Origin of the sequence: Stenotrophomonas maltophilia (assembly GCF_039555535.1) — a bacterium.
Lineage (GTDB): Bacteria > Pseudomonadota > Gammaproteobacteria > Xanthomonadales > Xanthomonadaceae > Stenotrophomonas > Stenotrophomonas maltophilia_Q.
In genome coordinates, this window is record NZ_CP154630.1 from 1,736,167 (window position 1) to 1,793,837 (window position 57,671).

Consider the following 57,671-nt stretch of genomic DNA (forward strand, 5'->3'; position numbering starts at 1 on the left):
ATCGCGGCCAAGCACGCTCAGCTCACCCTCCACCGAGGTCAGGCCGAGCAGTGCCTTCAATGCCGTGGTCTTGCCGGCACCATTGGGGCCGATCAGGCCGACGATGCGCCCGCTCGGAATGCTGAAGCTCGCATTGTCGAGGGCGACGGTGGACTTGTAGGCCTTGCGCAGGCCGCGGGCGGTGATGACCGATTCGCTTGCGGTGCTATTCATCAGACTTTCCCCTGGGGCAGCAATTCGTCGAGGCTCAGGCCCAGGCGCTGGATGCGCTCCAGCACGGCCGGCCATTCTTCATTGAGGAAGCGCTCGCGCTCGCTGCTGCGCAGCTGCGTGGCGGCCTGCTCGGTCATGAACATGCCCAGCCCGCGGCGCTTCTCGACCAGGCCTTCGTCGGCCAGTTCCTGGTAAGCGCGCGAAACGGTGATGGGGTTCAGTTGGTAATCGGCGGCCACCTGGCGCACCGAAGGCAGGGCATCGCCCGGCTTGAGGATTCCGTCGAGCATCATGGCGATCACGCGCTCCTTCAACTGACGGTAGATGGGAGCGCCGTCGCTCCACTGGATGTCGCTCATATTCAGCTCCGTGGGGTCAGCGGCTGGGCGAACGAGAAATACGGCATGGACAGGGAGCTGTGCAGCCGACGCGGGGGAGGGGGGGAGGAATCGGCGTTCCCGGCCGGTGTAGCGATTGCATCCTGCGCACTGTCGGGCGAGGCGGGGGCGGTGGGCGTGGCCAGCCAGGCCAGCACGATCAGGGTCGAAACAGCAGCGGCCGCGGGTGCGGTGAGGTTGCGACGGATCCGGGCGTTCATGGCTTCCCCCTGTCTCAGGTGACTGGTGTTGTATGCAACTATAACACCGGCACGCCCGTGTGCAACCCCCTGCCGGCCCCAACTGATGGCAGGGGCGGTCAGATCGTTGAAATATCACCTTATTCAATTGATTCTAAAGGGAAATAAAATTGTCGCATTGGCCGGTTCAGGCCGACCTTCCATTCAGCGATGTCCATACAATGTCATCACTTTGCCAACGAAGATCGGCGAAGGGCGCAGTCGCCACGCCGCGCAAAGCCTGGTCCGCGCCCTGCCATCTGGGTCATCGAAGCCCGGTGCTATAGTTCGGCCGATTCCCGGCCGCTGCTGGCCGGGCCCTGTGACTGGCTACCGCGGACCGCTCCTGATGCCCCTGTCGACCGTTACTCCGCGCCGCCTGCGCGGCCTGTCCCTGCTGGCCCTGATGGTGGCCGGTGTCGCCGGTTCCGCCAGCGCCCTGGCCGCCGACCTGCTCGACCTGGACTACCGGCCGCTGGCCAGCAAGCAGCAGGTCAACCTGCAGCAGCGCTATCACGGCCAGGTGCTGCTGGTGGTCAATACCGCAAGCAAGTGCGGCTACACGCCGCAGTACGAAGGACTGGAGGCGCTGCAGAAGCGCTACGCAGGCCGTGGTTTCGCGGTGCTCGGTTTCCCCTCCAATGATTTCAAGGGGCAGGAACCGGGCGACGAAAAGCAGATCCAGGATTTCTGCACGCTCACCTACGGGGTCAAGTTCCCGATGTTCGAGAAGGTGCATGTGGTCGGCGCGGAGGCGACGCCGCTCTATCAACGGTTGACCGCGGCCACCGGCGTGGCACCGGGCTGGAATTTCCACAAGTACTTGGTCGGCCGCGATGGCAAGGTCATCGCCCAGTTCGCCAGCAAGGTGACGCCGGATGATCCGCAGCTGACCGCGGCCATCGACAAGGCGCTGGCTGCAGCCGCCGCACATTGATATCCGGCACGGATGCCTCGACATCGACGGCATGCGTGCGACAATGTCTCTTTTCGCGCCGACGTCGGCGCCCAGACACTTCCAGGAATGCAGCGAATGAAGATGGGAATGCGCGGCGCCGCGGCGTCGGTTCTGATTCTGGCGATGGGCACTTCGGGTGTCGCTCTGTCGCAACAACCGGCTGCCCCCGCAGCCGCCAAGGAGACCGCAACCTTGAATTCCCCGAAGCAGAAGCTCGGCTACGCCATCGGCCTGGACGTGGCCAAGTCGTTCACCCCGATCGCCGATGAGATCGACGTGGCCGCGCTGCGCACCGCCGTGGAGCGTTCGTTCGAAGGCCTGCAGCCGCAGATCACCCAGGAACAGGCCAAGGCCACCGATGCGGCCCTGCGCCAGGTCGTGATGGCCCGCAGCGGCCAGCAGGTGCCGGGCATGGCGCCGGGTTCGCAGCCGCCGAAGGTCGATCGCGTCAAGGTGTCGCAGATGATCGGTTCCTATTCGGTGGGCCCGTCGCTGGCGCAGCTGAAGGACGACATCGATGTTGCCTCGCTGTTTGACGCGATCAGCACCGGCCTGACCAAGGGTCAGCCGAAGATGACGGAAGCTGACGCGACCGCCACCATCCAGGCCTTCATGGGCAGCAAGCAGGCTGAAATGCAGGCCAAGGCCGCCGCTGCTGCGCAGACCAACCGCGAAGAAGGCAATGCCTTCCTGGCCAAGAACAAGACCCAGCCGGGCGTCGTGACGACGGCCTCGGGCCTGCAGTACCAGGTCATCCGCCCGGGCAGCGGCGAGCGCCCGCTGCCGAGCAGCAAGGTGCGCGTGAACTATGAAGGCAAGCTGCTCAACGGCACCGTGTTCGACAGTTCCTATGGTCGTCAGCCGGCCGAGTTCGGCCTGGACCAGGTGATCAAGGGCTGGACCGAGGGCGTTGCGCTGATGCCGGTCGGTTCGAAGTACCGCTTCTGGATCCCGGGCAATCTGGCCTATGGCGAGAATGGCACCCCGGGTGGCCCGATCGGCCCGAACGCGACTCTGACGTTCGACGTCGAGCTGCTGGGCGTCCTGCCGTAAGCCACCACGGAGCCTGCACGGACATGCGCGTTGCGATTTTCGGTACCGGTTATGTAGGTCTGGTGACCGGTACCTGCCTGGCCGACGTCGGTCATCAGGTGGTCTGCGTCGATATCGACCAGGCCAAGGTGGATGGCCTCAACCAGGGCATCATCCCGATCTATGAGCCCGGCCTGGAGCCGATGGTGAAAGCCAACCATGCCGCGTCGCGGCTGGCATTCACCACCGATGCCGCGTCCGCGATCGCGCATGGCCAGGTGCTGTTCATCGCCGTCGGTACTCCGCCGGACGAGGACGGCAGCGCTGACCTGCAGTACGTACTGGCCGTGGCCCGTACCATTGGCCGGCACATGAGCGTGCCGACCGTGGTGGTCAACAAGTCGACGGTGCCGGTGGGCACCGCCGACAAGGTGCGTGCCGCCATTGCCGAGGAACTTGCCGCGCGTGGCGCGGACATCGCCTTCGACGTGGTGTCCAACCCGGAATTCCTGAAGGAAGGCGACGCGGTCGCCGACTGCATGCGCCCGGACCGCATCATCATCGGTGCGACCAGCGAGGAGTCGGTGGCGGTGATGCGTCGCCTGTATGCGCCGTTCAACCGCAACCACGACCGCGTGGTGGAAATGGACGTGCGCTCGGCCGAGCTGACCAAGTACGCGGCGAACGCGATGCTGGCGACCAAGATTTCGTTCATGAACGAAATCGCCAACATCGCCGAGCGTGTCGGTGCCGACGTCGAGCAGGTCCGCCAGGGCATCGGTTCGGACCCGCGCATCGGCTGGCACTTCATCTATCCGGGCGCCGGTTACGGTGGCTCGTGCTTCCCCAAGGACGTGCAGGCGCTGGCCCGCACCGCGCAGCAGCATGGTCTTGAGCCGAAGCTGCTGAACGCCGTGGAAGCGGTCAATGATGCGCAGAAGGGCCACCTGTTCGCCCTCATCCAGCGTCATTACGACAAGGGCGAGGACGAAGGCGTGCGCGGCAGGACGTTTGCCGTGTGGGGCCTGGCCTTCAAGCCGAATACCGACGACATGCGTGAAGCCTCCAGCCGTCGCCTGCTGGCACAGCTGTGGGAGGGCGGTGCCACGGTGCGTGCCTATGACCCGGAAGCGATGCATGAATCGCAGCGCATCTTCGGCGAGCGCGATGACCTGGTGTTCTGCAACAGTGCCGACGAAGCGCTGCAGGGCGCCGACGCGCTGGTGGTGGTCACCGAGTGGAAGCAGTTCCGCAGCCCCGATTTCCAGAAGCTGCGCGAGCAGCTGAAGGACGCGGCGGTGTTCGACGGGCGCAATCTGTACGATCCGGCCGAAGTGGAAGCTGCCGGCCTGGCGTACTACGGCATTGGCCGGGGGCGTTCGCTGCATGTCTGACCTGCTGCCGACCGAACGCGAGCAGGCGCTGGAAGCGCGCCTGGTCGAACTGGAAATGCGCGTGTCCTTCCAGGAACAGGCGCTTGCCGAATTGAGCGATGCGCTGGCCGATGCCCGCATGCAGGGCATGCGCAACGCCGACGTGCTGCGCGTGCTGCTGGAGGACCTGGGCAAGGTCCGCAACGCATTGAATTCTTCCGATCCGGCGAGCGAACCGCCGCCGCCGCACTACTGATCCGAATCCTATGAGCGATACCCTCCGCGACCAGCTGATGGGCCTGGGCTTCAAGCCCGCGCCCAAGCCCGAGCGCAAGAATGATGGCCCCCGCCGTGATGGCCGCCCGCAGGGCAAGGGTGGCACTGGCAATGGAAAGCCGCAGGGCGCAGGCCGGGGCGAGCACAAGCCTGGCGAGCGCCGTGGGCCGGGCGGTCCGGGCAAGTCCGGTGGCCCGGCGCGTGGCCAGGGTCTGCATGGCCCGCGCAAGCCGCGCAGCGCCGAAGAGATGGATCTGGCCAAGGCCTATGCCATCCGTGCGCAGCGCGAGAAGGAAGAGCGCATCGAGACCGAGCGCCTGAAGCAGGAAGAGGCACGCGTGCGCCGCGAGGCGAAGGCCAAGCTGGAAGAACTGCTGAAGGACAAGAGCCTCAATGCCGAGGCGGCAGACATTGCCCGCCACTTCCCGTATGGCGGCAAGATCAAGCGCATCTACGTGACCGCCGAACAGCTGACCGCGCTCAATGCCGGTGAACTGGGCGTGGTCCAGCTCAATGGCCGTTACCTGCTGGTGACCGCCGAAGTGCTGGCACAGTCCGAAGCGGTGTTTGCCGCATCGGTGGCACTGAAGGTCGACCCGAACGCACCGGCCGAGGAGGATCCCTACGCGGATCCGCAGTACCAGGTACCGGACGACCTGGTCTGGTAACTGCACCTGCTGCACGATGAAAACGCCGGGCATTGCCCGGCGTTTTCGTTACCGGGCGCGCGCAGCACTGCGGCGTGCACGGATCAACGGCAGGCTCAGCGCGAAGAAGCACAGCAGGGCGCCGACCAGGGCGAACCCGCTACCGGCGAGGAAGGCCGTGCGTCCCTCGTCGATCTTCCACAATTGGCCGGCGATGAGCGCGCCCAGCACGCCGCCGACACCGGACGAGAATCCGTACAGCAGGCCCTGGCCATGGCCGTTGAGGCGACCCGGGAAGTAGGTCGCCAGCATCTGCATCGCCGCCGCGAAGAACGCGGCAAAGCCCAGCGCGTGCGCGGTCTGCGCAAGCAGCATCACCGGCAGGTTTTCCGGGAACAGCGCGGTCACCGCCCAGCGCAGGCAGGAGCTGACCAGGGCGATCAGCAGCATCCAGCTGGCGTCATAGCGGCGGAAGAAACGGCCGATGGTGAAGAACACGCCCACTTCGAACACCACGCCGATGGTCCAGAGCAGGCCGAGCGTGGACGTGCGATAGCCGTGGTGGTCCATGTAGACCGAGAAGAAGGTGTAGTACGGGCCGAACGAGAGCTGCTCCATGAAAGCGGCGAGGAAGAACGCCAGCACCGGCGGGCGCCGCACGATCTGCCAGAAGCCGCTGGCGTCGCCGCCGGTCCTGCCGATGTTGCGTGCGTAGTGGTTGCTGAAGGCCGAGGCAACCAGCAGGACGAACAGCGGCAGCATCATCCAAGGCAGCAGCCCCGCGCGGCTGGCAGTGCCGTCACCTTCGATCAGCCAGCCGAACAGGGTGACGATGGCGATGAAGCCGAGCGAACCCCAGACCCGGATCAGGCCGTAGCGATGGCTGTCGCTGCCGAGATGGGTGAGGGTGATCGACTCGAACTGCGGCATCACCGCGTTGTAGAAGAAGCAGAACACGATCATCGCTGGATACATCCACGGCTGCGGCAGGGGCAGCAGGAATGCGGCAAAGCTGATCAGGGTCAGCACGCAGCCGACGCGCAGCAGGCGGATCGGCCGCGGTGAGGTGGCCGCCAGCGAGGTCCAGGCACTGGGTGCGACCACGCGGGTGGCGTACCACAGGCCCATCATCACGCTGATGGCGGTCACGCTCATCCCGCGCGCGGTGAGGAACAGGCTCCAGTAGGGCGTGAAGGCGCCCAGCGCCGCGTAATAGAACAGGTAGAAGCTGGACAGGCGGGCAGCGGGAACGGTCATCGCGGGAATCATGCACGGTAGCGCCGGGCCATGCCCGGCGGACGGGAGATGACGCCGGGCATGGCCCGGCGCTACCGCCTCATTCGGGATCGTAGTCGAGGTTGGAGGCCAGCCAGCGTTCGGCCTGGGCGCGGTCCACGCCCTTGCGCCGGGCGTAGTCGCTGACCTGCTCGCGGCTGAGGCGTCCGACCACGAAGTACTGGCTTTGCGGATGACTGAAGTAGTAGCCCGACACTGCGGCGGTCGGCAGCATCGCGAAGCTCTCGGTCAGTTCCATGCTGGCGTTGGTTTCGGCCTGCAGCAGATCGAACAACCGGCGTTTCTCGCTGTGCTCGGGGCAGGCCGGGTAGCCGGGGGCCGGGCGGATGCCACGGTACTGCTCGTCGATCAGGGCCTCGTTGTCCAGGTTTTCGGCCTGGTCGAAGCCCCAGAATTCGGTGCGCACGCGCTGGTGCAGACGCTCGGCCAGCGCTTCGGCGAAGCGGTCGGCCAGGGCCTTCAGCAGGATCGCGTTGTAGTCGTCATGCTCGGCTTCGAAGCGTGCGACATGCGCGTCGATGCCGATACCGGCGGTGACTGCGAACGCGCCGATCCAATCCTGTTTTCCGCTGTCGGCTGGTGCAATGAAATCGGCCAGGCAGAAATCCGGGCGCTCGGCCGGCTTGTCCACCTGCTGGCGCAGAAAGCGCAGCGTGGTTTCGCCCTGCGGGTGCTGCACGCGCACATCGTCGCCGATGCTGTTGGCCGGCCACAGGCCGAACACCGCCTTGGCGGTCAGCCACTTCTCGCCCACGATGCGGTCGAGCATCGCGCGGGCGTCCTTGTACAGATCGCTGGCCTGGGTGCCGACGATCTCGTCGGTGAGGATGGCCGGGAACTTGCCGGCCAGTTCCCAGGCCTGGAAGAACGGCGTCCAGTCGATGTACTCGACCAGCTCGGCCAGCGGATAGTCATCGAATACGTGCAGGCCCGGCTGTTTCGGTGCGGGCGGCGTGTAGCTGTCCCAGCCGCCCTGGAACTTCTGCTCACGCGCGTGCTCCAGCGAGACCAGGCGCTTGGCATCACCACGGTTGCGGTGACGCGCACGGATCTCTGCATAGTCGGCCTCGTTGGCGGCAACGAAGGCGTCGCGCAGGTCGCGCGAGATCAGCGACTGGGCCACGCCGACCGCGCGCGAGGCATCCTTCACCCAGACCGTCGGTGCGTGGTAATGCGGGTCGATCTTCAGGGCGGTATGCGCGCGCGAGGTGGTGGCACCGCCGATCAGCAACGGCAGGTCGAAGCCCTGGCGCTGCATCTCGCGGGCCACGTGGCTCATCTCCTCCAGTGATGGGGTGATCAGGCCGGACAGGCCGATCAGGTCGGCGTTGTGTTCGCGCGCGGCATCGAGGATCTTCTGCGCCGGCACCATCACGCCGAGGTCGACCACGTCGAAGTTGTTGCAGGCCAGGACCACGCCGACGATGTTCTTGCCGATGTCATGCACATCGCCCTTCACCGTAGCCATGATGATCTTGCCGTTGCTCTTGGCGGTGTCACCGCTGCGCGCCTTTTCCGCTTCGATGTAAGGCAGCAGGTAGGCCACGGCCTTCTTCATCACGCGCGCGGATTTCACCACCTGTGGCAGGAACATCTTGCCGGCGCCGAACAGGTCGCCGACGATGTTCATGCCGTCCATCAGCGGGCCTTCGATCACATCCAGTGGGCGGCTGGAGGCCTGCCGGGCCAGTTCGGTGTCTTCCTCGACGAAGGCATCCAGGCCGTGTACCAGGGCATGCGCCAGTCGCTGTGCCACCGGCTTTTCGCGCCAGGCCAGGTCCTCGGTCTTCGCGGCGCCCTTCTTGCCCTTGTAGCGCTCGGCGATCTCCAGCAGGCGCTCGGTGGCGTCGCTGCGGCGATTGAGGATCACATCCTCCACGCGCTCGCGCAGCTCCGGCTCCAGCTCATCGTAGATCGGCATGGCACCGGCGTTGACGATGCCCATGTCCATGCCGGCGGCGATCGCGTGGTACAGGAACACCGAATGGATGGCCTGGCGCACGGTCTCGTTGCCGCGGAACGAGAAGGATACGTTGGAGACGCCGCCGGACACGTGGCAGTGCGGCAGCGTCTGCTTGATGATGCGGGTGGCTTCGATGAAGTCCACCGCATAGTTGTCGTGCTCTTCGATGCCGGTGGCGACGGCGAAGATGTTCGGATCGAAGATGATGTCCTGCGGCGGGAAGCCGATCTCGTCGACCAGGATGCGATAGGCGCGGGTGCAGATCTCGACCTTGCGCGCGCAGGTATCGGCCTGGCCACTTTCATCGAAGGCCATCACCACCGCAGCGGCGCCATAGCGCAGCACCTTGCGCGCATGCTCGCGGAACAGCGCCTCGCCTTCCTTCAGCGATATCGAGTTGACCACGCTCTTGCCCTGCAGGCATTTCAGGCCGGCCTCGATCACGCTCCACTTGGACGAGTCGACCATCACTGGAATGCGGGCGATGTCCGGCTCGGACATGATCAGGTTGAGGTAGCGGGTCATCGCTGCCTCTGAATCGATCAGGCCCTCGTCCATGTTGACGTCGAGGATCTGCGCGCCGCTGGCCACCTGCTGGCGGGCCACGTCCACCGCCTCCTCGTAGCGGCCTTCCTTGATCAGCTTGCGGAACTGCGCGCTGCCGGTGACGTTGGTGCGTTCGCCGACGTTGATGAAAAGCAGGTCCGGGGTGATGACCAGGGGTTCCAGGCCGGACAGGCGGGTAGGGCGGACAGGCGTCATGGCAGGCGTCGGCTCAACAGCAGTAGGGCGGGAAGTGCGGGACGGTGGCGGCGACGTTCATGCGGCCTGCTCCCGGGTGCCGGGCAGCGCGCGCGGCGACAGCCCGGCCACGGCATTGGCAATCGCGCGGATATGGTCGGGGGTGGAGCCGCAGCAGCCGCCAACCAGGTTCAACAGTCCATCTGCGGCGAAGCCCCGCAGGGTGCTGGCCATGTCCTCCGGCGTTTCGTCGTACTCGCCGAAGGCATTGGGCAGGCCGGCATTGGGGTGTGCGCTGACGTAACAGTCGGCGACCTGTGCAAGGGTTTCCACGTGCGGGCGCATCGCATCGGCGCCCAGCGCGCAGTTCAGTCCGATCGACAACGGCCGTGCATGGGCGAGTGAGGCATGGAAGGCTTCTGCTGTCTGCCCGGACAGGGTACGTCCGGACGCGTCGGTGATGGTGCCGGAGATCATCACCGGCAAGCGCGCGCCGCGCGCATCGAACGCTTCCTCCAGCGCATACAGTGCAGCCTTGGCGTTGAGCGTGTCGAAGATGGTCTCGACCATGATGGTGTCGGCGCCGCCATCGATGAGGCCGTCGATGGCTTCGCGGTAGGTGTCGCGCAGCTCGTCGAAGCTGGTATTGCGGAAGCCCGGATCGTTGACATCGGGGCTGATCGAGGCGGTGCGGCTGGTCGGCCCGATCACCCCGATCACGAAGCGCGGCTTGCCCGGCGTGGCCGCAGCCACTGCATCACAGCAGGTTCGCGCGACAGCGGCACCGGCCTTGTTCAACTCGTACACCAGGTGTTCGAGGTGGTAGTCGGCCTGGCTGACCGAAGTGGCGTTGAAGGTGTTGGTCTCGACCAGATCCGCGCCCGCTTCCAGGTAGGCGGTGTGGATGTCGGCGACGATCTGCGGCCGGGTCAGCAGCAGCAGATCGTTGTTGCCCTTCAGGTCATGCCCTTCCGGCGCCGCATGGTCACAGCCCGGGCCGTGCGCGTGGTCGTAGCCACCGGCGAAGCGCTCGCCGCGGTAGTCGTCTTCCTGCAGGCCGTGGCGCTGGATCATCGTACCCATCGCACCGTCGATGATCAGGATCCGCTCGCGCAGGGCGTCGAGCAGGGCGTTGGCACGATCAGGATGCAACCAGGGCAGGGCAGACATGGCGGTTTCCGGCTCAGGGCTTGTTGGCGATCAGCGAAATCACTTCGAAGTGCGGCGGGCGCTTTTCGCGGGTGACCGTTTCCAGGCTCGAGACCTGCAGGCCGGCCTTGTCGACGAACCTGCGCAGTTCCTTGTCGCTGAAGCCAAGGTTGACGTGGCCATAGGCCTCCACCGCCGCCTTGTGCTCATGACGGGCCAGGCTGCACAGTAGGAGGCGGCCTCCCGGGCGCAGCACGCGCGCGGCTTCGGTCACGGCCTGCGCCGGCTTGCTGGCATAGGTCAGCGCGTGCATCAGCACCACCAGGTCGAAGCTGCCGTCCTTGAACGGCAGGGCATGCATGTCACCTTCGCGGACTTCGACGTTGGGCAGGCGACGCAGCCGCTCGCTGGCCGCGGCGACCACTCGCGCGCTGGTGTCGATGCAGATGTAGCGCTTGGCATGCGGGGCCACCAGTTCGGCCAGCACGCCGTCGCCGGAGGCGATGTCCAGCACGTCGCCGGTTTCCAGCAGCGGCAGCGCGGTACGCGCCAGTGCCTCCCAGGTCCGTCCGGGAGAGTAGTGGCGTTCCATGTCGCCGGCCACGCTGTCGGCCCAGTTCTGGTCGGAAGCACGGTGGGCCAGAACCGCGGCCACGCGCTCGGCATCCTGGCGCAGCAGGGGGTCGTCGCTTCCGTTGCTCAAGGCATGCCACAATGCACGCTGCGCCGGGTCCAGCTGGGCCTCGTCGAAGCGGTAATAGGCCGACACGCCGGCGCGGCGGTCGCGAACCAGGCCGGCTTCCTTCAGTCGCGCCAGATGGGTGGACACGCGCGGCTGGGCCAGCCGGGTGATCGCCGACAGTTCGGCCACGGTCAGTTCCTCCTGCTCCAGCAGCGCCAGCAGGCGCACGCGGGTGGCATCGGCGAACACCTTCAGGCGGGTCGACCAGTCTTCAAGATCCATAAATATCTACCTATCGCGATATAGAGATATATTCGCTGAGAAGGCCTGCCGCGGTCAAGTCGCTGGCGTACGGGCCGTGCGCGGCCCATAACATCATGTACCCGGGAGGGTGTTGTGGATTTCAGCTTTACTGAAGAGCAGTTGATGTTGCAGGACGTGGCGCGGCGCATCGCGCAGGAAAAGATCGCCCCCAGCGCAGAGCACCATGACCGTACCGGCGAGTTCCCGCTGGACAACATCCGCCTGCTGGGCGAGAACGGCCTGATGGGTATCGAAGTGCCCACCGAATACGGTGGTGCGGGCATGGACCCGGTTGCGTACGTGCTGGCGATGGTGGAGGTCGCCGCCGCCGACGCAGCCCATTCGACCATCATGTCGGTCAACAATTCGCTGTTCTGCAACGGCATCCTCACCCACGGTACCGAAGCGCAGAAGCAGACCTACGTGCGTGCGATCGCCGAGGGCGAGGCCATTGGCGCGTTCGCGCTGACCGAGCCGCAGTCGGGTTCGGACGCTACCGCCATGCGCTGCCGCGCGGTGAAGCAGGCCGATGGCACCTTTGTGATCAACGGCAAGAAGAGCTGGATCACCTCCGGCCCGGTGGCCAAGTACATCGTGCTGTTCGCGATGAGTGAGCCGGACAAGGGCGCGCGCGGCATCACCGCCTTCATCATCGATACCGACAAGGCGGGTTTCGGTCGCGGCAAGACCGAGCCGAAGCTGGGCATCCGTGCCTCGGCCACCTGCGAGATCGAGTTCAACGACTACGTAGCGCAGCCTGAGGATGTGCTGGGCCAGGAAGGCGAGGGCTTCAAGATCGCCATGAGCGTGCTTGATGCTGGCCGTATCGGCATCGCCTCGCAGGCCATCGGCATCGCCCGTGCCGCCTATGAAGCGACCCTGGAGTACGTGAAGGAGCGCAAGGCGTTCGGTGCGGCCATCGGTACCTTCCAGATGACCCAGGCCAAGATTGCCGACATGAAGTGCAAGCTGGATGCGGCGTTGCTGCTGACCCTGCGCGCGGCGTGGGTGAAAGGCCAGGGCAAGCGCTTCAGCACCGAAGCGGCGGTGGCCAAGCTGACCGCTTCTGAAGCCGCGATGTGGATCACCCACCAGGCGGTGCAGATCCATGGTGGCATGGGCTATTCAAAGGAAATGCCGCTGGAGCGCTACTTCCGTGATGCCAAGATCACCGAGATCTATGAAGGCACCTCGGAAATCCAGCGCCTGGTGATCGCCCGCAACGAGACCGGGCTGCGCTGAGTGGCAAGGGCCGCGCCACTGCAACGGTGGCGCGGCCAGTAGATCCGCGCCACGCGTGGATGCGCCGTGCTCTTGGCCGAACGATGCCGGATCTGTTCCAATGCAGGCCGTTTCCATACGGTCTGCACAGATGATCTATCGTGGTTGGGGAATCCTGACACTGGTCACGCCGATCGCAGCGATCCTGCTGCTGGCGTATTTCTTCCCGCACGCAGGCCCCAGGGGCAACATCCCGCTCTCGCAGGTGTTGCTGGGTGCCGGAATTGGCGCGGCGGTGAACGTGCTGCTGGGCCTGTGGCTCAACCGTGCACCCCGGCAGAAGGGTGAAGTCGTGCCCCATCATTTCTTCTTCGTGCCGATGCAGTGGGCCGCGCTGGTTCTGGTGGCAGTGTGCATAGTGGTTGCGCTGCTGCGCTGAGACGTTGCCCTGGAGAGCGCCAACCGAGGTTGGCGGCTACCGGGCATGCCGTTGCTCTGGTGGATGCCAACCTTCGGGCATGTCCTTGCTCTGGTAGATGCCAACCTTGGTTGGCATGGATTCAAAAGCGGCAAGAAAAAAGGCCCCGGATCGCTCCGGGGCCTTTCTCGTTTCAGCTCACGACCAGATCAACGATCCGGACGGTGTGCAGCATCCGCGTCCCGCTGGCGTTCCATGAACTCCTTCGACGGTTCATCCAGCTTGTCGCCCAGCATGCGGCGCACGACCACGAAGAACACCGGGATCATCAGCAGGCCGAGCAGGGTGGCGAACAGCATGCCGCCGATCACGCCGGTACCGATGGCGTGGCGGGAGTTGGCGCCGGCGCCGGTGGAGATCGCCATCGGGATCACGCCCATGATGAACGCAAACGAGGTCATCAGGATCGGGCGGAAACGCAGGCGGGCCGCCTCGATCGTGGCATCGCGCAGGTTCTTGCCGGCTGCACGCTGCTCCACCGCGAACTCCACGATCAGGATCGCGTTCTTCGCCGCCAGGCCGATCACGGTGATCAGGCCGATCTTGAAGAACAGATCGTTGGGCAGGCCACGCAGCATCGACAGGCCCAGTGCACCCAGCACGCCCAGCGGCACCACCAGCAGCACAGCCACCGGGATCGACCAGCTTTCATACAGCGCGGCCAGGCACAGGAACACCACCACGATGGACAGCACCAGCAGCAGGGTCGCGGCGTTGCCGGCCAGGATTTCCTGGTAGGACATGCCGGACCAGTCGTAGCCGAAGCCGGCCGGCAGGTCGTCGTTGACGATGCCTTCCATGGTCTGCATCGCTTCACCCGAGCTGGTGCCCGGCGCCTGCGAACCGACGATGTTGATCGCCGAGTAGCCGTTGTAACGGCTCAGCGACGGCGGCGCCGACACCCATTCGGACTTGACCACCGTGTTGAGCGGGATCATCGCGTTGGTGCCGTCGGCATTGGTGGTCAGGCTGGACGGGCTGTAGAAGCTCTTCAGCGACTCCTGGCCGGTGCGGTAGGGACCATCGGCCTGCATGGTCACCCGCTTGATGCGGCCTTCGTAGAAGAAGTCGTTGACGTACACCGGGGCCAGCATCAGCTGGATGGTGCTGTACACGTCCGACACCGACATGCCCATCGACTGCGCCTGCACGCGGTCCACGTGCAGCTGGAGCTGCGGTGCGTTTTCCAGGCCGTTCGGGCGTACGCCGACCAGGTGGTCCGGCTTCTGCGCGGCCTGGCCGAGCAGGATGTTGCGGGCCTGGGTCAGCTGCTCGTAACCGGCACCGCTACGGTCCTGCAGCCACATGTCGAAACCACCGAACTGGCCAAGGCCCTGCACGGTGGGCAGGTTGACCACGAAGATCTGCGCTTCCTTGATGCCGTAGAACGCGCCGTTCATGTTCTGGATGAACTCCGGCGCGGTGAACTTGCGTTCCTCCCACGGCTTCAGGCGGATGAAGCCCATGCCCACGTTCTCGCCGGAACCGACGAAGCTGAAACCGGCGACCTGCAGCATGCCTTCATAACCATCCTGCTTTTCCAGGATGCCACGCATCTGCGCGAACACTTCGTTGGTCTGGCCCTTGGTCGAGCCCGGCGGCAGCTGCACGATCGCCAGCGCATAGCCCTGGTCTTCTTCCGGCAGGAAGCTGCCCGGCATGCGGGTGAACAGGAAGCCGCACAGTGCGGTCAGCACCACGAACAGGATCATCCAACGCGGCGCATGGCGCACCGCCGAGGTGATGTGGCCCACATAGGTGTGGCTGATCTTGTCGTAGTACTTGTTGAAGGTGCGGTAGACGATGTTCGGGTTGTCGTTGTGCGTCGGCTTCAGGAAGGTCGCGCACAGCGCCGGGGTGAAGCCCAGCGCCAGGAACGCCGAGAATGCCATCGAAATGGCGATGGTCAGCGCGAACTGCTTGTAGATCTCACCGGCCGCGCCGCCCTGCAGGGCGGACGGAATGAACACCGCGGCCAGCACGACGGTGATCGCCACCACCGCGCCGGTGATCTGGGTCATCGCCTTCTGCGTGGCCGGCTTCGGCGCCAGGCCTTCCTCGGTCATGATGCGTTCGACGTTCTCGATCACTACGATCGCGTCATCGACCACGATGCCGATCGCCAGCACCATCGCGAACAGGGTCAGCTGGTTGATCGTGAAGCCGATCATCCACATGCCCAGGAAGGTACCGAGCAGGGCAACCGGAATGACCAGGGTCGGGATCAGGGTGGCGCGGAAGTTCTGCAGGAAGATCAGCATCACCAGGAACACGAGGAACACCGCCTCGAACAGGGTCTTGACCACTTCCTGGATCGAGATCTTGACGAAGGTGGTGCTGTCGTACGGCGAGAACCAGGTGACGCCGGCCGGGAAGCTGGGCTGCAGTTCGTCCATCTTGGCGCGCACCGCATCGGCCACGTTCAGGGCGTTGGCGCCCGGCAGCAGCTGGATGGCGAAGGCACCGGTCGGCTTGCCGTTGTACTGGGTATCGAAGCCGTAGTTGTTGGCACCGAAGGCAACGCGGGCGATGTCCTTCAGCAGCACGCGCGAGCCATCAGCATTGGCGCGCAGGATGATGTTCTCGAACTCCTGCGGCGAGCTGAAGCGGCCTTCGGCCGAGACCGTGGCGGTGAAGTGCTGGCCTTCCGGCGACGGGTCCGAACCCAGCGCACCGGCAGCGAACTGCACGTTCTGCGCACGCACCGCTGCCAGCACCTGGCTGGCCGACAGGCCGTAGCCCTGCATCTTTTCCGGGTTCAGCCAGATGTTCATGGCGTACTCGGAACCGAACTGCTGGGTGCTGCCGACGCCGGGGATACGCGAGACCTGGTCGAGCACGCGCGAACCGACGATGTCGTTCAGGGCATCACGGTTGATGGCCGGCGTATCGGACTGCAGCGCGATCACCATCAGGAAGCCGGCGTTGGCCTTGGCCACCACCACGCCCTGCTGGGTCACTTCCGATGGCAGTCGGGGCGTGGCCAGCGAGACCTTGTTCTGCACCTGCACCTGGGCGATGTCCGGATCGGTACCGGTCTCGAAGGTCAGCGTGATCTGCGCACGGCCGTTGGAGGCGGACGAGGAACTGAAATACAGCAGGTGATCGATACCGGTCAGCTGCTGCTCGATCACCTGGGTGACCGATTTTTCAGTGGTGTCCGCACTGGCGCCCGGGTAAGTGGCCGAGACGGTCACCTGTGGCGGGGCGATGTTGGGATAGGACTCCACGCCCAGGTTGAGGATCGCGATCACGCCGCTGAGCGAGATCAGGATCGCAACCACCCAGGCGAAGACTGGATGTTCGATGAAAAATTTAGGCATGACGGAAGGTTCCCGTTACTGCTTGTTCGAATCGGTGACGGCGGGCTTGGCCGCATCGGCCTGCTCGGGCTTGGCTGCGTCGGCCGGTGCCTTGCCTGCGGCCGGTGCCGCGCCCGCAGGAGCGGCGCCGCCCGCGGCAGGCTTGCCGTTGGCGTCCTGCCCCGGGGTCCACGGCTTGGCCACCGCCGGTGCACCTTCCTTGACCTTCTGCACGCCGGCCACGATCACCTTGTCACCGGCGGCCAGGCCGTCGCTGACCAGCCAGTTGCCGTTCTGTGCGCCATCGGTCTTCACATTCTTGCGCACGACCTTGCCGTCGGCGCCGACCACCATCACGTAGCCGCCGGTGGTGTCTCGCAGCAGGGCCTGCTGCGGCACCAGGAAGGCGTTGTTGCGCTCGCCCAGGTTGGCCTGGAAGCTGACGAAGGCACCGGGCAGCAGGATCTGCTGCGGGTTCGGCAGCAGCGCACGCAGCGACACCGCGCCGGTGGCCGGATCGACCGTGGTCGAAGAGAAGTCCAGCGTGCCCGGCTCGCTGTAGGTGCTGCCATCGGCCAGCTTCACGGCCACCGTGGCCTTGCCGTCGCCGGACAGCGCCAGCGCGCCCTTGGCCTGCTGCGCACGCAGCTGGGTCAGCTCATCCACGCTGAGCGAGAAGTTCACATACAGCGGGTCGAGCTGGTCGACGGTGGTCAGCAGGGTCACATCGCCCTGGCCGACCAGCGCGCCCTCGGTGACCTGCTGCTTGTTGGCCACGCCACTGATCGGCGCAGTCACCTCGGCGTAGCCCAGGTTGATCCGCGAGGAGGTCACTGCCGCTTCGGCCTGCTTGACCGCAGCCAGCGCGGTACGTTCGGCCGATTCGGCGTTGTCCAGGTCGGACTTGGAGACGAACTGCTGCGGCGCCAGGGAGCGGGCGCGATCAGCGGCCACCTTGGCATTGGCGTAGGTGGCGCGGGCCGAGGCCAGCTGTGCTTCGGAGGCGTTGAGCGAGGCGCGCAGCGGCGCCGGGTCGATCAGGAACAGGGTCTGGCCCTGCTTCACCTGCGAGCCTTCCTGGTAGACGCGCTTGAGCAGCACGCCCGGCACGCGCGCGCGGACGTCGGCGCTGCGGAACGGCGACAGGCGGCCGACCAGCTCGCGCTGCAGCGGCAGGGTCTGCGGCTTGGCGTCGATCACGCCCACCTCCGGCGGCGGGGGCATCTGCTGTTCCGGCTTCTTGCAGGCAGCCAGCGCGACAGCAACGGCGCACGTCAAGGCAAGGGTGCGGAGTGGGGCGGTCATCAGGAGGAACTCCGGGGTTGGTTTGTAGGAGGGGCCGGCAACGGCTGTGGCGCGAATGCGCGCAGGAAGCTGTCGACGGAGAACTCTGCCCAGCGCCGACGCAGCAGCGCGTCATCACGATGGGGGGTATGGAAGCGCTGTTTGTCGAAATCCTGACCGGCGATCATGCTCAGCAGCAGTTCGGCCATGAAGTGCGGGTCGTCATGCCGGAGCTGGCCACGCATGCAAACGGTTTCAATCCATTCAGCAAGATGAAGCGTCAGCGCGCCGGCGCCATGCCGGTACAGCGTACGCGCCTCTTCGGGAAACTGGGCCGCGTCGGCAGCGATCAGCCGGCAGGCCTGTCCTACGTGCGGTTGGTTGAAATGCTCCAGGAAGTCGGTGGCGAACTGGAGCAGGCTGGCACGCAGGTCGTCAGTGCGGAGTGCACGGACCATGGCGCCAGTGGCGTGGCCGACATGGCGCTGCATCACCCGGCGCAACAGATCCTGCTTGCTGCCATAGCGCGAGTACAGGGTCTGCTTGGAGCAGCCGGCGTGCTGGGCCACCGCCTCCATGCTCATCTGCATGCCCTGCTGGGCCAGCAGTTCGCGTACGGCGTCGAACACACGCTCATCGCGTGCATCGAGGGCAACGGGTAGGTAAGCCGGGTTCACGCGGTGGACTATACCGTCCAGTTCAGGATTGTGGAATCGCATCGGCGTCGCCGCGTGTGTCTTCCGGTAACACGTTTTGCCGATCCTGTCGGCAGTGCTGAAACAGGTGCCAGCACCGTACCGGTGCGAACTGAATAGGCGTCTAAACCGCAGCAAACCCGAATCTGCTTATTCCGTCCTGCAGCAAGGCCTTTTCGTGCGGTAGGGCTACAATTTCATTTTCCCAACTGAGCAAGCGCATCGCTCTGCCATGAAACCGCAAAAAACCGCAGCCAAGACCGTGAAAAACAAGACCAAACCAGCAGAGTCGGAGGTCGCAGTGACCGCTGGTTTCTCCCTGGAGCCGGTGTACACGGCATTGCGCAAGCGCTACCCCGCGGCCGCACAGGCCGAAGCAGTGGCCTTCGCCACTGACTTCTACAAGCGCATGGAGTCGGACGAGTTCCCGCACCACAGCGCTGAAGAGTGGGCCGCTCTCGCGGCTGAGACGCTGGAATTCGCCCGTGCCCGCAAGGCCGGCAAGGCCAACGTCCGCGTGTTCAATCCGACCGCGAAGGCCAATGGTTGGGAATCGCCGCACACCGTGCTGCAGATCGTCAACGACGACATGCCGTTCCTCGTCGATACCGTCACCATGTCGCTGGCCGAACAGGGCGTGGGCGTCCACGTGCTGGGCCACCCGGTGCTGCGTTTCACCCGCGACAAGGCCGGCAAGCTGGTCAAGGTCGGCGAGGGTGATGCCGAGTCGGTGATGCTGCTGGAGATCGACCGCCAGCCGGCCGAAGCCATGGCCGCCATCGAACAGGCCATCAACAAGGCGCTGGACGAAGTGCGCGCGATCGTGCGCGACTGGCAGCCGATGAAGGACAAGGCGCTGGCACTGGCCGACGACCTGGGCAAGCGCCAGCTGCCGGTCGACGATGCCTCGCGCAAGGAAGCACAGGAATTCCTGCGCTGGGCCGCCGACAACCACTTCACCTTCTTCGGCTACCGCGAGTACCGCGTCGAGAAGCAGGGCAAGGAAGAGGTGCTGGCGCCGCTGAACGACACCGGCCTGGGCCTGATGCGCGGCAAGGACAAGTCCGCCGCCCGTCCGGTCAAGACGCTGGCCGCGCAGGGCCTGAACACCACGTCCGGTTTGAAGGATGCGCTGATCCTGACCAAGACCAATGCCCGTTCGCGCGTGCACCGCGCCGGCTACATGGACTACATCGGCGTGCTGGAGTTCGACGCCAAGGGCAAGATCATCGGCGAGCAGCGTTTCCTCGGCCTGTTCACCTCCAGCGCCTACAACCGCCGCCCGTGGGAAATCCCGCTGGTGCGCCAGCGCCACGAGCACGTGATGAAGCAGTCCGGGCTGGCCCCGGCCAGCCACAGTGGCAAGGCCCTGCGCCATATCCTGGAAACCCTGCCGCGCGAAGAACTGTTCCAGTCCAGCGAGGACGAACTGTTCCGCACCGCGATGGGCGTGCTGGGCCTGCAGGAACGCGTGCGCAGCCGCCTGTTCCTGCGGCGCGACAAATACAGCCGTTTCATCTCCGCGCTGGTCTACCTGCCGCGCGAGCGCTTCAACACCGACGTGCGCCTGCGCATCGAAGCGATGCTGAAGGACGCGCTGCACGGCGAGTTCGTCGACAGCTCGGTGGTGCTGGGCGAATCGCCGCTGGCGCAGGTGCACCTGATCGTGCGCCCGAAGCCGGGTGAAATGCTCGACGTCGATACCGCCGAACTGGAGCAGAAGCTGGCCCAGGTGCTGCGCAACTGGCAGGACGACCTGCGCGAAGCGCTGGTGAGCCGCCACGGCGAGACCGAAGGCCTGCGCATCGCCGCCCGCATCGGCAAGGCGCTGCCGGCCGGCTACATCGAAGACAACAGCACCGCGGTTGCCGCCAACGATGTCAGCCAGCTCGACGCCCTGACCGGCCCGGACGACCTGCGCCTCAGCCTGCAGGCCGTGCCGCGCGAAAGCGGCGATGGCCTGCGCCTGAAGCTGTATCGCCAGCTCGACGACATTCCGCTGTCGGACGCGCTGCCGATGATGGAAAACATGGGCCTGCGGGTGATCGCCGAGCGTCCGTACCGCCTGTCGGTCGACAACGCGCCGGTGTATGTGCAGGACTTCGAGGTCGAATCGACCGCCGGTGCGATCGATGCCGCCAGCGTCGATGAAGCCTTCGGCGAGACCTTCGCCCGCGTCTGGCACGGCGATGCCGAGAACGACGGCTTCAACCGCCTGGTGCTGGCCGCTGGCCTGCACTGGCGCCAGGTCGCGATGCTGCGTGGCTACTGCAAGTACCTGCTGCAGACCGGCGTGCCGTTCTCGCAGGCCTACGTGGAAGGCACCTTCGCGCGCTACCCGCTGCTGGCCCGCCTTCTGGTCGAACTGTTCGAAGCGCGCTTCGATCCGGCCACCGGTCATGAAAGCAAGGAAGACATCGCCGCTGGCCAGGCCCAGCTGAAGGCCCACCTCGATGTGCTGGCTGCCGGCGACGAGGCCACCCTGAAGGTGCTCAAGACCGTGGTCGACGCCCGCAAGGGTGACCGCGATGCGCAGATGCAGGCCGCGCGCGATGCGCTGCTGAAGCTGATGGACCGCGTGTCCAGCCTGGACGAGGACCGCATCCTGCGCTCGTTCATGGGCGTGATCGACGCGACCCTGCGCACCAGCTACTACCAGACCGATGCCAACGGCCAGCACGGCCATGTCATCAGCTTCAAGTTCGATTCGGCGCTGGTGCCGGACCTGCCGAAGCCGCGTCCGTACCGCGAAATCTTCGTCTACGGCCCGCGCGTGGAAGGTACCCACCTGCGCTTCGGCGCCGTGGCCCGTGGCGGCCTGCGCTGGTCGGATCGTCGCGAAGACTTCCGCACCGAGGTGCTGGGCCTGGTCAAGGCGCAGATGGTCAAGAACACCGTCATCGTCCCGGTCGGCGCCAAGGGCGGCTTCTTCGCCAAGACCCCGCCGGTGAACGGCGACCGTGATGCGGTGTTCGCCAACGGCGTGGCCTGCTACAAGCTGTTCATCCAGGGCCTGCTGGACATCACCGACAACATCGTCAACAACAAGATCGTGCCGCCGGTGGATGTCGTGCGCCACGACATGGACGATCCGTACCTGGTGGTGGCGGCCGACAAGGGCACCGCGACCTTCTCCGACATCGCCAACGGCCTGGCCATCGCGCACGGCTTCTGGATGGGCGATGCGTTCGCTTCCGGCGGTTCGGTCGGCTACGACCACAAGGGCATGGGCATCACCGCACGCGGTGCGTGGGAGTCGGTCAAGCGCCACTTCCGTGCGCTGGGCCGTGACAGCCAGACCCAGGACTTCACCGCGGTCGGTGTCGGCGACATGTCCGGCGACGTGTTCGGCAACGGCATGCTGTTGTCGCGCCACATCCGCCTGGTCGCTGCCTTCGATCACCGCCACATCTTCCTGGACCCGAACCCGGATGCGGCCACCACGTTCGTCGAACGTGAGCGCCTGTTCACCGTGCCGCGTTCGAGCTGGGCGGACTACGACGCCAAGCTGATCAGCAAGGGCGGCGGCGTCTATCCGCGCAGCCTGAAGTCGATCGAGATCACCCCGCAGGTGCGCGAAGCGCTGGGCCTGGACGAAAACGTCAAGGCGCTGTCGCCGAACGATCTGATGAGCGCGATCCTGAAGGCGCCGGTCGACCTGCTGTGGAACGGCGGCATCGGTACCTACGTCAAGGCCGCCAGCGAGCAGCACAGCGATGTCGGCGACCGCGCCAACAACGCGCTGCGCGTGAACGGTGGCGAGCTGCGCTGCAAGGTGGTGGGCGAGGGCGGCAACCTTGGCATGACCCAGCTGGGCCGCATCGAAGCCGCCCAGGCCGGCGTGCTGCTCAACACCGACTTCATCGACAACTCGGCCGGCGTGGACACCTCCGACCACGAAGTCAACATCAAGATCCTGCTCAACGATGTGGTGCGGGCCAAGAAGCTGACCGTCGAGCAGCGCAACAAGCTGCTGGCCTCGATGACCGATGAAGTCGCCGAGCTGGTGCTGAACGACAACTACCGCCAGAACCAGGCGCTGAGCCTGATGGAGCGGATGGCGGTCAAGCGCCTGGGTTCCAAGCAGCACTTCATCCGTACCCTGGAACAGCAGGGCCTGCTGGATCGCCAGATCGAGTTCCTGCCGTCCGACGCCGAGCTGTCGCAGCGCAAGGCACGCGGCCAGGGCCTGACCCGTCCGGAGCTGTCGGTGCTGCTGTCCTACTCCAAGCTGGTGGCGTTCGCTCAGCTGCTGGATTCGGACATCCCGGAAGATCCGTACCTGTCCAAGGAACTGCAGCGTTACTTCCCGACCCCGCTGCAGAAGAAGTACGCCGACGCGATGGAGCGTCACCGCCTGAAGCGCGAAATCATCGCCACGGCCGTGACCAACCAGACCATCAACCGCATGGGCGCCACCTTCCTGATGCGCATGCAGGAAGACACCGGCCGCTCCATCGCCGAGGTCGCCAAGGCCTACACCATCAGCCGCGAAACGCTGGATGCACGCGCGCTGTGGGCGCAGATCGATGCCCTCGACGGCAAGGTGCCGGAGTCGGTGCAGATCGACGCACTGGAAGTGATCTGGAAGCTGCAGCGTTCGTTCGTGCGCTGGCTGCTGTCGCGCCCGGGCGCGATGCCGGGCATCACCGAAGCGGTCAACCGCTACCAGGGCCCGTTCAACGACATCCGCGTTGCTTCGGGCGTGCTGCCGGATTCGCAGCGTCCGACCTACGAAGCCCTGGTGGCGGAGTGGAAGGAAAAGGGCCTGCCGTCCGCGCTGGCGCAGCAGCTGGCCGAACTGCACTTCCTGGAGCCGGCATTCGACATCATCGAACTGGCCCGCACCCGCAAGCTGAAGCCGGTGGACGTGTCCAAGGTCCACTTCCGCCTGGGCGATGCCCTGCAGCTGCCGTGGCTGTTCGAGCAGGTCGACGCGCTGGAGGTCAACGGCCGTTGGCATGCCGTGGCACGTGGCGTGTTGCGTGACGAACTGGCGGCCAATCACCGCAACCTGGCCGGCCAGGTGCTCGGCACCAAGGGCGGCAGCGCGGAGGCCAAGGTCGCAGCCTGGATGGGCCGTGACGACAACAGCCTGCGCTTCACCCTGGCGATGCTGGCCGAACTGGCAGAGCAGAAGACCCTGGACTACCCGACCGTCTCGGTCGCGGTGCAGCGTCTGGGCCAGCTGGCGGCACACGGCGCGTAAGTGAAGTAGTGCCAGGCCACGCCTGGCATGAGTAGAACAGAGCGGCCCCGCGAGAGCGGGGCCGCTCTGTTTCAGCCCTTGACCTTTGCGACCAGCTGACCCGACGCCCGCCGTGAACCTGCCAGGTGGATGACCCGCATATCCGCTGGGACCGTGAGCGCCATGGATGGCGCGATCGAGCCCCCAGGGATGGGTTTACGGCGTGTCCCGGCGGATATGCCGGTCATCCGCCCCACGGGCTCCAACTCCCGGCGCTCGGTTATGCTCTCCATCAAACCTCCCCGGATCCACCGATGAGCGACACCCCCCGCATCGCTTTCCTGGCCAGCACCACCGAGCCCGCGCAGATGGCCCGCGCGGCCATGGTCTCGCGCTATGGCGACTACGCGCCCGAGCAGGCCGACGTGCTGTGCCCGCTGGGCGGTGATGGCTTCATGCTGCAGACCCTGCATCGGCATGGGCACCTGGGCAAGCCGGTGTTCGGCATGAAGCTGGGCACGGTCGGTTTCCTGATGAACCAGTACCGCGGCGACGAAGACGTGCATGCCCGCATCGCCCGCGCCGAGCCGGCCCATCTGCGCCCGCTGGAAATGGTGGCGCTGACCGAGTCCGGTACCAGTACCGGTTCGCTGGCCTACAACGATGTTTCGCTGCTGCGCCAGACCCGGCAGGCCGCGCATATCGGCATCGACCTGAACGGCCAGGAGCGCGTGGCCGAACTGATCGGTGACGGCGTGCTGGTGGCCACCCCGGCCGGCAGCACCGCCTACAACTATTCCGCGCATGGCCCGGTGCTGCCGCTGGGTTCGCACACCATCGCGCTGACGCCGTTGGCCCCTTACCGGCCAAGGCGCTGGCGCGGGGCCATCCTCAAGGCCGACACCGAAGTGCGCTTCCGGGTGCTCGATCCGTACAAGCGCCCGGTCAGCGTGACCGCCGATTCGCACGAGACCCGCGATGTGGTCGAAGTGACCATCCGCGAGTCGAAAGACCGCCGCGTGACCCTGCTGTTCGACCCGGAGCACAACCTGGAAGACCGGATCCTGAGCGAACAGTTCGTTTTTTGAGGACAATGGGCGGCCGACCGTGCCGAACGCTTGAAGGACCCCCACCGATGGGCGACAACTCCCCCCGTTTGCTGACCGTCGCGGTGACCTCGCGCGCGCTGTTCGATCTGGAAGAAAGCCACGCGCTGTTCGAGAGCGATGGCGTGGCGGCGTATGCCGAATTCCAGCGCCAGCACGAGGACGACATCCTCGGCCCCGGCGTGGCGTTTCCGGTGGTACGCAAGCTGCTGGCATTGAACCAGGGCGCCAGCCCGGAGAATCCGCGGGTCGAGGTGATCCTGCTGTCGCGCAACTCGGCCGATACCGGCCTGCGCATCTTCAATTCGATCCAGCACTACGGCCTGGGCATCATCCGGGCTACGTTCACCGCTGGCGAGCCGACCTGGCCGTACGTGAAGCCGTTCGGCACCGATCTGTTCCTGTCGGCCAATCCGGAGTCGGTACGCAGTGCGCTGCGCCACGGGATCGCGGCGGCGACCATCCTGCCCAAGCCGCCGGGTGAAACCGCTGCTGCGGCGGCTGACCAGATCGATACCGGTCGCCCGGCCGGGCAGCTGCGCATCGCCTTCGACGGTGACGCGGTGATCTTCGGTGACGAAAGCGAGCGCATCTCGCGCGAGCAGGGCGTGGAGGCGTTTGGCCGGCACGAGCGCGAACGCGCCCGCGAGCCACTCAGTGGTGGACCGTTCCGCGGCTTCCTGTCGGCCCTGCATACGTTGCAGGAGGTATTCCCGGCCGGCGAAAGCGCGCCGATCCGCACCGCATTGGTGACCGCGCGCTCGGCACCGGCGCACGAGCGGGTGATCCGCACCCTGCGTGAGTGGGGCGTGCGCCTGGACGAAGCGCTGTTCCTCGGTGGTCGCCACAAGGGACCGTTCCTGCACGCATTCGGAGCCGACATCTTCTTCGACGATTCGCAGCACAACATCGACAGTGCGCGCGAACACGTGGCCGCTGGCCACGTACCACATGGCGTCGCCAACGAGGGGTAGGGCCTGGTGGCTGCCAACCCTAGTTGGCGCCGATGCATGGCACTGCCAACCAAGGTTGGCACCCACCGGGGCACTGTGCTCTGGTAGTTGCCAACCTTGGTTGGCACTGCCGTCAGGCCACGGGTCCGATCAAGGGTTACCGGACATCCCCAACTGCAGATCCACCACCTTCCAGCGCAGGCCCTGCGGTTCCAGCACCACCTTCAACGGCGGCTGGCCGGCGCCGCGATCGACGTCGATCACGAAGCGGTCCAGCGCTTCAAAGTGATGCTCGGCGTTCTTCAACGGCCGTGCCGGTTCGGTCGCGCCGAACGCATCGCCGCCCTGCAGTTCATTGCGGCCGCGCTTCCACAGCACGTGGCCCTGCAGCATCGCGCCGATGCCCGTCGGGGTCACCATGGTCTCCACCGCTGCACCGCCGAGCTGGTCGCCCAGGCCGTAGAGCAGGGCACCGAACGGGCTGGCCGCTATATCCGGGCCTGCCTGGCGCACCAGATAGTCGTTGAGCTGTGCGCGCAGGCTGCCGCGCACGCGCGGGAAATCGACGTAGCGCTCCAGTCGCACCGTGTCACGTTCTTCAATGGCCTGGGACAGGCCGTGCACGGTCATGTAGGGGCCGCCGAACCACCACGCGGCCAAGGCCAGGACCAGCAGCACAGCCAGTGCAGTGAGTTTCTTCATGCTGTCCAGACTGCCGCAAGTGAGGCAGCCAGTGGTGAACGGCAGGTGATGCGGCTCAGAACTCCAGGTCCAGTGCCGCGCACAGGTAGTCGACGAACGGGCCGAGCCCAGCCAGGTCCTTGCCCAGCGTGGACAGCAGGCGCGGGCCGGTCATGGTGGCATCGTCCAGCGAGCGCCACATCACCCAGTTGCGGTGCTTGAGGTCGTCAATGAACTCGAAATCGGCCGGGAAGCCACGTGGCGGGCGCACCAGCTTCTCGCTCTCCTCGAAATCGAAGCGCTTGCGCAGCGCCGGGGCATGCGCGGCGGCCTTCCAGCTGCCCGGGTTGTCGAGAATGAAGTGGCGCACGCGGCGCTGCGTCTCGGGTTCTGGATGCCACAGGCCAGCGCCGACGAAGCTCTCGCCGGGCTGCAGGTGCACGTAGAAGGAGGGCGCGGCCACTTCACGGCGGCGCTCATGGAACAGGCGGGCACCCTGCCAGGTCTTGTACGGCGACTTGTCTTTGGAAAAACGCGCGTCGCGATGGATGCGGAACAGCGAGCCACCGACGCCGCGGGTATCGGCGCGGAAGTGCTCGCTGACCTCGGCCAGGGCCGGCTGCAGGTCGCCCAGCAGGCGCAGGAACGGCTGCCGCACGTGGTCTTCGTACTGCTGGCGGTGATCGTTGAACCAGGCCTTGTCGTTGTGCCGCGCAAGGCCGCGCAGGAACTTGAAGCTGGCGTCAGAGAAATAAGTGCTCACAGCGTCTCCTGCAGGTGCTGGCCCCAATCGCGCAGCGATTGCAGCAGCGCCTGGCGCCGGGTGTCATCGGGCGCTTCGGCGGCCAGTGCATCCAGCTGCTGCTGGTACTGGGGCAGGGTGAGTTCGCCCAGGCCGCCGTCTCCGAGCAGGCGCTGGCGGCGGTAATCCTGCCAGCGCTGGCGTTCAGCCGGCGCGAGGCTGTCGGGATGGTTGCGCGCGCGGTAGCGGAACAGCAGCTCGGGCAGGCGCGGGTCACGGAAGCGGCTTTCCAGCGCGGCCAGCTGATCCGGCGCGGTGGTACGGGCCAGGGCCAGCAGCGGTTTGTCACCGTTGCCCAGGAATCCGTCGTACAGCGATGCATCGACATCGGCCACGGTGGCCACGCGCGGCTGGTTGTAGACCTGGCGCGCCTTCTCCGCCAGCTGTGGGGCGAATTCGCGCAGGCGCTCGATCTTGGCGTCGATGGCCGCCACGTCCAGGCCCAGGCGCTGGTGGTCGTCGGCACGCAGGTGGTTCCAGGCGATCAGCGCCGGCACCTTGTTCAGGTGCACCTCCTTCAGCGGCACCCGTGCAACGCCCTCGGGCAGCTCGCTGGCGCGCATGTACAGGCGCTGTGCGATCACATCGGCTGGTAGTGCCAGCAGGTCGTCGATGTCGCCGTCGAGGTCGAACACGATCACCCGGTTGTTGATGGTCGGGTGCACCGCCAGCGGCAGCACCGGCGCCGCGCACAGGCGGCTGGCCGGGTAGCGCATGGAAATGTGCAGCACCGGCTTCATCGCGGTTACATCCAGCAGGCTGCCTACGAAACGCTTGTCGCGCAGCTTCAGGGCGTAGTCCCACAGGCGCGGCTGCGACTGCTTGAACAGCCGTGCCATGCCGATCGTGGCGCGCACGTCGGACAGCGCTTCGTGCGCATCACCCTCGCGCACGTTGTTGGCTTCGGCCAGGTGCTCGAGCTTGAACGAGGTGGCACCGTCCTCGCGCAGCGGCCACTGGATGCCGTCCGGACGCATCGCGCGCATCAGCCGCAGCATGTCCAGCAGGTCCCAGCGCGAATTGCCGTTGCGCCACTCGCGCTCGTACGGGTCATGGAAGTTGCGGAACAGGCCGTAGCGGACGAATTCATCGTCGAATCGCAGCGTGTTGTAGCCCAGTGCGCAGGTGCCGGGACGCGATAGCTGCTCGTTGATGCGGTCGAAGGCTTCGGCCTCGCTGATGCCCTCGGCCAGGGCCTGCTGCGGGGTGATGCCGGTGACCAGGGTGGCCATCGGCGAGGGCAGCAGATCGTCGGCCGGGCGCACGAAGAAGCTGACCGGGGTGTCGATCTCGTTCAGATCGGCGTCGGTACGGATCGCGGCGTACTGCGAGATGCGCGTGCGCCGCGGGTCCTGGCCGAAGGTTTCCAGGTCGTAGAACAGGAAGCTGTCAGCCATCAGTGCGCGCCCTCCAGGACCGGCAGCTGCGCATGGACCTGTGCTTCCAGTGCGGCCCAGTCGATGTTGTCCAGCGAATCGTGGCCGGCCGTGGCCGCCACCAGCATGTCGCGCTGAAGCTCGGTGCGGCGCATGGCTTCCGCGTACGGCGTGTGCAGGAAGGTGACCATCGTGTAATGCGGTACGAACCGGGTCGGCCAGCGCCGCTGCAGTTCCTGTTCCAGTTCGCGTTGCAGCAGGAACGCAGGATCAGCCACGCGGTCGCGCATTTCCAGATAGTTTTCCAGCGCCATCTGCTGGATTGCGCGTGCGTTCGGCTTGCGCTCGGCTTCGAAGGCTTGGAACGCGCCTTCCAGGTCGTCCGCTTCCATCAGATGGCGGGCCAGAGCCACGCAATCCTCGAATGCGCAGTTCATGCCTTGCCCGTGGAACGGCACCATCGCATGTGCGGCGTCGCCAATCAGGACCGCGCGGCCCTGCTGGTGCCAGCGATCAAGCGTCAGCGTGCCAAGCAGGCCGGGTGGGTGCTGTTCCCAGTCCGCGCGCAGGTTCGGGATCAGCGGCAGGGTATCGGCGAACTCGCGCGCGAACAGTGCTTCGGCCTGCGCGCCGGTGTTGACCGTGGCGAAGCTGGGATCACCCTGGTTGGGCAGGAACAGGGTGACGGTGAAGGTGCCTTCGTGGTTGGGCAGGGCGATGCACATGTAATGGCCACGCGGCCAGATATGCAGCGCGTTGCGCTCGATGCGGAAGCTGCCGTCGGCGGCCGGCGGAATTTCCAGCTCCTTGTAGGAGTGGTCGAGGAAGGCGATGTCCTCGCCCAGCGGCGCCCGCCGGTTCATCGCCGCGCGCAGCGCCGAGCCTGCACCATCGGCACCGATCAGGGTGTCGAAGCGGATGTCGTGCGGGCTGTCATCGCGGTCGTCGATGAAACGCGCGTAGCCGGCATCGAAATCGACGGTATGCAGGCGGCGGTGGAAGTGCACGGTCGCGCCAGCCTGTTCGGCGAGTTCCAGCAGCGTCGTGTTCAGGTCGCTGCGATGGATCGACCAGATTACTTCGCTGTCGTCGCGGCCGTAGCGTTGCAGCTGCGGTTCGCCTTCGCGCGGATGCACCATGCGCCCGCGCATCATTACCGCGCGCGCCATCACCTCGTCTTCCACTCCCGCTTGGCGCAGGGCGTTGCGCCCGCGTTCGGCCAGCGCCAGGTTGATCGAACGACCACTCTCGTAGTCGGCAATGCGCGGATCGCCGCGGCGTTCGTACAGGGTGATGCGCCAGCCCTGCCGTGACAGCAGGATGGCCAGCAGGGACCCGGCGAGGCCGGCACCGATAATGCTCAACGAGCGGGAAGCGTGTGCGATCAACGAACTGTCCAGCAGTAGGGGAGGGGCCGGCTCAGAGGCCGGCCCAGGCTTCCACTTCCTCGACGAAGTGGTGCACGTCCAGGTAGCGGTTGTAGAGCGGGGTAGGCGAGATGCGGATCACGTCCGGCTCGCGCCAGTCGCCGAGCACGCCGATGCTGCGCAGGTGTTCAAACAGTGCGCGTCCGCGCTCGCGCCCACCGATCACGCGCAATGACAGCTGGCAGCCGCGACGCTGCGGCTCGGCCGGAGTGATGATGTCGAGCACGCCGGACAGGCGTGCGCGTACAAGCGCTTCGAGCATGCCGGTCAGTGCCAGTGATTTGCCGCGCAGCGCGTCCATTCCGGCACGCTCGAACAGGTCCAGCGAGGCGCGCAGCGGCGCCAGGCCGAGAATCGGCGGATTGCTCAGCTGCCAGCCTTCGGCACCGATGGCGGGGGTGAACTGCGGTGCCATCTGGAAGCGGGTGGATTCCTCATGGCCCCACCAGCCGGCAAAGCGCGGCAGCGTGGTGTCGCGGTGATGGCGCTCGTGCACGAACGCGCCGGCCACCGCACCCGGGCCGCTGTTGAGGTATTTGTAGTGGCACCACACTGCGAAGTCGGGTGCGATGTCATGCAGGCGCAGCGGCAGGTTGCCCACCGAGTGCGCCAGGTCGAAGCCGATGCGCGCGCCCTGCAGGCGGGCAGCACGGGTGATGGCATCAAGGTCGAAGGCCTGGCCGGTGCGGTACTGCACGCCAGGCCACAGCACCAGCGCCAGGCGCTGGCCGTGTTCGGCGATGGCGCGCTCGATCGCAGTGAGCGAGATCGTTCCGTTGGCTTCGTCCGGCTGCACTTCCACCAGGCACTCGGCCGGGTCGAACCCATGGAAACGGATCTGCGCTTCCACCGCGTGGCGGTCGGTCGGGAACGCACCGGCTTCCATCAGGATCACCGGGCGCTGCGCGGTCGGCCGGTAGAAGCTGACCATCATCAGGTGCAGGTTCACGCTCAGCGTGTTCATCGCCACCACTTCGCTGGGCAGTGCACCGACCACGCGGGCCAGCTGCGCGCTCACCAGGCGGTGGTAGGACAGCCACTGGGTAGGACCGGTGAAGTGGCCTTCCACCGCCAGATCCCCCCACTGCTTCATCACTTCCTGCACCGCGGCCTGGGCGCCGCGCGGCTGCAGGCCCAGCGAGTTGCCGACGAAGTAGGTCTGCTCGCCGCCGCCATGGCGCGGAATCAGGAATTCGTTACGCAGCGGACGCAGCGGATCGGCGGCGTCCAGGGCAATGGCGTGGGTGCGGCTGAGCAGGTCGGACATGGTCGGGCAACAGGCTGCAACGGGGCTGCCAGTGTAGCGCCTGGGATGGTGGGACCGACGCCCGGAATGCCTGCGTGCCGCTCTTGCTGTAGAGCCGAGCCCGTGCTCGGCTTCGGTGCCCGGCGGCCGAGCATGGGCTCGGCTCTACAGGGGCAGGTGCTCAGCCCGCTGCAGGCGCCGGCAGCGGATCCACGTGCCCGCACTGGCTGCAGGTACGCAGCTCCAGGCTGTCGTGGTAACGCGCGAACACCTTCGGCAGGTCGGTTTCGATGTTCTGCAGCGTGAAGAACTCTTCGTGCAGCTTGTGGTTGCAGCGCTCGCAGTGCCAGATCACGCCGTCCATCTCATGCGGCAGGCGCTTGCGTTCGACCACCAGGCCGACCCCGCCGGGCGGGCGCCGCGGCGAGTGCGGCACCTTGGCCGGCAGCAGGAAGATCTCGCCGGCGCGGATCGGAATGTCGCGCACCGCGCCGTCTTCCTGGACCTTCAGCACCATCTCGCCCTCAAGCTGGTAGAACCACTCCGGGCCTTCGTCGTAGTGGTAGTCGGTGCGCGAGTTCGGCCCGCCCACCACCATCACGATGAAGTCGCCGTTGTCGATCATCTTGTTGCCCACCGGCGGCTTCAGCAGGTGGCGATGTTCTTCGATCCAGGCGTGCAGGTTGATCGGCGAGGCGAGCATGGTCGTGGTCCGTAGGGAGGTCAGTCGCGCCGGCCCTGGCGCGGAACATAGGACAGCGCCTTTTCATAGGCCGGCTTCAGCTCTTCCGGCGCACCGACGTCGATGCCCATTTCGCTCACGCGGCCGTTCTTCAGGCTGTAGACCCAGCCGTGCACCATCAGCTTCTGGCCGCGCGCCCAGGCGTCCTCGACGATGGTCGAACGGCACAGGTTGGCGACCTGCTCGATCACGTTCAGTTCGCACAGGCGCGCGTGCTTCAGCTCGTCATCCTCGATCGCATCGAGGATGCCCTGGTGCTTCTGCACGACATCGCCGACATGGCGCAGCCAGTTGTCGGCCAGGCCGACGCGGGTGTTGTGCAGGCAGGCATGCACGCCGCCGCATCCGTAGTGGCCGACGATCAGGATGTGCTTCACCTTCAGCTGGTCCACTGCGTACTGCACCACGCTCAGGCAGTTCAGGTCGCTGTGTGCCACCACGTTGGCGACGTTGCGATGCACGAAGACTTCGCCCGGGGCCATGCCGATGATCTGGTTGGCAGGTACGCGCGAGTCTGAGCAGCCGATCCACAGGTACTCCGGATGCTGCTGCTTGGACAGCTGCTGGAAGAAGTCAGGGTCTTCCTTGGCGATGCGATCGGCCCAGTCGCGGTTGTTCTGCAGCAGGCGGTGGATGTCTTTCATGTGCGGTATCCCTGGCGTCGGGTGGGGGCAAGGCGCGGCCGTTCTGATCGCGCTTTCGCGGGAATCTGAGGTGATCAGCCGTCGGTAGCGGCCTGTTCACGGTGCCAGCGCATCCACTGCGCCAGCTCATGGGAAGAAGGGGTGCCCAGTGCGTCCAGCGCGGTGATCACCGCCTGCTGGTTGGCGTCGGGATGGTTCTGGCTGAGTTTCAGCTTCAGCTGCACCTGTTCAACCTGGAAGCGGAAGCCGACGATGGCGCGGAGCTCCGGGCCATGCTCGGCGCGCGTGGCATCGAACTGCCACGCCTGCCCGACACTGGCTTCGAAACGGTCGCTGATCGCGCCGACCAGTCCGGCCAGCGCATCGGTGTCGTCGAAGGTCTGCAGCTGGCCACGCAGCTCGGCGGCGGCGTAGTTCCAGGTCGGCACCCGCGCGGCAGGCTCCTTGTCCGGATACCAGCTGGCCGAGACGTAGCCATGCGGGCCGTCGACCAGCACCTTGGCCGCACCGTTGTGGCGCGACTGCGGGTTGGCGCGGGCCCAGTGGCCGCGCAGCTCGATCTGCTGTCCGTCACGGTGGTACAGCACCGGCATCCGGGTCAGTTCCGGCAGGCCGTCGCTGCCGGTCGTGAGCACGGTGACGAACGGGTCACGCGCCAGCAGGCGGTCCAGCCAGAGCAGGTCGGTCTCGGCGAAGGCGCGCGGGGTGAACATGCTGAGGTCAGGCGCGCCCGCCCAGCGACTGGATCATGCGGCCACGCAGGCCCTCGTCGCTGTCGGCCTGCGGCGGCTGCACTTCGTGCAGGCTGAACCCTCGCACTAGCGCATCTTCCTCGTCCAGGCCGTCGTACTCGACGAATTCGGCGTCGAACAGCTGCGAACGCGCGGTGTCCTCGCTGTCATAGCTCAGCGTGTTGCCATCGCTGTCGAGCACTTCGGCGGTGCCGGCAGGGCGAACGCGCAGGCGCGCCCAGATCAAGGTGTTGCCGAGGCTGGCCAGCCACCAGCTGTCGCGCGAGGCGGTGATGTCATTCATGAGCGTATTACCAGAGCGAGGCCAGCCAGAGCAGGGCAGCCATGCCCAGTCCGGCCAGCAGGGTCAGCAGCGATACCCAGGCCGGTGTCGCCAGCCCGGACAAGGAGCGGTCCGGTTGCTGCCGATAGTCGCGTCGCAGCAGCCAGGCCAGGGCATCGGGCTTGAGGAAGGCGCCGCTGCCGAAGCGCGCGGCGAGCGCCGGATGGCGGTCGCGCACGTGCACCAGGGTCAGCGGCCAGAAGATCACGAAGGCACTGAACCCGGCCACTGCGACGCCGACGAAACAGAGGGCGAAGAACAGGGTCATGGGGGAAGTACCTCCGTGGTCGTATGGGACTTAGAAGTCCGCGCTGCCCGGGGCGCGCGGGTAGGGGATCGCATCGCGGATGTTGGACAGCCCGCAGACGTACACCACCAGGCGCTCGAAGCCCAGGCCGAAGCCTGCGTGCGGCACCGAACCATAGCGGCGGAAATCGCGGTACCAGCTGTAGTGCTCGCGATCCAGGCCGAACTGGGCCATGCGCGCGTCCAGCACGTCCAGGCGCTCTTCGCGCTGGCTGCCGCCGATGATCTCGCCGATGCCCGGGGCCAGCACGTCCATCGCGGCAACGGTCTTGCCGTCGTCGTTCAGGCGCATGTAGAAGGCCTTGATGTGCTCCGGATAGTTGGTCACCACCACCGGGCGGCCGACGTGCTCCTCGGTCAGCCAGCGCTCGTGCTCGGTCTGCAGGTCCAGGCCCCATTCGACCGGGAAGTCGAACTTCTTGCCGGACTTCTGCAGCAGGCTGACCGCATCGGTGTAGTCGATGCGCTCGAACGGGGCATTGATGAAGTCTTCCAGCTTGGTGATCGCGTTCTTGTCCACGCGCTCGGCAATGAAGGCCAGGTCGTCGCCACGCTCGTTCAGCACCGCGCGGAACAGGTACTTCAGGAACTCCTCGGCCAGGCGCGCGTCTTCGGCCAGGTCGGCGAAGGCGATTTCCGGTTCGATCATCCAGAATTCCGCCAGGTGGCGGGTGGTGTGGCTGTTCTCGGCGCGGAAGGTCGGGCCGAAAGTGTAGACCTTGCTCAGCGCCAGGCAGTAGGCCTCGACGTTCAGCTGGCCGGACACGGTCAGGAAGGTTTCCTTGCCGAAGAAGTCGCGGCTGAAATCGATCGCGCCCTTCTCATCGCGCGGCAGGTTCACCATGTCCAGGGTGGACACGCGGAACATCTGGCCGGCGCCTTCGGCGTCGGAGGTGGTGATGATCGGGGTGCTGATCCAGTTGAAGCCGTTCTCGTGGAAGAAGCGGTGCACGGCCTGGGCCAGGCAGTTGCGGATGCGGGTGACCGCGCCGAACAGGTTGGTGCGCGGACGCAGGTGCGCCACTTCGCGCAGGAACTCCGGCGACATCGGCTTGGGCTGGATCGGGTAGGTGAGCGGGTCTTCGACCCAGCCGACCACCTCCAGCGCGCTGGCCTGGATCTCGAACGACTGGCCCTTGCCCTGCGACTTCACCAGCGTGCCGGTGGCGATGACCGAGCAGCCGCTGGTCAGGCGCTTGATCTCGTCGAAGTTGGTCAGGGTGTCATTGGCCACGACCTGGATCGGGGCGAAGCAGGAGCCGTCGCTCACATTCACGAAGGCCAGATTCGCTGAACCGCGCACCGTGCGCACCCATCCGCGTACCGTGACTTCGCCGCCTTCCGGGATCTTCCCGGCAAGCGCATGTTCAACGCTGACCACCGTCATGACTTGAATCCTCTGCTGATCGACTCGATCTGTGAACACGGGAGTTTACCGGTTGCAGTGTTCCGCTTGCGAGGCATTTTTCATGGCAACGGCTCCTTATAATGTCCCCGTACCTCTGGAGTAGCCTCATGGCTGTCAGCCTGACCCCCATTGCCTTCGAGCGCGTGCAGCGCTTCGTCGCCCAGACCCCCGGCGCGCTGGGCCTGCGTTTCGGCGTGACCAAGACCGGCTGTTCCGGCTGGGGCCACGTGACCGACCTGGCCCGCGATGAGCGCGAGGGCGATACCGTGTTCGAGCAGGACGGCGTGAAGATCTATGTCGACGCCAAGAGCCTGGCGCTGGTGGACGGCACCGTGATCGACTTCGGCAAGCATGGCCTGAGCGAGACGTTCACGTTCAGCAACCCCAATGCCACCGCCGAGTGTGGCTGCGGCGAGAGCTTCACCACCGACGCCGACAAGGCCTGACGGCCGGCCGCCGGGCATGGCCCTGCGCTGCCCGCCTGGTGGGTGCCGACCTTGATCGGCACCGGGGCAGGGCACCCCGGTTCAGCATGTCGGGTACCCCCGGTTGCCCATCCTCCCCATCTGCGCCATAATGCGCGGCTTCCTGCCTACCCGGCGGGAACCCTTGCCCCACCGCGGTCTCAACGGCGGGGGGCTGTCCGGCCGCAAGGCCACATCCGAAAGGTAGAAAAACATGAGTCGTCATTACGAAATCGTGTTCATGGTCCACCCGGACCAGAGCGAGCAGGTCCCGGCCATGATCGAGCGCTACAAGTCGCTGGTCGAGAACGGCAACGGCACCATCCACCGTCTGGAAGACTGGGGCCGCCGCCAGCTGGCGTACCCGATCCAGAACCTGGTGAAGGCCCACTACGTGCTGATGAACATCGAAGCCGACCAGGCCGTTCTGAACGAACTGACCGAGAGCTTCCGCTTCAACGACGCCGTGCTGCGCAACCTGGTCATCAAGCGTGACGAGGCTGACACCGAGCAGTCGCTGATCATGAAGAGCAAGGACGAGAAGGGTGACAAGCCGGAGCGCGGTGAGCGCCGTCGTCGTGACGACGAAGAAGGCGAGTCCAACAACACCGCTGACAACGAAGCCGGCGACGACGCCGCTTCCGCCGCCTAAGGAGCCTTCCCATGTCCAAGTTCTTCCGTCGCCGCAAGTTCTGCAAGTTCACGGCTGAAGGTGTGAAGGAGATCGACTACAAGGATCTCAACACCCTGCGCCAGTACCTGACCGAGAACGGCAAGATCGTGCCGAGCCGCGTCACCGGTACCAAGTCGAAGTACCAGCGCCAGCTGGCGACCGCCGTCAAGCGCGCTCGCTTCCTGGCCCTGATCCCGTACACCGACAACCACGACGTCTGATGCCCGGCGGGGCGGCCCGGTGCCGCCCCCGCTGTGCCAGCTATTCGGACAGCCTTTGTTGCGGGGCATCGCCTCGCTAACGAATAACTCATCTGGAGCAATACCATGCAGCTGATCCTCCTGCAGAAAGTCACCAACCTCGGCAACCTGGGCGACCTGGTCGACGTGAAGCCGGGCTACGGCCGTAACTTCCTCGTGCCGCAGGGCAAGGCCGTGCCGGCCACCGAGAGCAACAAGGCCGAGTTCGAAGCCAAGCGCGCCGAGTACGAGGCCAAGGCCCAGGCCATCCACGCCGAAGCTGACGCCCGCAAGGCCAAGCTGGACGGCGCGAGCGTGACCATCCCGGCCAACGCTTCGACCGAAGGCAAGCTGTACGGCTCGGTCGGCGCCCGCGAAATCGCCGATGCCTTCACCGCTGCCGGCCTGCCGGTCAGCAAGAGCGAAGTCATCCTGGGCGAAGGCGCCTTCCGCAACATCGGCGAGTACGACGTGCTGATCCACCTGCACGCCGACGTCGAGACCACCGTCAAGGTTGTCGTCGTCGCCGAAGCCTGATCCCACGCCGCAAGGCCTGGCATCACCGCAGAACGGGCGCCCGCAAGGGTGCCCGTTTTGTTTTATGGCTCCCGCTCCAGGGTGTCGAGGCCGGCCGGGCCGACGGGGCAGGGCCGGACAATGTTCCACGCCCATTCGTAGAACACGGCCACATCGGTATACTCAGGGCGTCACACCCGTTCCACGGTCATCGATCCCAACAGGATCAATGACTTGGAGGGTAAACGCAGGCCGCTTGCCGGCCCCAGTCCGGAACCCCTATGCGTCTTTCCACGATCAAGCTGTCCGGCTTCAAGTCGTTCGTCGATCCGACCACCCTGCACCTGCCGACCAACATGACCGGCGTGGTGGGGCCCAATGGCTGCGGCAAGTCGAACATCATCGACGCCGTGCGCTGGGTCATGGGCGAGAGTTCGGCCAGCCGCCTGCGCGGCGACTCGCTGACCGACGTGATCTTCTCCGGTTCCAACGCCCGCAAGCCGGTCTCGCAGGCCACCGTCGAGCTGATCTTCGACAACTCCGACCACACGATCTCGGGCGAGTACGCCTCGTTCAACGAAATCTCGGTCAAGCGCACGGTCAGCCGCGACGGCACCAGCAATTACTACCTCAACGGCACCAAGTGCCGCCGCCGTGACATCACCGACCTGTTCCTCGGCACCGGCCTGGGGCCGCGCAGTTACTCGATCATCGAGCAGGGCATGATCAGCCAGATCATCGAGGCGCGCCCGGAAGACCTGCGCGTGTACCTGGAAGAGGCGGCCGGCATCTCCAAGTACAAGGAGCGCCGCAAGGAAACCGAGACCCGCATCCGCCACACCCGCGAAAACCTGGACCGCCTGGGTGATCTGCGTGATGAGATCAGCAAGCAGCTCGAGCATCTCAAGCGCCAGGCCAAGCAGGCCGAGCAGTACCAGGCGCTGCAGGAAGAGCGCCGGGTCAAGGATGCCGAGTGGAAGGCACTGGAATTCCGTGGCCTCGACGGGCGGCTGTCGAAGCTGCGCGAAGGCCTGTCGCAGGAAGAAACCAGGCTGCAGCAGCTGATCGCCGACCAGCGTGACGCCGAGGCCCGCATCGAGACCTCGCGCGTGCGCCGCGAAGAGGCGGCCGATGCGCTGAACACCGCGCAGGCCGCGGTCTACCAGGTCGGCAGCACGCTGGCCCGCCTGGAGCAGCAGATCCAGCACCAGCGCGAGTTGTCGCAGCGCCTGCACAAGGCACGCGATGAAACCCAGCAGGCCCTGGCCGAGCTGGGGCAGCACATCAGTGGCGACGAGGCCAAGCTGATGGTGCTGCGTGAGGCGGTCGAGGCCGCCACCCCGCAGCTGGAAGAACTGCAGGAAGAAAACGAGATCAAGCAGGAAAGCCTGCGTGAGGCGGAAGACCGGCTGGCCAGCTGGCAGCAGCGCTGGGAACAGCACAGCTCGCAGAGTTCGGAAGCCTCGCGCGCCGGCGATGTCGAACGCACGCGCGTGGACTACCTGGACAAGCAGATCCTCGATGCCGACCGGCGTCGTGAAGCCCTGGCCGCCGAGCGCGCCGGGCTGGACGTGGACGCGCTGGAAGAAGCCTTCGAGCAGCTGCACCTGCAGCACGACACGCAGAAAACCGCGCTGGATGAGCTGAGCGAAGACGTCGAGCTGCGCAAGCAGGGCGTGACCGCCGTGCAGGAGCAGCAGCGCAAGGGCCAGAGCGAACTGGCGGAACTGCGCAAGCAGGTCAACGGCCTGCGTGGCCGCCTGGCCTCGCTGGAAACCCTGCAACAGGCCGCACTGGGCCAGGAGCAGGGCGCGGCTGTGGCCTGGCTGAAGGCGCGTGGGCTGGATTCGGCGGCGCGTGTCGGCGAACGCCTGAACGTTGATGCCGGCTGGGAAAACGCGGTGGAAAGCGCGCTCGGCCAATTGATCGAAGGCGTGCTGGTGGATGACCCGGCCAGCCTGGTCGACGCGCTGGGCGAACTGGGCGATGGCCACATCGCGCTGGTTGCCAACGCCGGTGCCGACTTCAAGGCTGCACCGACCTCGCTGGCTGCACGCGTGCGTGGTCCAGCAGCGATCCGTCGCCTGCTGGCGCACCTGCACGGTGCCAAGGATCTGGCCGAAGCCAAGGCGCTGCAGGCCAGCCTGCCGGAAGGCGATTCGATCATCACCCAGGGCGGTGAGCGCCTGGGCGAGGGCTGGCTGCGCGTGTCGCGTTCCGGCGCGGCCCAGCAGGGCGCGCTGCTGCGCGAACGCGAGATCAATGAGCTGCGCGAGCAGATCGAGCAGCTTCAGGACCGCGAAGCCGAGCTGGAAGAACAGCTGGCAGGCTTCCGCGAGCAGTTGCAGGCCGCCGAACAGCAGCGCGAAGACGCGCAGCGTGCGCTGTACCAGGCCCATCGTGCGGTATCCGAACTGGCAGGCCAGCTGCAGGGCCAGCAGGGCAAGGTGGAAGCCGCACGCACGCGCATCGATCGCATCGAAGGTGAGCTGAAGCAGTTGCAGGAAACGCTGGAGGCCAACAACGAACAGGCGCGTGAAGCGCGTTCGCGATTGGAGAACGCGGTCAGCAGCATGGGCGACCTGGAATCGACCCGGCAGCGACTCGAGGGCGAGCGCCGCCAGCTGACCGAGGCCCGCGACCTTGCCCGCGACGCCGCACGTGCGGTGCGCGAGCGTTCGCACTCGCTGGCGCTGACCCTGGAATCGCAGCGGGCGCAGCTGGCTTCGTTGAGCCAGGCACTGGAGCGCATGGGCACCCAGCGCGGGCAGCTGGATTCGCGCCTGGGCGAGCTGCATTCGCAGCTGGACGAGGGTGATTCGCCGGTCGAATCTCTGCAGGCCGAGCATCAGAACGCGCTGGAAGAGCGCGTGCGCGCCGATCGCGTGCTGACCGAGGCGCGCACGCTGCTGGACGGCATCGACGCCGAGCTGCGCAATTACGAACAGACCCGCCACCAGCGCGACGAACAGGCATTGGCCCAGCGTGAGCGCATCTCGCAGCGCAAGCTGGATCAGCAAGCGCTGGTGCTCAGCGCGGACACCCTGCAGGGTGCGGTGGAGAAGGCCGGTTTCGTACTGCAGGACGTGCTCAATGCGCTGCCCGAAGATGCTCGCTTGGGCGACTGGGAGCAGGCCGTGCACCAGATCGATGGCCGCATGCGCCGGCTGGAGCCGGTCAATCTGGCGGCCATCCACGAGTACGGTGAGGCGTCGCAGCGCTCGGACTACCTGGATTCGCAGCACACCGACCTGACCACCGCGCTGGAAACCCTGGAAGATGCCATCCGCAAGATCGACCGCGAGACCCGCGGCCGCTTCAAGGACACTTTCGACCGCGTCAACGCCGGCGTGCAGGCGCTGTACCCGCGCCTGTTCGGTGGCGGGCACGCCTACCTGGAGCTGACCGGTGAAGACCTGCTCGACACCGGCGTGACCATCATGGCGCGTCCGCCGGGCAAGCGGGTGTCCAGCATCTCGCTGCTGTCCGGTGGCGAGAAGGCGATGACCGCAGTGGCGCTGGTGTTCGCCATCTTCCAGCTGAACCCGGCACCGTTCTGCCTGCTGGACGAGGTGGACGCACCGCTGGACGAAGCCAACGTCGGCCGCCTGGCCAACATGGTCAAGGAAATGAGCGAGAAGGTGCAGTTCCTGTTCGTCAGCCACAACAAGGCGACGATGGAGGCTGCGCACCAGCTGTCGGGCGTGACCATGCGCGAACCAGGCGTCAGCCGCCTTGTCAGCGTGGACCTGGAAGAAGCCGCACGATTGGCGGGCGCGGCCTGACGTGCCATCCTAATTACCTGAATGAACTAGCCGGAGAACCTATCGAATGTCCGACACGGCACTGTTGCGCATCGGCATCCTGGCCGCCGGCCTGCTGTTGATCGCCGCGATCTTCCTGTTTGGCCGTCCGAAGAAGAAGCCCCAGGGGCGCCGCGTGGAAAGCGCGGAACCGACCAGCGGCGAGCGTCGCGAGCCGGTGCTGGGCGATGATGGCGTCACCGTGGCCGATGGCCGCGTGGAGCCGGGCCTGGGCCCGGAAGGCGAGCAGGCCGAGCTTGGCCTGGCCGACACCGACGCAGGCGCGGCCAGCGACCTTGGCAAGCGCGCCACCCAGGACTTCGACAAGATCGTCTCGCTGTTCGTGGCCGCTCGCGCCGGCGAGCAGCTGCGCGGCGAAGACATCGTGGTGGCGGCGGAGAAGACCGGCTTGGTGTTCGGCCACATGAACGTGTTCCACCGCCTGGTGGAAGGCCACCCGGAGCGCGGCCCGATCTTCTCGATGGCCAGCATCATGAAGCCGGGCAGCTTCGACATGGCCAACATCCGTGCGATGGAAACCCCGGCCATCGCCTTCTTCCTGACCCTGCCGGCGCCGCTGACCGCGCTGGATGCCTGGGAGAAGATGCTGCCGACGGTGCAGCGCATGGCCGAGCTGCTGGACGGCCTGGTGCTGGATGACAGCCGCAACCCCCTGGGCCGCCAGCGCATCGCGCACATCCGTGACGAGCTGCGTGCCTATGATCGCCAGCACCAGGCACCGCCGCTGACCAAGACCCCGCGCTGGTAAGCGCGGTTTGCCATGGTGTGCCGACAACGGTCGGCACCCACCCCCGGTAGATCCACGCCATGCGTGGATGCGGTCTACGCCGGGACGCCGGCCACCTTCGCGAACGCGCGGCGGAACGCGGCCATCTCCTCCTCGGTGCCCACCGTTACCCGCACGCGCTGCGGCCAGATCGGCCAGCTGCGTCCGATCACCACGCCGTTGTCCGCCATCGCCTTGGCGAACGCACTGCCGTCGCGCTGCACATCCACCAAGAAGCAGTTTGCTTCCGACGGAACGCAGCTGAAACCACGCTTGCCCAACCACGCGATGGTGGCCTGGCGCGCCTTGGCATTCTGCAGGCGCCGCTGCGGGATCAGCTGCGGGTCGCGCAGGCTGGCCAGTGCCGCGGCCAGGGCCGGCACCGGTAGCGGGTTGTCGCCCAGGCGGGCCAGTTCGCGCAGGCGGTCGGGATGTGCAGCCGCCACGCCCAGGCGCAGGCCGGCCATGCCGTACAGCTTGGAGAACGTGCGCAGCACGATCAGGTCATCGCGCTGCGTCACCTGCGCGATCAGGCTCGGCTGCTCGCTGTACTGCAGGTAGGCCTCGTCGACCAGCACGCGGGTGGCGGCAGGCTTGTGGGCCAGCAGCCAGGCAAGCTCATCGGCAGGGCTGACCGAGCCGGTCGGGTTGTTCGGGTTACACACATACAGCAGCCCGGTCGGCCGTGCATGTGCGGCGGCGACCATTGCACGAAGGTCATGTGCGCCGTCGTCGCGCAGCGGCACTTTCTGCACGTCGGCACCGTGTGCGGCGGCGACCTCGCCCAGCGTCTCGAAGGTCGGGTCGGCTACCACCAGGCCCGCCTGCGGGCCCGTCCACACGGTGGCGGCGCGATTCAACGGTTCACTGGAGCCGGGATAGAGGCGCACATGGTCGGCCGGCAGTCCTGCCTGTTCGATGAAGACGTCGCGTACCTGTCCGGCCAGTGCGAAACGGTAGCGGCCGCAACCGGCGATGCTGTCGCGCGCGGCCTGCTGGGCAGCGGGCGAGGGGCCGTGGGGGCATTCGTTGAAATTCAGCAGTACGGCACCTTCGCGAGGTGCGGGCGCAGCGGCCGAGGCCGGTTGGGCCTGGGCAGGGCGGGGAAGGCCGGTGCCGGCCATGGCGAGGCCGGCACCGGCCAGCTGCAGGAAGTGACGGCGGGAGGCGGGCGGGGTCATGGGCGGAATTCCGATGAGAGGCGACGCACGCTAGCGCTGGAGGGGGCGGGTGGCAAGCTGATTCTGTAGCGTCGAGCCGTGCTCGACTGCAGACGTGCCAACCAAGGTTGGCACCTACCGGAACGGGGCGAAGGTTGGCACCTACCGGAGCGGGGCGAAGGTTGGCAGCTACCGGAGCGGGGGCGATGGTTGGCAGCTACCAGAGCGGGGGCGGGAGCCGAGCATGGCTCGACGCTGCAAAGGCGGAGGCGTTACCGGGCCTGACGGCCGGGCGCGGTAGAATTCCCGGCCATCCCAGAACCACCGGATCCCGATGAGCCCCAGCCCCGCCGAACGCGCCGCAGACCTTCGCAGGCAGATCGCCCAGGCCAACCGCGCCTACCACGAGCTGGACGCGCCGGAGATCCCCGACGTTGACTACGACCGGATGGTGCGCGAGCTGGAAGCGCTGGAGCGCGAGCATCCGGAACTGGCCCGTGCCGACAGTCCGACCCAGCAGGTCGGTGCGCGGCCCTCCGGCCGTTTCCCGGAAGTGCGCCACGCGGTACCGATGCTGTCGCTGTCCAATGCCTTCAGCGATGAAGAAGTGGCCGATTTCGTGCGCCGCATCGACGAGCGCCTGGGGCGTCGCAGCCTGCGGTTCTCGGCCGAGCCGAAGATGGACGGCCTGGCGATCAGCCTGCGCTACGAGGAGGGTCACTTCGTGCTCGGCGCGACCCGTGGCGATGGCAGTACCGGCGAGGACGTGACCGCCAACCTGCGCGAGATCGGTGACATTCCCAAGCGCCTGCACGGCAAGGACTGGCCGGACGTGCTGGAGGTACGCGGCGAGGTCTATATGGCGCGTGCCGATTTCGAGGCCTACAACGAACGTGCCCGTCAGCACGGTGGCAAGGTGCTGGCCAATCCGCGCAACGCCGCGGCCGGCTCGCTGCGCCAGCTCGATCCGAAGATCAGTGCGCAGCGCAGGCTGAGCTTCTTCGCCTACGGCACCGGCGAGGTGCAGGGTGGCGAGCTGCCAGACACGCATTCGGGCACGCTGGCCCAGCTCGGCGCCTGGGGTTTCCCGGTCAGCGCACTGTGCAAGGTGGTGGAAGGGACCGACGGCCTGCTGGGGTACTACCGCGATATCGGTGAGCGCCGCGACGGCCTGCCGTTCGATATCGATGGCGTGGTCTACAAGCTGGATGACCGCGCCGGCCAGCAGGCGATGGGCTTCGTCTCGCGCGCACCGCGCTGGGCCATCGCGCACAAGTTCCCGGCGCAGGAACAGAGCACCACGGTGGAGGCGATCGAGATCCAGATCGGCCGCACAGGTGCTGCCACGCCTGTTGCGCGCCTGGCGCCGGTGGCCGTGGCCGGCGTGATCGTGTCCAACGCCACGCTGCACAACGCCGACCAGATCGCGCGCCTCGATGTGCGCGTCGGCGACAGCGTGATCGTGCGTCGTGCGGGCGATGTCATTCCCGAGGTGGTCAGCGTCATTCTCGACCGCCGCCCGCAGGGCACCACGCCGTGGCAGATGCCGACGCGCTGCCCGGTGTGCGGCTCGGAGATCGTGCGTGAGGAGGGGGCGGCGGCGTGGCGTTGTTCGGGCGAACTGTCCTGCCCGGCGCAGCGCAAGGAAGCCATTGCCCATTTCGCCTCGCGCCGCGCCATGGACATCGACGGCCTCGGCGACAAGTACATCGAAACCCTGGTCGATGCCGGCATCGTCAAGAGCGTGGCCGACCTGTACCGGCTCAGCCGCGATACGCTGCTGCACCTGAAGCTGGTGCTGGATGCGGAGGATCCGTCGGCGCTGGCAGCGGCGCTGAAGCTGCACCTTCCCGCCGAGGGCAGTGGTGCCGTGCTCAATGCGGTGCTCAAGCTGGACGGCAACGATCCGGGCTGGCGCGCGCAGGCGCTGGCGCAGCCGGCCAGCTTCGAATGGAACACGAAGAAGATCGCCACCAAGTGGGCCGACAACCTGATCGCAGCGATCGACGCCAGCCGGGCCGCCACGCTGGAACGCCTGCTGTTCGCACTCGGCATCGAGCATGTGGGCGAGAGCACTGCCAAGGCGCTGGCGCAGTGGTTCGGTGACCTGGAACTGATCCGCCATCTGCCGTGGCCGCTGTTCAAGCGCGTGCCGGACATCGGTGGCGAAGTGGCGCGGTCGCTCGGCCACTTCTTCGAGCAGCAGGGCAACCAGCAGGCCATCGATGACCTTCTGCAGGTCGGACAGGTCCGCATCAGCGATGTGCACGCGCCCAGCGCCAAGTTGCGCGAGGGGCTGGACCTGGCGCAGCTGCTGGTCGAATCGGAGATCCCTGGCATTACCCGCCTGCGCGCGGAAAAACTGGTCGCCGCGTTGCCCGGTGCACAGGCGGTGCTCGACGCCGAGCATGGCCAGTTCGTCAACGCCGGGCTGCCGGATGACACGGCGCGTGGTCTGGCCGAGTGGCTGGACGCCGATGGCCACGGTGCGATGCTGTTGGCCGCCGAGAACGCGATGCGGCAGATCCTGGCCAAGGCGCCGGCGCTGGCCGAGATCGTGGCCGGTCCGCTGGATGGGCAGACCGTGGTACTGACCGGCACCTTGGCCCAGCTTACCCGCGATGCCGCCAAGGAGCGCCTGGAGGCGCTTGGTGCCAAGGTGTCCGGCAGCGTGTCGAAAAAGACCAGTTTCGTGGTGGCCGGCACCGAGGCAGGCTCCAAGCTGGACAAGGCACAGTCGCTGGGTGTGCCGGTGTGGGACGAGGACCGCCTGCTGGCCTATCTTGCTGAACACGAATGATGACCCCGCCGGGTGCCCCTGCGCCCGGCATGAAACACAAAGGAACACCGATGCAGACCGCCCCGCTGGATTTCCGCCTGGCCACCCGAGCTGACGAGGAGCTGCTGATCGCGTTGATGCGCGAGTTCTACGCCGAAGACAGGATCGACTTCGACGACGCGCGCGTGCGTCGCGGCGTGGATGCGTTGCTGGCCGATCCGCGTAATGGCGAAGTGCTGCTGTGGCTGGACGAGGCCGGCGAGGTGGTCGGCTATGCGGTGATCGCGATGGGCTTCAGCCTGGAACAGGGCGGCCACTTCATGCTGCTGGACGAGCTGTACCTGGCCCACCGTGCACGTGGTCGTGGCCGCGGCAAGCAGGCGCTGGCGATCTGCGAACAGCGTGCGCGCGGCCGTGGCGTCAGCCGCCTGCGCCTGGAAGTGAACCACCACAACGAGCTGGCCCGTCGCCTTTACCTGGCCAGCGGCTACATCGACGACACCCGCGATCTGCTGACCCTGCCGCTGGACCATCCGCGCCCGGAGGGCATCCTGTGAGCGAGGCCCTGCTGCGGGCGCTGCAGCAGCGTGCCGCGCTCAACGCGCTGGTGCGCCGTTTCTTCGCCGAGCGCGATGTGCTGGAGGTGGAAACGCCGATCCTGTCGGTGGCGGGCAACACCGAGCCGAACATCGACAGCTTCCATACCGATTTCACCGGCCATGTCGATGCAGGTGGCCGTCGCCGCTGGCTGCGTACCTCGCCGGAGTATCCGCTCAAGCGCCTGCTGGCCGCCGGCGTCGGCGACTGCTACGAACTGGGTCGGGTGTTCCGCAACGGCGAGGCCGGTGGCCGCCACAATCCGGAATTCACAATGCTGGAGTGGTACCGGGTTGGCTGGGATCATCATCGCCTGGTGGAGGAGACCGCCGAGCTGGTCGGCCAGGCGCTGGCGCTGGTCGGACGCAGTGCGACGCTGCGCGTGCTGAGCTACCGCGAGCTGTTCCAGCAGCATGTGGGCGTGGACCCGTTCAAGGCCGATGAGGGTGCATTGCGGGCCGCGCTGGGTGATGTGCACATCGATCCGGTCGGTTTGACCCGCGACGACTGGCTGGACCTGTTGATGACCCATCGCATCCAGCCGCAGTTTGATGACACGGTGATGACCGTGGTCCATGACTGGCCGTCCAGCCAGGCTGCACTGGCGCGTATCCGGCCCGGCACGCCACCGTTGGCCGAGCGTTTCGAGTTGTACCTGGGCGCGGTGGAGCTGGCCAACGGCTATCACGAACTGAACGACGCCCACGAGCAGCGCGCGCGCTTCCAGCGTGACCTGCAGCGGCGCCATGAACGTGGCCAGGTGCAGCCGGCGCTGGACGAGGCGCTGCTGGCTGCGCTGCCATCGATGCCGGCGTGCGCTGGCGTAGCGGTGGGCGTCGATCGCCTGCTGATGGCGATGAACCGCACGCCGCGTATCGCCGATGTGCTGGCCTACGACTTTGCCCACGCATGAGCGACGCGCGTTCCTGAACTTCGAAGACTGAACGGAATACCGCGTTTCCGCGCTTGCTTCGGTAAGCAGGATGATGCTCTTATCACGGCAGATGCCGGACACTGGCACGCAGTTCATCCATTCCTGTTGGGGAAGGCTTTGGTCAAGTGGTTTGCGGTTGTCGCTGCACCGGTGTACTCCATCGCGCTATGGGGTGCCTGGCTGCCGTCATCGGCATCTGCCCAGCAGGCCGGCTACGACGGTGAAGTGGTGACCTGTGAATCACGCGACATGGGCTGGGTGCATTGCGATATCGATGTCAGCAACGGCATCGACCTGGTGCGCCAGCTCTCCAACAGCAGCTGCATCCGTGGCAGCGAATGGGGCACCGACCGCAGTGGCGTGTGGGTCACGCTGGGCTGCCGCGCCGAGTTCCGCGCGCGCCGCGCTGCAGGTGTCGCGCCGGTAGCCAGCGAGGGCAAGCGCCTGGTCCGTCGCGTGGTGCGTTGTGAATCCAATGGCCGCCCGCAGAGTTGCCCGGTGCGCCTGGATGGGGCGCCAGTGCGCCTGCTGCGCCAGCTGTCGGCGCTGCCATGCCGCGAAGGGCAGGGCTGGGGCTACAAGCGCAATGAAGTCTGGACCAGTCGCGGTTGCCAGGGGGACTTCGAAGTGGCTGACGAGGACGGCCGATTCGTTGACGTACCACGCCGGCTGACCTGTGAATCGAAGTCGAAGAAGCGCCGTTTCTGCGGTGCCAGCATCTCGGTTGGTGCCGCTGTCTTCGAGCAGCTGTCCAGCACGCCGTGCGAGGAAGGCAGTACCTGGGGCTGGAGCCGCAACGGCATCTGGGTGGACGGCGGCTGCCGCGCCGAATTCTCGGTGAATTGAGTCCGGGCGGGCTCCAACCCCGGGGGCGTGGCCCTACAATGGGCCCATGAACACTGCCTCAGACATCGACTACGCCCGTTACGACCACATCCGCCCGATCCTGTGGACCGGCGATGCCCTGCAACTGCTGGACCAGCGCAAGCTGCCGTTCGTGGTCGAGCATGTGGTCTGCCATGACAGTGACGAAGTGGCTGCGGCCATCCACGCGTTGACCGTGCGTGGTGCGCCGGCCATCGGCATCGCCGCCGCCTGGGGCGTGGTGCTGGCGGCGCGCGACGTGCAGGCCGCCGACGGTGCACATGCCCTGCAGCAACTGGAGCCGGCGCTGCAGCGCCTGAACGCCTCGCGCCCGACCGCGGTGAACCTGGCCTGGGCGCTGGCGCGCATGCGCCGCTGCCTGAATGCTGCCGGCGCTGACTGGAAGGCCGCGCTGGAAGCGGAGGCGCAGGCCATCGCCGAGGAAGACCTGGCGGCCAACCGCCATATGGGCGCGCTGGGCGCAGGCCTGATCGAGACCGGTAGCGGTGTGCTGACCCATTGCAACACCGGCTCGCTGGCCACCGCCGGCTTCGGCACCGCGTTGGGCGTGATCCGTGCCGGCATGGCCCAGCACCGCATTGCCCGCGTGTTCGCCGGTGAGACCCGGCCGTGGCTGCAGGGCGCGCGTCTGACCGTGTGGGAGCTGCAGCAGGATGGTATCGACGCCACCCTGATCGCCGATTCGGCTGCCTCGCACCTGATGAAGACCGGTGCCGTGCAGTGGGTGATCGTGGGTGCCGACCGCATCTGCGCCAACGGCGATACCGCCAACAAGATCGGCACCTACCAGCTGGCCATCGCCGCGCGCCACCACGGGGTGAAATTCATGGTCGTGGCGCCGTCCTCGACGGTGGACATGGACACCGTTGACGGCAGCCAGATCGAGATCGAGCAGCGCGATCCGGGCGAGCTGTACGGCGTGGGTGGCACCCGCACCGTGGCCGAGGGCATCGCTGCCTGGAACCCGGTGTTCGACGTCACCCCGGGCGAGCTGATCGACGCCATCGTGACCGAGCGCGGCGTGATCCTGAACCCGACCGCCGGGAACATGCGCGCCGCCTTTGGCGGTTGAGCCGTGACTGGGTCGAGGATGTCTGTAGAGCCGAGCGCATGCTCGGCTCCGCCGGGGAATCCGCCGCAGCCGGGCATGGGCTCGGCTCTACAGGGGCGGATGAACCCCCTAAGTTCCTGATTTGTGCAGGTAAAATCCCCGTAAAGGGAGGCGGAAAACGGCCTGTTGTGGTAGTATCCACAGGTTGAATCGAGGTTCCGGCACGACCCCCTCCCGCAGAGGGCTGCGCCGGACTGGACCGCTACCAGACAACGGAACCCGAATGGCAGAAACCGCCAAGGAAATCATCCAGGTCAACCTGGAAGACGAGATGCGCAAGAGCTACCTCGATTACGCCATGAGCGTGATCGTGGGCCGTGCGCTGCCGGATGCGCGCGACGGCCTCAAGCCGGTGCATCGTCGCGTGCTGTTCGCGATGAACGAGCTCAACGCGCACAGCAACAAGCCCTACTTCAAGTCGGCGCGTATCGTCGGTGACGTCATCGGTAAGTACCACCCGCATGGCGATCAGTCGGTGTACGACACGCTGGTGCGCCTGGCACAGCCGTTCTCGCTGCGCTACATGCTGGTCGATGGCCAGGGTAACTTCGGCTCCATCGATGGCGACTCCGCCGCGGCGATGCGATACACCGAAGCGCGCATGTCGCGCCTCGCGCATGAGCTGATGGCCGACATCGACAAGGAAACCGTCGATTTCCAGCCCAACTACGACGAAAAGGAACTGGAGCCGACGGTCATGCCGACCCGGTTCCCGAACCTGCTGGTCAATGGTTCGGCCGGTATCGCGGTGGGCATGGCGACCAACATCCCACCGCACAACCTGAGCGAATCGATCAACGCCTGCATCGCGCTGATCGACAACCCGGACATCGACGTCGACGGCCTGATGGAGTACATCCCGGGCCCGGATTTCCCGACCGCCGGCATCATCAATGGCACCGCCGGCATCGTCGCCGGCTACCGCACCGGCCGTGGCCGCGTGCGCATCCGTGCCAAGGCTGATATCGAAGTGGCCGACAACGGCCGCGAATCGATCATCGTCACTGAAATTCCTTACCAGGTGAACAAGGCGCGTCTGATCGAGAAGATCGCCGAGCTGGTCAAGGAAAAGAAGATCGAAGGCATCAGCGAGCTGCGCGATGAGTCCGACAAGGACGGCATGCGCATCTACATCGAGATCAAGCGCGGTGAATCTGCCGAGGTTGTGCTGAACAACCTGTACCAGCAGACGCAGATGGAATCGGTGTTCGGCATCAACATGGTGGCGCTGGTCGATGGCCGCCCGCAGTTGATGAACCTCAAGCAGATGCTGGAGGCGTTCGTCCGCCACCGTCGCGAAGTGGTCACCCGCCGCACCGTGTTCGAGCTGCGCAAGGCGCGCGCCCGTGCCCACGTGCTGGAAGGCCTGACCGTCGCGTTGGCCAACATCGACGAGATGATCGAACTGATCAAGACCTCGCCGAACCCGAACGAAGCACGTGAACGCATGCTGGCGCGCGTGTGGGAGCCGGGCCTGGTCGGTGCCATGCTGGGTGCTGCCGGTGCCGAAGCCTCGCGCCCGGAAGACCTGCCCAAGGGCGTGGGCCTGATCGAGGGCGGCTACCAGCTGACCGAGATCCAGGCCACCCAGATCCTGGAAATGCGCCTGCACCGCCTGACCGGGCTGGAGCAGGACCGCCTGACCGACGAGTACAAGCAGCTGCTGGAAGTGATCGCCGGGCTGATCCACATCCTGGAAGATCCCGACCGCCTGCTGCAGGTGATCCGCGAGGAACTGGTCAGCGTCAAGGCCGAGTTCGGCGACGAGCGTCGTACCGAGATCCGCCACAGCGAAGAAGACCTGGACATCCTCGACCTGATCGCGCCGGAAGACGTGGTGGTCACCGTGTCGCACGCCGGTTACGTGAAGCGCCAGCCGGTGAGCGTGTACCGCGCGCAGCGCCGTGGCGGCCGTGGCCGTAGTGCGGCGGCGACCAAGGAAGAGGATTTCATCGAACAGCTGTGGCTGGTCAACACACATGACACGCTGCTGACCTTCACCAGTTCGGGCAAGGTGTTCTGGCTGCCGGTCTACCAGCTGCCGGAAGCGGGTTCCAACGCCCGTGGCCGTCCGATCATCAACTGGATTCCGCTGGAACCGGGCGAACGCGTGCAGGCCGTGCTGCCTGTGCGCGAGTACGCCGATGGCCAGTTCGTGTTCTTCGCCACCAAGAACGGTACGGTCAAGAAGACCCCGCTGGGCGAGTTCGCCTTCCGTCTGGCCCGCGGCAAGATCGCGATCAACCTCGACGAGGGCGATGCGCTGGTTGGCGTCGGCCTGACCGACGGTGAGCGCGACATCCTGCTGTTCGCCTCCAACGGCAAGACCGTGCGCTTCGGCGAGGACAAGGTCCGCTCGATGGGCCGTACCGCGACCGGCGTGCGTGGCATCAAGATGCCGGCCGGCGAGGAAGTGGTCAGTCTGATCGTGGCCGAAAGTGCCGGTGGCATCGAGGACGAGAACGAGGACGACAACGGTGTCGAAGAAGCCGCCGCCAATGGCGATGCGGTGATCGACGGCGCCGACGACGCCAGCGTGCAGTACATCCTCACCGCAACCGAGAACGGCTACGGCAAGCGCACCCCGCTGCCGGATTACCCGCGCAAGGGTCGTGGCACCCAGGGCGTGATCGGCATCCAGACCACCGAGCGCAACGGCAAGCTGGTCGCCGCGGTGCTGATGGGTTCGGATGACGAAGTGCTGCTGATCTCCGATGGCGGCACGCTGGTGCGTACCCGTGGCTCGGAAATCAGCCGCGTCGGCCGCAACACCCAGGGCGTCACCCTGATCCGCCTGTCCAAGGACGAGAAGCTGCAGGCGGTGGAACGCATGGATGCCTCCATCGAAGAGGACGAGGACGAGGTGGCGACTGCTGCCCCGGCCGCGGCCGAAGGCGCACCGGCTGCGGCCAGCAGCGAGGACGCCGCGCAGGAGTGATCCCGCCGCGATGAGACGTACCCGACGACGCCGGCCCTGTGCCGGCGTCGTCATTTCTGCGGATCTTCCGGTCGTGGTGGATTCTCCGATCGCTGCGGACTATCTGATCGCTGCGGACCATCCGATCGCTGCGGACCATCCGATCGCTGCGGTAGAGTCGACTGTTAGTCGACTGCTCTGCGCACGGCGATGAAAAGCCCGCGCTGCGCGCGATAGTCGACTAACAGTCGACTCTACCCAGCCGACGATCACCCAGCCGACGATCACCCAGCCGACGATCACCCAGTCGGCAACCACCCAGTCGGCAACCACCCAGCCGACGATCACCCCGTCAGGTCCACCCAGAAAATACGCGCGCGCTTCACATGTGCGGTGGGATAAGGGCGCATGCTGCCCCCGGAGATCGACGATGTCCGCCACGCCGCAGTCCGCTTCTGTCCTCGTCCGCGCCTCCCGCCATCCCCTCGTCACCGTGCTGTCGCTGTTGCTGGTGGTGCTCGGCCTGGTCATCGGCGGTCTCGGTGCATGGCTGCTCAGCCTTGGGGGTTCGGCGTACTACGCCATCGCAGGATTCGGCCTGCTGGCCAGCGGCATCCTGCTGTTCGGCAACCGTCGCAGCGGCGCGCTGCTGTACGCGCTGGTGTTCGTCGGCACACTGCTGTGGACCTGGTGGGAGTCGGGCAGCGACTACTGGCGTTGGGTGCCGCGCCTGGGCCTGGTTACGGCGCTGGGCATCGTGGTGGCGCTGCTGGCACCGACCCTGCGCGAACCGGTGTCAAAGCGCCTTTCCCGTAGTGTGGCTGGCCTGCTGATGCTGGTGTTCGTCGCCGCGTTCGGCCTGGCGTTCGCGCCGCATGGCGAAGTGGACGGGCACCAGCCGTTCCCGGAAGGGGCGGTCAGTGCCGGCCTGGCCCCGACGCGTGATACCACCGGCCTCCAGCCCGCCGACCAGCCTGCCGACGGTGACTGGCCTGCCTGGGGCCGCAGCAATGCTGCCACCCGCTATTCCCCCCTGCAGCAGATCACGCCGGCCAACGTTGCCACGCTGCAGCTGGCCTGGCAGTTCCGTACCGGCGACCTGCCGAAGAAGCGCTGGGGCGCGGAATCCACGCCGCTGAAGATCGGCGACCGCCTGTACCTGTGTACCGCGCGCAACCGCTTGATCGCACTCGACGCCAGCAGCGGCAAGGAACTGTGGCGGTTCGATCCGAAGGTCAAGGACGCTTCGATTCCCTATACAGCTGCCTGCCGTGGCGTGAGCTACTACGAACAACCCAACGCGCCGACCATCGCCGATGCGGTGCTGGCCGATGTCGCCGCCGACCTGGCCCTGCCCGAGCCGCCGCCCACGGTCACCCGCAGCGCCGCGCCGGGCAGCCGTCCGGCCTGCTGGGCGCGCATCATTGAAGGCACGCTGGATGGCCGCATCATCGCAGTGGATGCGGACAGCGGCCGCCCGTGCGCCAACTTCGGCAACAACGGCCAGATCGATATCACCCTGGGCATGGGCGAGGTGCCGCCGGGCTATGTGTCGATCACCTCGCCACCGGCGATCGTGCGCGGCGTGATCGTCACCGGCCACCAGGTGCTGGACGGCCAGCGCCGCGATGCACCGTCGGGGGTGATCCAGGCTTACGACGCGGTCACCGGCAAGCTGCGCTGGGCGTGGGACATGGACCAGCCCGAGCGGAACGGCCTGCCGCCACGCGAACAGACCTATACGCGCGGCACGCCCAACATGTGGACCACGGCCACCGGTGATGAGGCGCTGGGCCTGGTCTACCTGCCGCTGGGCAACTCCGCCGGCGATTACTGGAGCGGCTCGCGCACGGAAAACCAGAACCGCTATTCCACCTCGCTGGTGGCGATCGACGTGGCCACCGGCAAACCGGCCTGGCACTTCCAGGCCGTGCGCAAGGATGTATGGGATTACGACCTGGGTTCACAGGCCAGCCTGATCGACTACCCGACCGCGGCGGGCAAGGTGCCGGCCATCCTGCTGCCGACCAAGCAGGGCGACCTCTACATCCTCGACCGCCGCAACGGCCAGCTGCTGAGTGCCGCGGAGGAACGCGAGGTGCCTGTGGGCGGTGTCGAGCCCGAGCAGCGCTCACCTACGCAGTTGTTCTCGCTGTACCACACGCTGCGCCGCGAGCATGACCTGACCGAGCGCGACATGTGGGGGCTGACCCCGATCGACCAGCTGGTCTGCCGCATCCAGTTCCGCAAGGCCTATTACGAAGGCTTCTACACGCCGCCCAGCAGTGACCGCCACTCCATCGAGTACCCGGGTTACAACGGTGGCTCGGACTGGGGTAGCGTCTCCATTGATACGCGCCGTGGCGTGATCGTGTCCAACTACAACGACATGCCCAACTACAACCGGCTGGTGCCGCGTGCCGAAGCCGACCGGTTGGGCTGGCTGCCGCGCGAGAAGGTCCGCGCCGACAAGGGCGGTGGCGAGGGTGCAGGTGATCCGCAGGTGGGCACGCCGTATGGCATCCAGGTCAATGCCGGCTGGCGGCTGCCGTTCACCGGCCTGCTGTGCAAGCAGCCGCCCTACGGCGGCATTCGCGCCATCGACCTGCGTACCGGCAAGCTGCTGTGGGATCGCCCGTTTGGCAGTGCGCGCGGCAATGGTCCATTCGGTATCCGCTCCGGCCTGCCGATTGAAATCGGTACGCCGAACAACGGCGGTTCGGTGATTACCGCCAGTGGCCTGATCTTCATCGCCGCCGCCACCGATGATCTGCTGCGCGCGATTGATCTGAAGACCGGCAAGGAACTGTGGCACGCCAAGCTGCCGGCCGGTGGCCAGGCCAACCCGATGGTGTACGAACAGGGCGGCCGCCAGTACGTGGTGATCATGGCCGGTGGCCACCATTTCATGGAGACCCCGAAGGGCGATTACGTGATGGCGTTTGCGCTGCCCAGATAGAGCCGACAGGGTATAACCGGCTGGATAGAGCCGACCGGGTAGAGCCGACCGGGTAGAGTCGACTGTTAGTCGACTGCTCTTCTCTCCCACGCTGGAAAGCCCGCGCTTCGCGCGATAGTCGACTAACAGTCGACTCTACCCAGGCGACTCCACCTTCCCGGACGCTGTATCGAGAGGATCCCTGATCCTGGCGTTGGCAGGGAACCGATGCCGGAAATCCATGCGAGCGAGCATTCTCAAGCTCATGCCCAGCCCCCAACTGCTTGCCGGCCGGCGATCCATCGTCGGCAACGTCTACGCCATCACCATGGTGTGCCGGAACCGCCATCGCGTCTTCGATTGCCCTGCCAATGCCGATCTTGCCATGCAGCTCCTCGGATCGATGGACCGGGAAGGCCTGACTGCGTCGCTTGCCTGGGTCATCATGCCGGATCATATCCACTGGCTGGCTCAACTACGTGGCCATTCGCTGGGCTACTGCGTGCAGCGCTTCAAGGCGCGCAGCAGTTTTCTGATCAACCGGCGGCGAGGGAACCAGGGTGCAATCTGGCAGGCGGGTTATCACGATCATGCGATCCGCAGTGACGCGTCGCTGCACAGACACGCTTGCTACATTCTGTCAAATCCCGTTCGAGCCGGTCTTGCCGCGCAGATCGGTGACCATCCGTACGGGTGGTGTCGCTGGCCGCTGAGCGAGCTGGAGTCGGTCCACGAGGATGAATTCTGATACGGCCAACTCTACCTCGTCGGTTTTCTGAAGGGTTCGCGCGATTCCACGCGACTGCGCGCTTCTACGGCCGACTGGGCCGAACCGACTGGGTAGAGTCGACTGTCAGTCGACTGCTCTTCTCGCCCACGCTGGAAAGCCCGCGCTTCGCGCGATAGTCGACTAACAGTCGACTCTACCTCGTCGGTTTACTGGCGGGTTCGCTCGATTCCAGACGACTGCGTGCTTCTGCAGTCGACTGCACTTCTCGCGCGCGCTGGAAAGCCCGCGCTTCGCGCGATAGTCGACTGGACAGTCGACTCTACCTCGTCGGTCTGCTGATGGGTTACACCGTCACCACCACCTTGCCGATCTGTTCGTTCGATTCCAGATAACGATGCGCGTCCTGGATCTGCGCGAACGGAAACACCCTGGCGATCTTCGGTGCCAGCAAGCCCTTGTCCAGGCCATCGACGATGAAGGCCTTGGCACGGGCCAGCACGGCATCGTCGGAGACGATTTCCGAGTACAGGTAGCCTTTCAGCGTCAGCGACTTGCCCAGAACGTTGAACAGCGGGAACGGGGTCGGTTCGCTGCTCAGCGCGCCGTACTCCAGCAGGATGCCACCGCGCGCCATCGCTTCGGTCAACGCGTTGAACTGCGGGCCGCCGATCGGATCGAACACCACGCGGGCACCGGCGCCGCCGGTGATGCGCGCCACTTCAGCTGCCAGATCCTGTTCCTGGGTGGCGATGACATGGGCGGCACCGGCATCGAGCAGGGCCTGGCGCTTGCCCGGGCCGCGGGTCACCGCGATCGGGGTGGCACCCACGGCATTGGCGATCTGGATCGCAGCCAGGCCGACACTGCTGCTGGCGGCGGTGATGATGACGAAATCGCCGGCCGCCAGATGCGCCTGCTCCAGCAGTGCGCCCCAGGCAGTCACGTACTGCATCCACACCGCGGCGGCCGTTTCGAAGTCCAGTGCCTGTGGGTGCTTCACCACCAGCCGCGCCGGTACATTGGCCAGTTCGCCATAGGTGCCCCAGCGCGCGATGTCCAGCGGCGGCACCACACTGACGGCATCGCCAATGGCGAACCCGTTCACGTCATTGCCGAGCGCTTCGACCACACCGGCTGCTTCATAGCCCAGCCGGCTGGGGAACTGCGCTTCCTGCAGGTAGGCGCCGTTGCGGAACATCACCTCGGCGCGGTTCAGGCCGATCGCCTTTACCCGGATCTGGATTTCGTCGGCGGCGGGGGCGGGAACGTCGATGTCGTCGATGCGCAGTACATCGGCGTTGCCATATTCGTGGATGCGGACAACCTGGCTCATGGGGGAACTCCGGGGAAGGACCGGCGATCAGGCCGGCGGGGAAGTGGCCGCTACTATGCACGTGGTCACTATCCAGAATAATGGGTAATCTGGCGTTTCATTGAAAAACAATTGTTTGCAATGGACCTGATCGCTCCCCTGCGGACCTTCGCGAAAGTCGCCGAGGTCGGCTCCTTCGCCGCTGCCGCCGAGGCCCTGAACCTGTCGCCGCAGCTGGTCGGCAAGCATATCCAGGCGCTGGAGCAGCACCTGGGCGTGCGCCTGCTCAACCGCACCACGCGCAAGCAGAGCCTGACCGACTTCGGCCAGGCCTATCTGGCGCGTGCGCAGGTGATCCTGGAGGAAGTGGAGGGCGCCGAGCAATTGGCAGAAGTGGCGCGTGGGCGGCCGATGGGACGCCTGCGCATCAGCGCACCGGTCACCTTCGGCGTGCACGCACTGGGCCCGGCGGTGGTGGCCTACATGCAGCAGTACCCGGACGTGCAGGTCGATCTGAACCTGTCCAACAGCCTGGTGGACATCGTTGAAGACGGGTACGACCTGGTGTTCCGTACCGGTGACCTGGCCGACAGCGGGCTGGTGGCGCGACGGCTGGGGCCGTATCCGCTGGTCCTGTGTGCGTC

49 protein-coding genes (2 of these 49 only partly in view) are annotated in these 57,671 nt (G+C 66.2%); 25 read left to right on the forward strand and 24 right to left on the reverse strand.

Going from position 1 to position 57,671, the window contains the following annotated elements; translation table 11 throughout:
• The 3 genes in view from AASM09_RS08045 to AASM09_RS08055 are tightly spaced (at most 2 nt apart) and all read right to left on the reverse strand, a layout consistent with a single transcriptional unit that may run on beyond the window.
• Nucleotides 1-213: the 5' portion of an ABC transporter ATP-binding protein gene (locus AASM09_RS08045; RefSeq protein WP_049428333.1), read on the reverse strand. The gene continues 663 nt to the left of window position 1, outside the view; the window shows 213 of its 876 coding nt (coding positions 1-213); it begins with the start codon at nt 211-213; the stop codon falls past the left edge of the window.
• On the reverse strand, nt 213-572 hold the full coding sequence (locus tag AASM09_RS08050) for a GntR family transcriptional regulator (RefSeq protein WP_005410261.1): 360 nt from the start codon (nt 570-572) through the stop codon (nt 213-215). Before AASM09_RS08050 ends, AASM09_RS08045 begins: the two co-directional genes overlap by 1 nt.
• 2 nt (nt 573-574) lie before the next feature.
• Nucleotides 575-811, reverse strand: coding sequence for a hypothetical protein (locus tag AASM09_RS08055; RefSeq protein ID WP_005410260.1), 237 nt, complete (start codon nt 809-811; stop codon nt 575-577).
• 367 nt (nt 812-1,178) lie between these two features.
• Between AASM09_RS08055 and AASM09_RS08060 the strand changes: the two genes are divergently transcribed.
• The 5 genes from AASM09_RS08060 to AASM09_RS08080 all read left to right on the forward strand — a co-directional run bounded on the left by AASM09_RS08060 (nt 1,179) and on the right by AASM09_RS08080 (nt 5,136).
• Complete coding sequence (locus AASM09_RS08060) at nt 1,179-1,766, forward strand: glutathione peroxidase (protein ID WP_049428335.1); 588 nt, start codon at nt 1,179-1,181, stop codon at nt 1,764-1,766.
• 96 nt (nt 1,767-1,862) lie between these two features.
• Complete coding sequence (locus AASM09_RS08065; RefSeq protein WP_049428337.1) at nt 1,863-2,840, forward strand: FKBP-type peptidyl-prolyl cis-trans isomerase N-terminal domain-containing protein; 978 nt, start codon at nt 1,863-1,865, stop codon at nt 2,838-2,840.
• A gap of 23 nt (nt 2,841-2,863) precedes the next feature.
• Nucleotides 2,864-4,213, forward strand: coding sequence for a UDP-glucose dehydrogenase family protein (locus tag AASM09_RS08070; RefSeq protein ID WP_049428339.1), 1,350 nt, complete (start codon nt 2,864-2,866; stop codon nt 4,211-4,213).
• Entirely contained in the window at nt 4,206-4,448 is a 243-nt protein-coding gene (locus AASM09_RS08075; protein WP_005410256.1) for a SlyX family protein, read from the forward strand. Before AASM09_RS08070 ends, AASM09_RS08075 begins: the two co-directional genes overlap by 8 nt.
• Before the next feature lie 10 nt (nt 4,449-4,458).
• A complete protein-coding gene (locus tag AASM09_RS08080; RefSeq protein WP_049428341.1) occupies nt 4,459-5,136 on the forward strand; it encodes a DUF2058 domain-containing protein in 678 nt (225 codons plus the stop codon).
• Nucleotides 5,137-5,184: 48 nt separating this feature from the next.
• On the opposite strand, the gene AASM09_RS08085 is transcribed toward AASM09_RS08080, so the two are convergent.
• The 4 genes from AASM09_RS08085 to AASM09_RS08100 form a co-directional block, all read right to left on the reverse strand.
• Complete coding sequence (locus AASM09_RS08085; RefSeq protein ID WP_049428343.1) at nt 5,185-6,372, reverse strand: MFS transporter; 1,188 nt, start codon at nt 6,370-6,372, stop codon at nt 5,185-5,187.
• Between the two features lie 79 nt (nt 6,373-6,451).
• Nucleotides 6,452-9,136, reverse strand: a complete 2,685-nt coding sequence (gene metH / locus AASM09_RS08090) for a methionine synthase (protein ID WP_100451129.1) — start codon at nt 9,134-9,136, stop codon at nt 6,452-6,454.
• A gap of 57 nt (nt 9,137-9,193) precedes the next feature.
• On the reverse strand, nt 9,194-10,285 hold the full coding sequence (locus AASM09_RS08095; RefSeq protein WP_049428347.1) for a homocysteine S-methyltransferase family protein: 1,092 nt from the start codon (nt 10,283-10,285) through the stop codon (nt 9,194-9,196).
• 13 nt (nt 10,286-10,298) lie between these two features.
• Complete coding sequence (locus AASM09_RS08100; RefSeq protein ID WP_010480432.1) at nt 10,299-11,228, reverse strand: ArsR/SmtB family transcription factor; 930 nt, start codon at nt 11,226-11,228, stop codon at nt 10,299-10,301.
• A 114-nt stretch (nt 11,229-11,342) separates the two neighbouring features.
• On the opposite strand from AASM09_RS08100, the gene AASM09_RS08105 reads away from it, so the two are divergent.
• Together AASM09_RS08105 and AASM09_RS08110 are read left to right on the forward strand one after the other, a co-directional pair.
• Nucleotides 11,343-12,491, forward strand: a complete 1,149-nt coding sequence (locus tag AASM09_RS08105) for an acyl-CoA dehydrogenase family protein (RefSeq protein WP_049428349.1) — start codon at nt 11,343-11,345, stop codon at nt 12,489-12,491.
• Between the two features lie 130 nt (nt 12,492-12,621).
• Nucleotides 12,622-12,909 (forward strand): hypothetical protein, encoded by a 288-nt coding sequence (locus AASM09_RS08110; RefSeq protein WP_049428351.1) that lies wholly within the window; start codon nt 12,622-12,624, stop codon nt 12,907-12,909.
• A 188-nt stretch (nt 12,910-13,097) separates the two neighbouring features.
• Here AASM09_RS08110 and AASM09_RS08115 read toward each other — a convergent pair whose 3' ends face one another.
• The 3 genes from AASM09_RS08115 to AASM09_RS08125 are packed head-to-tail and all read right to left on the reverse strand — an operon-like array spanning nt 13,098 to nt 18,211.
• Complete coding sequence (locus AASM09_RS08115) at nt 13,098-16,271, reverse strand: multidrug efflux RND transporter permease subunit (protein WP_049428353.1); 3,174 nt, start codon at nt 16,269-16,271, stop codon at nt 13,098-13,100.
• A 15-nt stretch (nt 16,272-16,286) separates the two neighbouring features.
• Nucleotides 16,287-17,555 (reverse strand): efflux RND transporter periplasmic adaptor subunit, encoded by a 1,269-nt coding sequence (locus tag AASM09_RS08120; RefSeq protein WP_049428355.1) that lies wholly within the window; start codon nt 17,553-17,555, stop codon nt 16,287-16,289.
• The gene (locus AASM09_RS08125) at nt 17,555-18,211 is read right to left on the reverse strand and encodes a TetR/AcrR family transcriptional regulator (protein ID WP_049428357.1); all 657 of its coding nucleotides are present in this window, start codon (nt 18,209-18,211) and stop codon (nt 17,555-17,557) included. Before AASM09_RS08125 ends, AASM09_RS08120 begins: the two co-directional genes overlap by 1 nt.
• A 250-nt stretch (nt 18,212-18,461) precedes the next feature.
• Between AASM09_RS08125 and AASM09_RS08130 the strand changes: the two genes are divergently transcribed.
• The 3 genes from AASM09_RS08130 to AASM09_RS08140 all read left to right on the forward strand — a co-directional run bounded on the left by AASM09_RS08130 (nt 18,462) and on the right by AASM09_RS08140 (nt 25,497).
• Nucleotides 18,462-23,438, forward strand: a complete 4,977-nt coding sequence (locus AASM09_RS08130; protein WP_049428359.1) for an NAD-glutamate dehydrogenase — start codon at nt 18,462-18,464, stop codon at nt 23,436-23,438.
• A 293-nt stretch (nt 23,439-23,731) separates the two neighbouring features.
• Nucleotides 23,732-24,505, forward strand: coding sequence for an NAD kinase (locus AASM09_RS08135; protein ID WP_049428363.1), 774 nt, complete (start codon nt 23,732-23,734; stop codon nt 24,503-24,505).
• A gap of 47 nt (nt 24,506-24,552) precedes the next feature.
• Entirely contained in the window at nt 24,553-25,497 is a 945-nt protein-coding gene (locus AASM09_RS08140; RefSeq protein ID WP_049428365.1) for a 5'-nucleotidase, read from the forward strand.
• 129 nt (nt 25,498-25,626) lie between these two features.
• On the opposite strand, the gene AASM09_RS08145 is transcribed toward AASM09_RS08140, so the two are convergent.
• The 11 genes from AASM09_RS08145 to asnS all read right to left on the reverse strand — a co-directional run bounded on the left by AASM09_RS08145 (nt 25,627) and on the right by asnS (nt 35,161).
• Nucleotides 25,627-26,178 (reverse strand): DUF2939 domain-containing protein, encoded by a 552-nt coding sequence (locus tag AASM09_RS08145; RefSeq protein WP_049428367.1) that lies wholly within the window; start codon nt 26,176-26,178, stop codon nt 25,627-25,629.
• A gap of 55 nt (nt 26,179-26,233) precedes the next feature.
• Entirely contained in the window at nt 26,234-26,920 is a 687-nt protein-coding gene (locus AASM09_RS08150) for a DUF2461 domain-containing protein (RefSeq protein WP_049428369.1), read from the reverse strand.
• Nucleotides 26,917-28,356 carry an exodeoxyribonuclease I gene (gene sbcB, locus AASM09_RS08155; RefSeq protein WP_049428371.1) on the reverse strand — a complete coding sequence of 480 codons (1,440 nt, stop codon included), beginning with the start codon at nt 28,354-28,356 and terminating at the stop codon, nt 26,917-26,919. The genes AASM09_RS08150 and sbcB overlap by 4 nt, the downstream gene beginning before the upstream one ends.
• Nucleotides 28,356-29,723, reverse strand: a complete 1,368-nt coding sequence (locus AASM09_RS08160) for an FAD-dependent oxidoreductase (protein ID WP_049428373.1) — start codon at nt 29,721-29,723, stop codon at nt 28,356-28,358. Before AASM09_RS08160 ends, sbcB begins: the two co-directional genes overlap by 1 nt.
• A 31-nt stretch (nt 29,724-29,754) precedes the next feature.
• Nucleotides 29,755-31,029, reverse strand: a complete 1,275-nt coding sequence (gene kynU / locus AASM09_RS08165) for a kynureninase (RefSeq protein WP_049428375.1) — start codon at nt 31,027-31,029, stop codon at nt 29,755-29,757.
• 160 nt (nt 31,030-31,189) lie between these two features.
• The gene (locus AASM09_RS08170; protein WP_049428376.1) at nt 31,190-31,711 is read right to left on the reverse strand and encodes a 3-hydroxyanthranilate 3,4-dioxygenase; all 522 of its coding nucleotides are present in this window, start codon (nt 31,709-31,711) and stop codon (nt 31,190-31,192) included.
• A gap of 20 nt (nt 31,712-31,731) precedes the next feature.
• A complete protein-coding gene (can, locus tag AASM09_RS08175; protein WP_049428379.1) occupies nt 31,732-32,394 on the reverse strand; it encodes a carbonate dehydratase in 663 nt (220 codons plus the stop codon).
• Nucleotides 32,395-32,468: 74 nt separating this feature from the next.
• The gene (locus tag AASM09_RS08180) at nt 32,469-33,107 is read right to left on the reverse strand and encodes an FMN-binding negative transcriptional regulator (RefSeq protein ID WP_049428380.1); all 639 of its coding nucleotides are present in this window, start codon (nt 33,105-33,107) and stop codon (nt 32,469-32,471) included.
• Nucleotides 33,108-33,114: 7 nt separating this feature from the next.
• Nucleotides 33,115-33,429 (reverse strand): hypothetical protein, encoded by a 315-nt coding sequence (locus tag AASM09_RS08185; RefSeq protein WP_006453002.1) that lies wholly within the window; start codon nt 33,427-33,429, stop codon nt 33,115-33,117.
• 7 nt (nt 33,430-33,436) lie between these two features.
• Complete coding sequence (locus tag AASM09_RS08190; RefSeq protein ID WP_005410232.1) at nt 33,437-33,736, reverse strand: hypothetical protein; 300 nt, start codon at nt 33,734-33,736, stop codon at nt 33,437-33,439.
• A gap of 30 nt (nt 33,737-33,766) precedes the next feature.
• Nucleotides 33,767-35,161: an asparagine--tRNA ligase gene (gene asnS / locus AASM09_RS08195; RefSeq protein WP_049428381.1), complete on the reverse strand. Its 1,395-nt coding sequence runs from the start codon at nt 35,159-35,161 to the stop codon at nt 33,767-33,769.
• Between the two features lie 128 nt (nt 35,162-35,289).
• On the opposite strand from asnS, the gene AASM09_RS08200 reads away from it, so the two are divergent.
• The 6 genes from AASM09_RS08200 (at nt 35,290) to zipA (ending at nt 41,646) form a co-directional block, all read left to right on the forward strand.
• The gene (locus AASM09_RS08200) at nt 35,290-35,628 is read left to right on the forward strand and encodes a HesB/IscA family protein (RefSeq protein WP_049428383.1); all 339 of its coding nucleotides are present in this window, start codon (nt 35,290-35,292) and stop codon (nt 35,626-35,628) included.
• A gap of 232 nt (nt 35,629-35,860) precedes the next feature.
• Nucleotides 35,861-36,298 carry a 30S ribosomal protein S6 gene (gene rpsF / locus AASM09_RS08205; protein WP_005410228.1) on the forward strand — a complete coding sequence of 146 codons (438 nt, stop codon included), beginning with the start codon at nt 35,861-35,863 and terminating at the stop codon, nt 36,296-36,298.
• An 11-nt stretch (nt 36,299-36,309) separates the two neighbouring features.
• Complete coding sequence (rpsR, locus tag AASM09_RS08210) at nt 36,310-36,540, forward strand: 30S ribosomal protein S18 (protein ID WP_002804494.1); 231 nt, start codon at nt 36,310-36,312, stop codon at nt 36,538-36,540.
• Nucleotides 36,541-36,645: 105 nt separating this feature from the next.
• Nucleotides 36,646-37,095: a 50S ribosomal protein L9 gene (rplI, locus tag AASM09_RS08215; RefSeq protein WP_043398478.1), complete on the forward strand. Its 450-nt coding sequence runs from the start codon at nt 36,646-36,648 to the stop codon at nt 37,093-37,095.
• A 260-nt stretch (nt 37,096-37,355) separates the two neighbouring features.
• On the forward strand, nt 37,356-40,859 hold the full coding sequence (smc, locus tag AASM09_RS08220; protein ID WP_049427508.1) for a chromosome segregation protein SMC: 3,504 nt from the start codon (nt 37,356-37,358) through the stop codon (nt 40,857-40,859).
• Nucleotides 40,860-40,905: 46 nt separating this feature from the next.
• Nucleotides 40,906-41,646 (forward strand): cell division protein ZipA, encoded by a 741-nt coding sequence (gene zipA, locus AASM09_RS08225; protein WP_049427506.1) that lies wholly within the window; start codon nt 40,906-40,908, stop codon nt 41,644-41,646.
• A 74-nt stretch (nt 41,647-41,720) separates the two neighbouring features.
• Here the strand turns inward: zipA and AASM09_RS08230 are convergent, their stop codons facing one another.
• The gene (locus tag AASM09_RS08230) at nt 41,721-42,845 is read right to left on the reverse strand and encodes a pyridoxal phosphate-dependent aminotransferase (RefSeq protein WP_049427505.1); all 1,125 of its coding nucleotides are present in this window, start codon (nt 42,843-42,845) and stop codon (nt 41,721-41,723) included.
• Nucleotides 42,846-43,152: 307 nt separating this feature from the next.
• Here AASM09_RS08230 and ligA point away from each other — a divergent pair, with 307 nt between their 5' ends.
• The 6 genes from ligA (at nt 43,153) to gyrA (ending at nt 52,068) form a co-directional block, all read left to right on the forward strand.
• Entirely contained in the window at nt 43,153-45,624 is a 2,472-nt protein-coding gene (gene ligA, locus AASM09_RS08235) for an NAD-dependent DNA ligase LigA (RefSeq protein ID WP_180848944.1), read from the forward strand.
• Nucleotides 45,625-45,674: 50 nt separating this feature from the next.
• Nucleotides 45,675-46,160: a GNAT family N-acetyltransferase gene (locus AASM09_RS08240; RefSeq protein WP_024957227.1), complete on the forward strand. Its 486-nt coding sequence runs from the start codon at nt 45,675-45,677 to the stop codon at nt 46,158-46,160.
• The gene (epmA, locus tag AASM09_RS08245; RefSeq protein WP_049430098.1) at nt 46,157-47,113 is read left to right on the forward strand and encodes an EF-P lysine aminoacylase EpmA; all 957 of its coding nucleotides are present in this window, start codon (nt 46,157-46,159) and stop codon (nt 47,111-47,113) included. The genes AASM09_RS08240 and epmA overlap by 4 nt, the downstream gene beginning before the upstream one ends.
• Nucleotides 47,114-47,251: 138 nt before the next feature.
• On the forward strand, nt 47,252-47,980 hold the full coding sequence (locus tag AASM09_RS08250; RefSeq protein WP_049430097.1) for a DUF3011 domain-containing protein: 729 nt from the start codon (nt 47,252-47,254) through the stop codon (nt 47,978-47,980).
• Nucleotides 47,981-48,026: 46 nt separating this feature from the next.
• Nucleotides 48,027-49,091: an S-methyl-5-thioribose-1-phosphate isomerase gene (gene mtnA, locus AASM09_RS08255; RefSeq protein ID WP_049430096.1), complete on the forward strand. Its 1,065-nt coding sequence runs from the start codon at nt 48,027-48,029 to the stop codon at nt 49,089-49,091.
• A gap of 262 nt (nt 49,092-49,353) precedes the next feature.
• Nucleotides 49,354-52,068 carry a DNA gyrase subunit A gene (gene gyrA / locus AASM09_RS08260; RefSeq protein WP_049430095.1) on the forward strand — a complete coding sequence of 905 codons (2,715 nt, stop codon included), beginning with the start codon at nt 49,354-49,356 and terminating at the stop codon, nt 52,066-52,068.
• A 99-nt stretch (nt 52,069-52,167) separates the two neighbouring features.
• Here gyrA and AASM09_RS08265 read toward each other — a convergent pair whose 3' ends face one another.
• Nucleotides 52,168-52,488 carry a hypothetical protein gene (locus AASM09_RS08265; RefSeq protein ID WP_152906592.1) on the reverse strand — a complete coding sequence of 107 codons (321 nt, stop codon included), beginning with the start codon at nt 52,486-52,488 and terminating at the stop codon, nt 52,168-52,170.
• Between AASM09_RS08265 and AASM09_RS08270 the strand changes: the two genes are divergently transcribed.
• The gene (locus tag AASM09_RS08270; protein ID WP_049430094.1) at nt 52,478-55,006 is read left to right on the forward strand and encodes a membrane-bound PQQ-dependent dehydrogenase, glucose/quinate/shikimate family; all 2,529 of its coding nucleotides are present in this window, start codon (nt 52,478-52,480) and stop codon (nt 55,004-55,006) included. The two genes, AASM09_RS08265 and AASM09_RS08270, sit on opposite strands and share 11 nt — an antisense overlap.
• A 244-nt stretch (nt 55,007-55,250) precedes the next feature.
• The gene (locus AASM09_RS08275) at nt 55,251-55,733 is read left to right on the forward strand and encodes an REP-associated tyrosine transposase (RefSeq protein WP_049430100.1); all 483 of its coding nucleotides are present in this window, start codon (nt 55,251-55,253) and stop codon (nt 55,731-55,733) included.
• A gap of 325 nt (nt 55,734-56,058) precedes the next feature.
• On the opposite strand, the gene AASM09_RS08280 is transcribed toward AASM09_RS08275, so the two are convergent.
• Entirely contained in the window at nt 56,059-57,048 is a 990-nt protein-coding gene (locus AASM09_RS08280) for a zinc-dependent alcohol dehydrogenase family protein (protein ID WP_049430093.1), read from the reverse strand.
• A gap of 120 nt (nt 57,049-57,168) precedes the next feature.
• Between AASM09_RS08280 and AASM09_RS08285 the strand changes: the two genes are divergently transcribed.
• Nucleotides 57,169-57,671, forward strand: the 5' portion of a protein-coding gene (locus AASM09_RS08285) for a LysR family transcriptional regulator (RefSeq protein ID WP_049430092.1). It continues 403 nt past the right edge of the window; 503 of the gene's 906 nt are visible here — the first part of the coding sequence; its start codon is at nt 57,169-57,171; the stop codon falls past the right edge of the window.

Coding starts and splice junctions, on each gene's coding strand:
- AASM09_RS08115 (WP_049428353.1), bottom strand. CDS start 16,271: ATGCCTAAATTTTTCATCGAACATCCAGTCTTCGCCTGGGTGGTTGCG.
- AASM09_RS08185 (WP_006453002.1), bottom strand. CDS start 33,429: ATGAATGACATCACCGCCTCGCGCGACAGCTGGTGGCTGGCCAGCCTC.
- AASM09_RS08140 (WP_049428365.1), top strand. CDS start 24,553: ATGGGCGACAACTCCCCCCGTTTGCTGACCGTCGCGGTGACCTCGCGC.
- rpsF (WP_005410228.1), top strand. CDS start 35,861: ATGAGTCGTCATTACGAAATCGTGTTCATGGTCCACCCGGACCAGAGC.
- AASM09_RS08145 (WP_049428367.1), bottom strand. CDS start 26,178: ATGAAGAAACTCACTGCACTGGCTGTGCTGCTGGTCCTGGCCTTGGCC.
- AASM09_RS08110 (WP_049428351.1), top strand. CDS start 12,622: ATGATCTATCGTGGTTGGGGAATCCTGACACTGGTCACGCCGATCGCA.
- gyrA (WP_049430095.1), top strand. CDS start 49,354: ATGGCAGAAACCGCCAAGGAAATCATCCAGGTCAACCTGGAAGACGAG.
- AASM09_RS08170 (WP_049428376.1), bottom strand. CDS start 31,711: ATGCTCGCCTCGCCGATCAACCTGCACGCCTGGATCGAAGAACATCGC.
- AASM09_RS08100 (WP_010480432.1), bottom strand. CDS start 11,228: ATGGATCTTGAAGACTGGTCGACCCGCCTGAAGGTGTTCGCCGATGCC.
- sbcB (WP_049428371.1), bottom strand. CDS start 28,356: ATGGCTGACAGCTTCCTGTTCTACGACCTGGAAACCTTCGGCCAGGAC.
- AASM09_RS08275 (WP_049430100.1), top strand. CDS start 55,251: ATGCCCAGCCCCCAACTGCTTGCCGGCCGGCGATCCATCGTCGGCAAC.
- AASM09_RS08270 (WP_049430094.1), top strand. CDS start 52,478: ATGTCCGCCACGCCGCAGTCCGCTTCTGTCCTCGTCCGCGCCTCCCGC.
- zipA (WP_049427506.1), top strand. CDS start 40,906: ATGTCCGACACGGCACTGTTGCGCATCGGCATCCTGGCCGCCGGCCTG.
- AASM09_RS08080 (WP_049428341.1), top strand. CDS start 4,459: ATGAGCGATACCCTCCGCGACCAGCTGATGGGCCTGGGCTTCAAGCCC.
- can (WP_049428379.1), bottom strand. CDS start 32,394: ATGAAAGACATCCACCGCCTGCTGCAGAACAACCGCGACTGGGCCGAT.
- AASM09_RS08075 (WP_005410256.1), top strand. CDS start 4,206: ATGTCTGACCTGCTGCCGACCGAACGCGAGCAGGCGCTGGAAGCGCGC.
- asnS (WP_049428381.1), bottom strand. CDS start 35,161: ATGACGGTGGTCAGCGTTGAACATGCGCTTGCCGGGAAGATCCCGGAA.
- AASM09_RS08190 (WP_005410232.1), bottom strand. CDS start 33,736: ATGACCCTGTTCTTCGCCCTCTGTTTCGTCGGCGTCGCAGTGGCCGGG.
- AASM09_RS08230 (WP_049427505.1), bottom strand. CDS start 42,845: ATGACCCCGCCCGCCTCCCGCCGTCACTTCCTGCAGCTGGCCGGTGCC.
- AASM09_RS08070 (WP_049428339.1), top strand. CDS start 2,864: ATGCGCGTTGCGATTTTCGGTACCGGTTATGTAGGTCTGGTGACCGGT.
- AASM09_RS08085 (WP_049428343.1), bottom strand. CDS start 6,372: ATGACCGTTCCCGCTGCCCGCCTGTCCAGCTTCTACCTGTTCTATTAC.
- kynU (WP_049428375.1), bottom strand. CDS start 31,029: ATGTCCGACCTGCTCAGCCGCACCCACGCCATTGCCCTGGACGCCGCC.
- AASM09_RS08200 (WP_049428383.1), top strand. CDS start 35,290: ATGGCTGTCAGCCTGACCCCCATTGCCTTCGAGCGCGTGCAGCGCTTC.
- AASM09_RS08050 (WP_005410261.1), bottom strand. CDS start 572: ATGAGCGACATCCAGTGGAGCGACGGCGCTCCCATCTACCGTCAGTTG.
- smc (WP_049427508.1), top strand. CDS start 37,356: ATGCGTCTTTCCACGATCAAGCTGTCCGGCTTCAAGTCGTTCGTCGAT.
- rpsR (WP_002804494.1), top strand. CDS start 36,310: ATGTCCAAGTTCTTCCGTCGCCGCAAGTTCTGCAAGTTCACGGCTGAA.
- metH (WP_100451129.1), bottom strand. CDS start 9,136: ATGACGCCTGTCCGCCCTACCCGCCTGTCCGGCCTGGAACCCCTGGTC.
- AASM09_RS08055 (WP_005410260.1), bottom strand. CDS start 811: ATGAACGCCCGGATCCGTCGCAACCTCACCGCACCCGCGGCCGCTGCT.
- AASM09_RS08065 (WP_049428337.1), top strand. CDS start 1,863: ATGAAGATGGGAATGCGCGGCGCCGCGGCGTCGGTTCTGATTCTGGCG.
- rplI (WP_043398478.1), top strand. CDS start 36,646: ATGCAGCTGATCCTCCTGCAGAAAGTCACCAACCTCGGCAACCTGGGC.
- mtnA (WP_049430096.1), top strand. CDS start 48,027: ATGAACACTGCCTCAGACATCGACTACGCCCGTTACGACCACATCCGC.
- AASM09_RS08180 (WP_049428380.1), bottom strand. CDS start 33,107: ATGTTCACCCCGCGCGCCTTCGCCGAGACCGACCTGCTCTGGCTGGAC.
- AASM09_RS08135 (WP_049428363.1), top strand. CDS start 23,732: ATGAGCGACACCCCCCGCATCGCTTTCCTGGCCAGCACCACCGAGCCC.
- AASM09_RS08095 (WP_049428347.1), bottom strand. CDS start 10,285: ATGTCTGCCCTGCCCTGGTTGCATCCTGATCGTGCCAACGCCCTGCTC.
- AASM09_RS08240 (WP_024957227.1), top strand. CDS start 45,675: ATGCAGACCGCCCCGCTGGATTTCCGCCTGGCCACCCGAGCTGACGAG.
- AASM09_RS08120 (WP_049428355.1), bottom strand. CDS start 17,555: ATGACCGCCCCACTCCGCACCCTTGCCTTGACGTGCGCCGTTGCTGTC.
- AASM09_RS08060 (WP_049428335.1), top strand. CDS start 1,179: ATGCCCCTGTCGACCGTTACTCCGCGCCGCCTGCGCGGCCTGTCCCTG.
- AASM09_RS08130 (WP_049428359.1), top strand. CDS start 18,462: ATGAAACCGCAAAAAACCGCAGCCAAGACCGTGAAAAACAAGACCAAA.
- AASM09_RS08280 (WP_049430093.1), bottom strand. CDS start 57,048: ATGAGCCAGGTTGTCCGCATCCACGAATATGGCAACGCCGATGTACTG.